The organism is Nocardiopsis oceani (assembly GCF_054777395.1).
Genome location: NZ_BAAHAR010000004.1, coordinates 54,688 through 110,810 on the forward strand (window position 1 = coordinate 54,688; position 56,123 = coordinate 110,810).

The 56,123-nt window shown below is 70.7% G+C and carries 56 protein-coding genes (2 of these 56 only partly in view); 41 read left to right on the plus strand and 15 right to left on the minus strand.

Going from position 1 to position 56,123, the window contains the following annotated elements; genetic code table 11:
• The 5 genes from ACYVDG_RS03095 to ACYVDG_RS03115 all read left to right on the plus strand — a co-directional run.
• Positions 1-137: the end of a hypothetical protein gene (locus tag ACYVDG_RS03095; RefSeq protein ID WP_460746709.1), read on the plus strand. 403 nt of this gene lie to the left of the window's left edge; the window shows 137 of its 540 coding nt (coding positions 404-540); the start codon falls outside the window, past its left edge; its stop codon occupies positions 135-137.
• 154 nt (positions 138-291) lie between these two features.
• A complete protein-coding gene (locus ACYVDG_RS03100) occupies positions 292-864 on the plus strand; it encodes a hypothetical protein (protein ID WP_460746710.1) in 573 nt (190 codons plus the stop codon).
• Positions 864-1,553: a cobalt transporter CbiM gene (cbiM, locus tag ACYVDG_RS03105; RefSeq protein ID WP_460746711.1), complete on the plus strand. Its 690-nt coding sequence runs from the start codon at positions 864-866 to the stop codon at positions 1,551-1,553. Before ACYVDG_RS03100 ends, cbiM begins: the two co-directional genes overlap by 1 nt.
• Positions 1,550-2,308 carry a cobalt ECF transporter T component CbiQ gene (gene cbiQ / locus ACYVDG_RS03110; protein WP_460746712.1) on the plus strand — a complete coding sequence of 253 codons (759 nt, stop codon included), beginning with the start codon at positions 1,550-1,552 and terminating at the stop codon, positions 2,306-2,308. Before cbiM ends, cbiQ begins: the two co-directional genes overlap by 4 nt.
• Positions 2,305-3,099 carry an energy-coupling factor ABC transporter ATP-binding protein gene (locus ACYVDG_RS03115; protein ID WP_460746713.1) on the plus strand — a complete coding sequence of 265 codons (795 nt, stop codon included), beginning with the start codon at positions 2,305-2,307 and terminating at the stop codon, positions 3,097-3,099. Before cbiQ ends, ACYVDG_RS03115 begins: the two co-directional genes overlap by 4 nt.
• Here the strand turns inward: ACYVDG_RS03115 and ACYVDG_RS03120 are convergent.
• Positions 3,002-3,415 (minus strand): ArsR/SmtB family transcription factor, encoded by a 414-nt coding sequence (locus ACYVDG_RS03120; protein ID WP_460746714.1) that lies wholly within the window; start codon positions 3,413-3,415, stop codon positions 3,002-3,004. The genes ACYVDG_RS03115 and ACYVDG_RS03120 overlap by 98 nt on opposite strands.
• Positions 3,416-3,696: 281 nt before the next feature.
• Between ACYVDG_RS03120 and ACYVDG_RS03125 the strand changes: the two genes are divergently transcribed.
• From ACYVDG_RS03125 to hypB, 15 genes are all read left to right on the plus strand, one after another.
• Positions 3,697-3,993, plus strand: coding sequence for a HypC/HybG/HupF family hydrogenase formation chaperone (locus ACYVDG_RS03125; protein ID WP_460746715.1), 297 nt, complete (start codon positions 3,697-3,699; stop codon positions 3,991-3,993).
• Complete coding sequence (hypD, locus tag ACYVDG_RS03130) at positions 3,990-5,102, plus strand: hydrogenase formation protein HypD (RefSeq protein WP_460746716.1); 1,113 nt, start codon at positions 3,990-3,992, stop codon at positions 5,100-5,102. The genes ACYVDG_RS03125 and hypD overlap by 4 nt, the downstream gene beginning before the upstream one ends.
• Positions 5,099-6,229: a hydrogenase expression/formation protein HypE gene (hypE, locus tag ACYVDG_RS03135; RefSeq protein WP_460746717.1), complete on the plus strand. Its 1,131-nt coding sequence runs from the start codon at positions 5,099-5,101 to the stop codon at positions 6,227-6,229. Before hypD ends, hypE begins: the two co-directional genes overlap by 4 nt.
• 24 nt (positions 6,230-6,253) lie before the next feature.
• Positions 6,254-7,069: a DUF6390 family protein gene (locus tag ACYVDG_RS03140; protein ID WP_460746718.1), complete on the plus strand. Its 816-nt coding sequence runs from the start codon at positions 6,254-6,256 to the stop codon at positions 7,067-7,069.
• A gap of 134 nt (positions 7,070-7,203) precedes the next feature.
• On the plus strand, positions 7,204-8,283 hold the full coding sequence (locus tag ACYVDG_RS03145) for an NADH-quinone oxidoreductase subunit B family protein (RefSeq protein WP_460746719.1): 1,080 nt from the start codon (positions 7,204-7,206) through the stop codon (positions 8,281-8,283).
• A gap of 86 nt (positions 8,284-8,369) precedes the next feature.
• Positions 8,370-10,166 carry a nickel-dependent hydrogenase large subunit gene (locus ACYVDG_RS03150; RefSeq protein WP_460746720.1) on the plus strand — a complete coding sequence of 599 codons (1,797 nt, stop codon included), beginning with the start codon at positions 8,370-8,372 and terminating at the stop codon, positions 10,164-10,166.
• The gene (locus ACYVDG_RS03155) at positions 10,163-11,167 is read left to right on the plus strand and encodes a NifU family protein (RefSeq protein WP_460746721.1); all 1,005 of its coding nucleotides are present in this window, start codon (positions 10,163-10,165) and stop codon (positions 11,165-11,167) included. Before ACYVDG_RS03150 ends, ACYVDG_RS03155 begins: the two co-directional genes overlap by 4 nt.
• Positions 11,164-11,961 (plus strand): DUF5947 family protein, encoded by a 798-nt coding sequence (locus ACYVDG_RS03160; protein WP_460746722.1) that lies wholly within the window; start codon positions 11,164-11,166, stop codon positions 11,959-11,961. The genes ACYVDG_RS03155 and ACYVDG_RS03160 overlap by 4 nt, the downstream gene beginning before the upstream one ends.
• On the plus strand, positions 11,958-12,644 hold the full coding sequence (locus tag ACYVDG_RS03165; RefSeq protein WP_460746723.1) for a DUF6084 family protein: 687 nt from the start codon (positions 11,958-11,960) through the stop codon (positions 12,642-12,644). The genes ACYVDG_RS03160 and ACYVDG_RS03165 overlap by 4 nt, the downstream gene beginning before the upstream one ends.
• A complete protein-coding gene (locus ACYVDG_RS03170) occupies positions 12,641-14,209 on the plus strand; it encodes a hypothetical protein (RefSeq protein WP_460746724.1) in 1,569 nt (522 codons plus the stop codon). Before ACYVDG_RS03165 ends, ACYVDG_RS03170 begins: the two co-directional genes overlap by 4 nt.
• A complete protein-coding gene (locus tag ACYVDG_RS03175) occupies positions 14,206-14,706 on the plus strand; it encodes a hydrogenase maturation protease (protein ID WP_460746725.1) in 501 nt (166 codons plus the stop codon). The genes ACYVDG_RS03170 and ACYVDG_RS03175 overlap by 4 nt, the downstream gene beginning before the upstream one ends.
• Positions 14,707-14,826 (plus strand): DUF6893 family small protein, encoded by a 120-nt coding sequence (locus ACYVDG_RS03180; RefSeq protein ID WP_460746726.1) that lies wholly within the window; start codon positions 14,707-14,709, stop codon positions 14,824-14,826.
• A 39-nt stretch (positions 14,827-14,865) separates the two neighbouring features.
• A complete protein-coding gene (locus ACYVDG_RS03185) occupies positions 14,866-15,189 on the plus strand; it encodes a HypC/HybG/HupF family hydrogenase formation chaperone (RefSeq protein WP_460746727.1) in 324 nt (107 codons plus the stop codon).
• A gap of 3 nt (positions 15,190-15,192) precedes the next feature.
• Positions 15,193-15,522, plus strand: a complete 330-nt coding sequence (locus ACYVDG_RS03190) for a hydrogenase maturation nickel metallochaperone HypA/HybF (protein ID WP_460746728.1) — start codon at positions 15,193-15,195, stop codon at positions 15,520-15,522.
• A gap of 1 nt (position 15,523) precedes the next feature.
• On the plus strand, positions 15,524-16,390 hold the full coding sequence (gene hypB, locus ACYVDG_RS03195; RefSeq protein WP_460746729.1) for a hydrogenase nickel incorporation protein HypB: 867 nt from the start codon (positions 15,524-15,526) through the stop codon (positions 16,388-16,390).
• A gap of 6 nt (positions 16,391-16,396) precedes the next feature.
• On the opposite strand, the gene hypF is transcribed toward hypB, so the two are convergent.
• Positions 16,397-18,676 (minus strand): carbamoyltransferase HypF, encoded by a 2,280-nt coding sequence (hypF, locus tag ACYVDG_RS03200; protein ID WP_460746730.1) that lies wholly within the window; start codon positions 18,674-18,676, stop codon positions 16,397-16,399.
• 124 nt (positions 18,677-18,800) lie between these two features.
• On the opposite strand from hypF, the gene ACYVDG_RS03205 reads away from it, so the two are divergent.
• Together ACYVDG_RS03205 and ACYVDG_RS03210 are read left to right on the plus strand one after the other, a co-directional pair.
• Positions 18,801-19,457, plus strand: a complete 657-nt coding sequence (locus tag ACYVDG_RS03205; protein WP_460746731.1) for an HAD family hydrolase — start codon at positions 18,801-18,803, stop codon at positions 19,455-19,457.
• Positions 19,458-19,498: 41 nt separating this feature from the next.
• Positions 19,499-20,326, plus strand: a complete 828-nt coding sequence (locus ACYVDG_RS03210; protein ID WP_460746732.1) for an NAD(P)-binding domain-containing protein — start codon at positions 19,499-19,501, stop codon at positions 20,324-20,326.
• Positions 20,327-20,363: 37 nt separating this feature from the next.
• Here the strand turns inward: ACYVDG_RS03210 and ACYVDG_RS03215 are convergent, their stop codons facing one another.
• Both ACYVDG_RS03215 and ACYVDG_RS03220 read right to left on the minus strand, forming a co-directional pair.
• Positions 20,364-21,911, minus strand: coding sequence for an alpha/beta fold hydrolase (locus ACYVDG_RS03215; RefSeq protein WP_460746733.1), 1,548 nt, complete (start codon positions 21,909-21,911; stop codon positions 20,364-20,366).
• A gap of 181 nt (positions 21,912-22,092) precedes the next feature.
• Positions 22,093-22,560, minus strand: coding sequence for a DUF6069 family protein (locus tag ACYVDG_RS03220; RefSeq protein ID WP_460746734.1), 468 nt, complete (start codon positions 22,558-22,560; stop codon positions 22,093-22,095).
• A 181-nt stretch (positions 22,561-22,741) separates the two neighbouring features.
• Here ACYVDG_RS03220 and ACYVDG_RS03225 point away from each other — a divergent pair, with 181 nt between their 5' ends.
• Positions 22,742-24,673, plus strand: coding sequence for an FAD-binding monooxygenase (locus ACYVDG_RS03225; RefSeq protein ID WP_460746735.1), 1,932 nt, complete (start codon positions 22,742-22,744; stop codon positions 24,671-24,673).
• 12 nt (positions 24,674-24,685) lie between these two features.
• Here ACYVDG_RS03225 and ACYVDG_RS03230 read toward each other — a convergent pair whose 3' ends face one another.
• The 4 genes from ACYVDG_RS03230 to ACYVDG_RS03245 all read right to left on the minus strand — a co-directional run bounded on the left by ACYVDG_RS03230 (position 24,686) and on the right by ACYVDG_RS03245 (position 28,693).
• A complete protein-coding gene (locus ACYVDG_RS03230; protein WP_460746736.1) occupies positions 24,686-25,483 on the minus strand; it encodes an IclR family transcriptional regulator in 798 nt (265 codons plus the stop codon).
• A 135-nt stretch (positions 25,484-25,618) separates the two neighbouring features.
• A complete protein-coding gene (locus ACYVDG_RS03235; protein WP_460746737.1) occupies positions 25,619-26,443 on the minus strand; it encodes a carbohydrate ABC transporter permease in 825 nt (274 codons plus the stop codon).
• Positions 26,440-27,369 carry a carbohydrate ABC transporter permease gene (locus ACYVDG_RS03240; protein WP_460746738.1) on the minus strand — a complete coding sequence of 310 codons (930 nt, stop codon included), beginning with the start codon at positions 27,367-27,369 and terminating at the stop codon, positions 26,440-26,442. The genes ACYVDG_RS03235 and ACYVDG_RS03240 overlap by 4 nt, the downstream gene beginning before the upstream one ends.
• Complete coding sequence (locus tag ACYVDG_RS03245; protein ID WP_460746739.1) at positions 27,362-28,693, minus strand: ABC transporter substrate-binding protein; 1,332 nt, start codon at positions 28,691-28,693, stop codon at positions 27,362-27,364. Before ACYVDG_RS03245 ends, ACYVDG_RS03240 begins: the two co-directional genes overlap by 8 nt.
• A 246-nt stretch (positions 28,694-28,939) precedes the next feature.
• On the opposite strand from ACYVDG_RS03245, the gene ACYVDG_RS03250 reads away from it, so the two are divergent.
• The 3 genes from ACYVDG_RS03250 to ACYVDG_RS03260 all read left to right on the plus strand — a co-directional run bounded on the left by ACYVDG_RS03250 (position 28,940) and on the right by ACYVDG_RS03260 (position 31,698).
• Positions 28,940-29,836, plus strand: a complete 897-nt coding sequence (locus ACYVDG_RS03250; protein WP_460746740.1) for an N-acetylmuramic acid 6-phosphate etherase — start codon at positions 28,940-28,942, stop codon at positions 29,834-29,836.
• Positions 29,833-30,783: an N-acetylglucosamine kinase gene (locus ACYVDG_RS03255; RefSeq protein WP_460746741.1), complete on the plus strand. Its 951-nt coding sequence runs from the start codon at positions 29,833-29,835 to the stop codon at positions 30,781-30,783. Before ACYVDG_RS03250 ends, ACYVDG_RS03255 begins: the two co-directional genes overlap by 4 nt.
• A 93-nt stretch (positions 30,784-30,876) precedes the next feature.
• Entirely contained in the window at positions 30,877-31,698 is an 822-nt protein-coding gene (locus ACYVDG_RS03260) for a phytanoyl-CoA dioxygenase family protein (RefSeq protein ID WP_460746742.1), read from the plus strand.
• 51 nt (positions 31,699-31,749) lie between these two features.
• Here the strand turns inward: ACYVDG_RS03260 and ACYVDG_RS03265 are convergent, their stop codons facing one another.
• The 3 genes from ACYVDG_RS03265 to ACYVDG_RS03275 form a co-directional block, all read right to left on the minus strand.
• Entirely contained in the window at positions 31,750-33,714 is a 1,965-nt protein-coding gene (locus tag ACYVDG_RS03265; protein ID WP_460746743.1) for a TRAP transporter permease, read from the minus strand.
• 115 nt (positions 33,715-33,829) lie between these two features.
• Positions 33,830-34,951, minus strand: coding sequence for a TAXI family TRAP transporter solute-binding subunit (locus ACYVDG_RS03270; protein ID WP_460746744.1), 1,122 nt, complete (start codon positions 34,949-34,951; stop codon positions 33,830-33,832).
• A gap of 193 nt (positions 34,952-35,144) precedes the next feature.
• Complete coding sequence (locus tag ACYVDG_RS03275; protein ID WP_460746745.1) at positions 35,145-36,065, minus strand: LysR family transcriptional regulator; 921 nt, start codon at positions 36,063-36,065, stop codon at positions 35,145-35,147.
• 169 nt (positions 36,066-36,234) lie between these two features.
• Between ACYVDG_RS03275 and ACYVDG_RS03280 the strand changes: the two genes are divergently transcribed.
• Genes ACYVDG_RS03280 through ACYVDG_RS03290 form a run of 3 tightly spaced genes read left to right on the plus strand, consistent with a single transcriptional unit; the run spans position 36,235 to position 38,886 of the window.
• Positions 36,235-37,170 (plus strand): CoA transferase subunit A, encoded by a 936-nt coding sequence (locus tag ACYVDG_RS03280; RefSeq protein WP_460746746.1) that lies wholly within the window; start codon positions 36,235-36,237, stop codon positions 37,168-37,170.
• Positions 37,167-37,955 (plus strand): CoA-transferase subunit beta, encoded by a 789-nt coding sequence (locus ACYVDG_RS03285; protein WP_460746747.1) that lies wholly within the window; start codon positions 37,167-37,169, stop codon positions 37,953-37,955. Before ACYVDG_RS03280 ends, ACYVDG_RS03285 begins: the two co-directional genes overlap by 4 nt.
• Positions 37,956-38,010: 55 nt before the next feature.
• Positions 38,011-38,886: an urea carboxylase-associated family protein gene (locus tag ACYVDG_RS03290; protein ID WP_460746748.1), complete on the plus strand. Its 876-nt coding sequence runs from the start codon at positions 38,011-38,013 to the stop codon at positions 38,884-38,886.
• Here ACYVDG_RS03290 and ACYVDG_RS03295 read toward each other — a convergent pair.
• Both ACYVDG_RS03295 and ACYVDG_RS03300 read right to left on the minus strand, forming a co-directional pair.
• Positions 38,856-39,530: a response regulator gene (locus ACYVDG_RS03295; RefSeq protein ID WP_460746749.1), complete on the minus strand. Its 675-nt coding sequence runs from the start codon at positions 39,528-39,530 to the stop codon at positions 38,856-38,858. The genes ACYVDG_RS03290 and ACYVDG_RS03295 overlap by 31 nt on opposite strands.
• Positions 39,527-40,336 carry a sensor histidine kinase gene (locus tag ACYVDG_RS03300; protein ID WP_460746750.1) on the minus strand — a complete coding sequence of 270 codons (810 nt, stop codon included), beginning with the start codon at positions 40,334-40,336 and terminating at the stop codon, positions 39,527-39,529. Before ACYVDG_RS03300 ends, ACYVDG_RS03295 begins: the two co-directional genes overlap by 4 nt.
• A 187-nt stretch (positions 40,337-40,523) precedes the next feature.
• On the opposite strand from ACYVDG_RS03300, the gene ACYVDG_RS03305 reads away from it, so the two are divergent.
• From ACYVDG_RS03305 to ACYVDG_RS03350, 10 genes are all read left to right on the plus strand, one after another.
• Entirely contained in the window at positions 40,524-41,228 is a 705-nt protein-coding gene (locus ACYVDG_RS03305) for an ABC transporter ATP-binding protein (RefSeq protein ID WP_460746836.1), read from the plus strand.
• The gene (locus ACYVDG_RS03310; protein WP_460746751.1) at positions 41,225-41,659 is read left to right on the plus strand and encodes a hypothetical protein; all 435 of its coding nucleotides are present in this window, start codon (positions 41,225-41,227) and stop codon (positions 41,657-41,659) included. The genes ACYVDG_RS03305 and ACYVDG_RS03310 overlap by 4 nt, the downstream gene beginning before the upstream one ends.
• Positions 41,613-42,029 (plus strand): hypothetical protein, encoded by a 417-nt coding sequence (locus ACYVDG_RS03315; protein ID WP_460746752.1) that lies wholly within the window; start codon positions 41,613-41,615, stop codon positions 42,027-42,029. The genes ACYVDG_RS03310 and ACYVDG_RS03315 overlap by 47 nt, the downstream gene beginning before the upstream one ends.
• Positions 42,026-42,742, plus strand: a complete 717-nt coding sequence (locus ACYVDG_RS03320; RefSeq protein WP_460746753.1) for an ABC transporter permease — start codon at positions 42,026-42,028, stop codon at positions 42,740-42,742. The genes ACYVDG_RS03315 and ACYVDG_RS03320 overlap by 4 nt, the downstream gene beginning before the upstream one ends.
• 67 nt (positions 42,743-42,809) lie before the next feature.
• Complete coding sequence (locus ACYVDG_RS03325) at positions 42,810-43,604, plus strand: class I SAM-dependent methyltransferase (RefSeq protein WP_460746754.1); 795 nt, start codon at positions 42,810-42,812, stop codon at positions 43,602-43,604.
• A gap of 43 nt (positions 43,605-43,647) precedes the next feature.
• A complete protein-coding gene (locus tag ACYVDG_RS03330) occupies positions 43,648-44,715 on the plus strand; it encodes an Rv2578c family radical SAM protein (protein WP_460746755.1) in 1,068 nt (355 codons plus the stop codon).
• A 177-nt stretch (positions 44,716-44,892) separates the two neighbouring features.
• Positions 44,893-45,387, plus strand: coding sequence for a universal stress protein (locus ACYVDG_RS03335; protein ID WP_460746756.1), 495 nt, complete (start codon positions 44,893-44,895; stop codon positions 45,385-45,387).
• A gap of 9 nt (positions 45,388-45,396) precedes the next feature.
• Positions 45,397-46,986 carry a sodium:solute symporter family transporter gene (locus ACYVDG_RS03340; protein WP_460746757.1) on the plus strand — a complete coding sequence of 530 codons (1,590 nt, stop codon included), beginning with the start codon at positions 45,397-45,399 and terminating at the stop codon, positions 46,984-46,986.
• A 37-nt stretch (positions 46,987-47,023) separates the two neighbouring features.
• Positions 47,024-50,014 (plus strand): AfsR/SARP family transcriptional regulator, encoded by a 2,991-nt coding sequence (locus ACYVDG_RS03345; protein ID WP_460746758.1) that lies wholly within the window; start codon positions 47,024-47,026, stop codon positions 50,012-50,014.
• A gap of 86 nt (positions 50,015-50,100) precedes the next feature.
• Complete coding sequence (locus ACYVDG_RS03350; protein ID WP_460746759.1) at positions 50,101-50,895, plus strand: class I SAM-dependent methyltransferase; 795 nt, start codon at positions 50,101-50,103, stop codon at positions 50,893-50,895.
• Positions 50,896-50,935: 40 nt separating this feature from the next.
• Here ACYVDG_RS03350 and ACYVDG_RS03355 read toward each other — a convergent pair whose 3' ends face one another.
• Complete coding sequence (locus ACYVDG_RS03355; protein WP_460746760.1) at positions 50,936-52,288, minus strand: carboxylesterase family protein; 1,353 nt, start codon at positions 52,286-52,288, stop codon at positions 50,936-50,938.
• A 376-nt stretch (positions 52,289-52,664) separates the two neighbouring features.
• Here ACYVDG_RS03355 and ACYVDG_RS03360 point away from each other — a divergent pair, with 376 nt between their 5' ends.
• Positions 52,665-54,290, plus strand: a complete 1,626-nt coding sequence (locus ACYVDG_RS03360; protein WP_460746761.1) for a BCCT family transporter — start codon at positions 52,665-52,667, stop codon at positions 54,288-54,290.
• Between the two features lie 545 nt (positions 54,291-54,835).
• Here the strand turns inward: ACYVDG_RS03360 and ACYVDG_RS03365 are convergent.
• Positions 54,836-55,402, minus strand: a complete 567-nt coding sequence (locus ACYVDG_RS03365) for a TIGR03086 family metal-binding protein (protein ID WP_460746762.1) — start codon at positions 55,400-55,402, stop codon at positions 54,836-54,838.
• Positions 55,403-55,533: 131 nt separating this feature from the next.
• Between ACYVDG_RS03365 and ACYVDG_RS03370 the strand changes: the two genes are divergently transcribed.
• On the plus strand, positions 55,534-56,123 hold the 5' portion of the coding sequence (locus tag ACYVDG_RS03370) for a saccharopine dehydrogenase family protein (RefSeq protein ID WP_460746763.1). It continues 589 nt past the right edge of the window; only the first 590 of its 1,179 coding nucleotides appear in the window; its start codon is at positions 55,534-55,536; its stop codon lies off the right edge, out of view.

A 56,123-nucleotide genomic window follows, 5' to 3' on the forward strand; every position in this document is an offset into this window, starting at 1 on the left:
GGTGGATGATCGGTACCGCGCCGGTCATCGGCGCCAATATCCTCCTCGACCTGGCCCGGCCCGTGTTCGGCCCCGCGAGCCTGCTCCTGCTCATCTTCGCCGCGGCCACCGCGGTCTCCGCCCTGCGCCGGAGGTGATGCTCCCCGTCCCCCCCGCCCCGCGCTCCGGAATCGCACCTGTACTCCGCGGTCCGATCGATTTAGTCTTGTCTGATCAGATCATGAGGTGAGAGGCGTCCGCCCCCGCCCCCGCGTTCTCTCCATCGCGCCGACGCGCATCGGAGGTTGCGGCATGAGACGGGACAGGACGCGGCGGACACACGCGGCCCTCGCGGGAGGCGCGGCCCTCCTCCTGCTCGGCTGGCCCGCGCAGGCCCTCGCACACGGGGTGGTGCTCGACGAGGAGCAGACCGACGCCGTGCGGATCGACGCCCACTACGACACCGGTGAACCGATGACGGACGCCCAGGTGAGCGTGTACTCCCCCGAGGACGACTCGGACCCGTGGATGACCGGGAGCGTCGACGCCGAGGGGGTCTTCCTGTTCGAGCCCGACGAGACGGGCATCTGGGAGGTGGAGGTCCGCCAGGCCGGGCACGGTGACACCGTGCGCGTCGAGGTGGCGGAGGACGCCCCGCCCGAGGAGGTGGAGCTCGCCGAGCCCGACGAGCAGCCGACGCCCGAGTCCGATGAACAACCGGCACCCGAGCCCGAAACCGGGCCGGGCGACTCTGGCAGTGGTGACACCGCCTCCGGGGCCGGTCCCCTCGAAGCCAGCCCCTTGCAGATGGCCGTCATGGGTGCGCTGGCCGTCTGGGCCCTGGTGATGACGGCGCTGTACTTCGCCCGCCGGAAACGTGCCTGATGCACATCCCGGACGGGATCCTGCCGCCGAGCGTGCTCATCGGCGGTTTCGGGCTCACCGCAGCCGCCACCTGGTACTCGCTGCGCCGGATCCGGCAGCGCGGCGATCCGACCGCCGACCTGCCCAAGGCGGCGATGTTCACCGCGGCCTTCCTCGTCCTGGGCTGGATCCACGTGCCGGTACCACCGGTCAGCGTGCACCTGATCCTCAACGGGCTCCTGGGGGTCGTGCTGGGCTGGTTCGCCTTCCCCGCGATCCTGGTCGGGCTGTTCTTCCAGGCGGTCCTGTTCGGGCACGGAGGGCTGACCAGCCTGGGCGTCAACGCGGCGATGATGGGCCTGCCCGCGCTACTGGCCTTCGGCCTCTTCCGCCTGCGCGGCCGGCTCCCCGCCGCACGGCGGCCGCTCTGGACGGGCGTGTTCGGGTTCCTGGGCGGGTTCACGGGGCTGGTGGCCGCGGCCGCGATCCTCTTCGCCCTGCTCGTCACCACGGTGCCGACCAGCATCGACGCCGCCACCGAGCGCGCCGCCATCGTGGGTCTGGTCCTCGCGCACGTCCCGCTCGGGGCGATCGAGGGCGCCGTCACCGCGGTGGTGGTGCTCTTCCTGTTGCGGGTGCGGCCGTCGCTGCTCGAACCGGAACCGCGGGCCCATCCTTCCGGGCCCCGCCCCTCGGGGTGGCCGGGATGAACCACGCCATCGACCGCTACGCGGACCTCGACTCGCCGGTGCACCGCTGGGACCCGCGGCTGAAGCTGGTGGGGCTCGGTTCCCTGGTCCTCGCGTGCGCCTTCGTCACCGACCCCCGGCTCGTTCCCGTCCTCGTAGCGGTCGCCGTCGGGCTGGTGGTCCTGGCCAGGCTGCCGCTGGGTTTCGTGGTCCGGCGCCTGCGCTACCCGGGGCTGCTGGTCCTCGTGGTGGTGCTCGTGCTGCCGTTCGTCTCCGGAGAGACGGTCCTGGCACGGTGGGGGCCGTTCGCCGTGCGCGCGGAGGGGGTCCTCAATGCCCTGCTGGTCGCGGGCCGGTTCACCGCCATCGTCATGGTCGGGCTGGTGGTGTTCGCGACGGCGCCGATGCTCCGGACCGTCACCGCGCTGCGCGCCCTGCGCCTGTCCAGCCTCCTCGCCGACATGATGCTGCTGACCTACCGGTACCTGTACGAGCTGGGCGGTGACCTGGGCCGGATGCGCACGGCGACCCGGCTGCGCGGCTTCCGGCCGGGCCGCCCCGACCGGCACACCCTGGCCACGGTCGGTTCGCTCACCGGGAGCCTGCTGGTGCGCGGCCACGACCAGTCGGCCCGGGTCCACAGGGCCATGATCCTGCGCGGCCACGGTGCGGCCCCGCGCCACCGGCACGACGTCCGGGCCGGGCCGTGGGACGTTGCCGCTCTGGCGGTGGCGCAGCTCCTCGCCGCCGCACTGATCCTCTGGGAGGTGCTTTGACCACGACCGGCCCGCCCCGGAACAGCGGAGTCCCTGAAGACCTCGCGGCGCTCGACGCGTCCGGGCTGCGGTTCACCTACCCGGACGGCCCCGAGGTGCTGCGGGGCACGGATTTGCGCGTGGCACCGGGAGAGCGGGTCGGACTGATCGGACCCAACGGTGCCGGGAAGACGACCTTCTTCCTCACCGCGTGCGGTGTCCTGGCACCGGACGCCGGGACCGTGCGGGTCTTCGGCGCTCCGGTGCTCCCCGGCGGCTTCCACCCCGACATCGGCGTGGTCTTCCAGAACCCGGACGACCAGCTCTTCTCCCCCTCCGTGTGGCATGATGTCGCCTTCGGTCCGCGCAACCAGGGCCTGCCGGCTGAGGAGGTGCGCGCCCGGGTCGCCGAGGTGCTCACACTCACCGGGACCCTGGAGCTCGCCGACCGCGCCCCGCACCACCTGTCCGGCGGGGAGAAGCGGATGGTCTCCATCGCGGGGGTGCTGGCGCTGCGCCCGCGCGTGGTCATCTACGACGAACCCACCGCGAGCCTGGACCTGCGTTCGCGCAGGCGGCTGATCAGGTTCCTCGGTACCGCCGCCCAGACACTGCTGATCGCGTCACACGACCTGCACTTCCTGCTCGAAGTGTGCGACCGGGTGGCGGTCGTCCACGCCGGCCGCGTCACGGCGAGCGGTGATCCGTACGAGGTCATGGGTGACGCGGCGCTGATGGCCGACCACGGCCTCGAGACGCCCCACGGCCTGGCTGCTCCGGCACCTCCGAGTGCGGCCGCACCAGATGGATGAGGTCGTGCACCGTCTCGTCGGCCAGCCGGTAGCGCACGAGCTTGCCCTCGCGCCTGGTCTCCACCAGGCCGTGCGCGCGCAGGTGGCGCAGCGCCTGGGAGGTGGCCGTGTCGCTCATCCCCACCGCCACCGCAAGGTCGGAGACGCAGATCTCCCGCGCGTAGTGGACGGCCACGAGCAGGGCGAGGCGGGAGGGATCAGCCAGCACCGCGTAGCGCTGCGCCCATTCGCGGACGGCCGCGCGGTCGCCCAAGCCGCCCAGCGCGGAGCGGACGCGCTCGGGTTCGATCACGGATGGTTCGCGCTCGACGGCCATACGGCCGATCATCCCACGCGGGGGAAGCTCGCACGCGCGGGTTTTCCCAAGAATTGACCCTGCCCGGACAGGTTGCGCACGGGGCGGTATCGGGCCCTGTGCGAAGCCCGTGTGCGCGGCGATACGGACCATTTCAGGCCGGCCCCGCCGACCGCCCGCACCGGATTCGTGCGGCTCTCACCTGCGCTTCGGGCGGCCGCCCGCCGATTGACGCCCAAGGCGCGGGGAAGGAGACTCGGAAGAGGTTGTTGTGACTCAGAACACAACCCGAGGAGGCGCTCATGTGCCTCGCCGTACCCGGCAAGGTCATCCGACTCCGCGAAGAGGACGGCACACCCATGGCCGAGGTCGACTTCGGAGGAGCGCTGAAGGACGTATGCCTTCAGTACATCCCCGATGTGTCCCTCGGTGAATACGTCATCGTGCACGTCGGATTCGCGATCCAACGACTCGACGAAGCCTCTGCGCTGGAGACCCTGGCGAACTTCGAAGGACTCGGACTGCTCGAGGAGGAGTTCGGGGACCAGTTCGCCCAGGCCGCCCGCCAGGCCGGAGTCGAGGTTCCGAGGCAGCGATGAAGTACCTGGACGAGTTCTCCGACCCGGACCTGGCGCACAAACTCTTCGCCGAGATCCGCAACGCCACCACCCGTCCGTGGGCGATGATGGAGGTGTGCGGGGGGCAGACGCACTCCATCATCCGCCACGGGATCGACCAGCTCCTCCCGGACGAGATCGAGATGATCCACGGCCCCGGCTGCCCCGTGTGCGTCACCCCGCTGGAGATCATCGACAAGGCGTTGGAGATCGCGGCACGGGAGGACGTGATCTTCTGTTCCTTCGGTGACATGCTGCGCGTGCCCGGCAGCGAACGCGACCTCTTCCGCATCAAGAGCGAGGGCGGCGACGTCCGCCTCGTCTACTCGCCGCTGGACGCACTGAAGATCGCCAAGCAGAACCCCGACCGCCAGGTCGTCTTCTTCGGCATCGGCTTCGAGACCACGGCGCCCGCCAACGCGATGACGGTCTACCAGGCCCACCGGCTGGGCATCCCGAACTTCTCCCTGTTGGTCTCGCACGTGCTCGTACCGCCCGCCGTCGCGGCGATCATGGAGTCGCCCTCCTGCCGGGTCCAGGGATTCCTGGCCGCCGGGCACGTGTGCAGCGTGATGGGCACCAGGGAGTACCCGCCGCTGGCGGAGCGGTACCGGGTGCCGATCGTGGTCACCGGGTTCGAGCCGCTGGACATCCTGGACGGGATCCGCAAGACCGTCATCCAACTGGAGTCCGGCAAGCACGAGGTGGAGAACGCCTACCAGCGCGCCGTGTACGAGGACGGCAACCCGGCGGCGCGGGAGATGCTGGAGGACGTCTTCGAGGTCACCGACCGCACCTGGCGCGGCATCGGGATGATCCCCCGGAGCGGCTGGCGCCTGGCGGAGAAGTACCGCCCCTTCGACGCCGAGTACCGGTTCGAGGTCGAGGGGATGCGCACCGAGGAGTCCACCGTCTGCCGCTCCGGCGAGGTCCTCCAAGGGCTCATCAAACCGCACGAGTGCGAGGCCTTCGGCAAGGAGTGCACGCCCCGCAACCCGCTGGGCGCGACCATGGTCTCCTCGGAGGGCGCCTGCGCCGCGTACTACCAGTACCGCAGGCTCGACGTCATGGGAGCGGGGGCGGCGCGATGAGCGAGGACGTGTTGGCGGGCTTCAACGGCGCCACGGAGCAGGACGGTGAGCGCGGGGTCGGCCAGGGCACCGAGCGGGCCGCGACGATCGACGGCTGGGTGTGCCCGGCACCGCTGCGCGACGCCCCGCACATCACCATGGGGCACGGCGCGGGCGGCGCGCTCTCCGGGGAGCTCGTGCGCCACCTGTTCCTGCCCGGTTACGGCGAGGCCGCCGCGGACGGCCTCGGCGACTCGGCGGTCCTGCCCGTCGCCGACCAGCGGGTGGCGTTCTCGACCGACTCGTTCGTGGTCAGGCCGATGTTCTTCCCTGGGGGCAACATCGGGGACCTGGCCGTCAACGGCACCGTGAACGACCTGGCCATGTCCGGGGCGCGCCCGCTGTTCCTGTCCACGGCCTTCATCCTCGAGGAGGGCACGCCCCTGGAAGACCTGCACCGGGTCGCCCGCACGATGGGCGAGGCCGCCCGCCGGGCCGGGGTCCAGCTGGTCACCGGTGACACCAAGGTCGTCGAGTCCGGGCACGGTGACGGGATCTTCGTGAACACGGCGGGGGTCGGGATCGTCGACCCCGGGGTGGACATCCGTCCGGACCGGGCAGGGCCCGGGGACGTCGTCCTGCTCAGCGGGGAGATCGGGGTGCACGGCATCGCGGTCATGAGCGTGCGCGAGGGCATCGAGTTCGGCACCGCCCTGGAGAGCGACACCGCCGCGCTGAACGGCATGGTCGCCGACATGATCGCGACCGGCGCGGACATCAGGGTGATGCGCGACCCGACCCGGGGAGGCCTGGCCGCCTCCGTCAACGAGATCGCGGTCTCCTCCGAGGTCGGTATCGAGATCACCGAGGACGCGCTGCCGATCCCGGACGCTGTGGCCAACGCCTGCGGGCTGCTGGGGCTGGACCCGATGTTCGTGGCCAACGAGGGCAAGCTGATGGCGATCGTGTCGGCCGAGGACGCCGACCAGGTGCTGGAATCTATGCGCCGACACGAGTTGGGGTGCCGGGCGGCGGTGATCGGCAGGTGTGTGGCCGAGCACCCCGGCGTGATGGTGAGCCGTACCGGCCTGGGCGCCACGAGGGTGGTGGACCTGCCGGTGGGGGAGCAACTCCCCCGCATCTGTTGACCCGGCTGCTGGGGAGGGGGCCCGGTGCACGCGAAGGAGAGCGGCGCGGCGATGTTCGCGCGCTACGCCTATCCGCCGAACGAGCTGGGCTACTGCGGCCCAGCCGACCCCGACCCCCTGTTGGCGGCGACCCGGCACGCCGCCGAGGACGGTACCGCCGACGGCCTGAGGAGTCTGGCCGAACGGTTCGACGGCGCCTGGTGCTACCTGGAGACGCTCGCCCGGGGAACGGGGGTCGCGGACCCGTTGGCCCACCGCGTGGTGGAGGCCTACTGGCTGGGCAACCCGCTGCTGGAACGGTTGGGCGGTGCGGAGTTCGCGCGGGCGGTGACCGAGCGGTTCGGCGACCAGTACGGTGCCCGCCTCTCCGGCCTCACCCCGGAGTACCCGTCCGAGGCCTCCGGCGGCCCCACCGGGCCGGACGCAGTAACGGGGGCGGCCCGCGCCCACCACGGCTACCACGTGTTCGAGGTCTACCCGTGGACCGGGCTGCTCGGGGTCGGCGACGGCCAGCCCGCCCTGTCCGTCCTCGACCGGTGCCGGATCCGGTGGGGCACCGTCGTGGCCGTGGACGGCGACCACGCGCTCGTGCGGTCGCGACCGCTCACCTGGGACGGCACCCGGCTGGGACTGGGACCGCCGCGCACCGAACTCCCCCGCTGGGCCAGTGGAGGCCGCTCCCTGCTCCCCCGTGTCCGCGAAGGCGACCGGGTCGCCCTGCACTGGGACTGGATCTGCGACGCGCTCTCCTCCCGACAACTCACCCAGCTGCGGCGGCGGACCGCCCGGCAGCTGGAACTGACCAACGGCGGCCTCGCGGTCGCCCACGCCCAGGCCTGAGGGGCCGCAGCCGCTGGAGGTTTTGCCATCGCGACGACACCCACTGACCGGCCCCACGCGGTCGGCACAGCCAGAACAGTGAGTCGCCCCGTCCGGGCCCGCCCCGGGCGGCAACCCACGGAGGTGGTGGCGCCATGCCAGCGGACACCAAGGCCGCGGCCGCGCGCGAGACCAGAAAGAAGGCCGAGGACACCACGATCCACGTGCTGTGGATCAATGCGGGGCTGAGCTGCGACGGCGACTCCGTCGCGCTGACCGCCGCGACCCAGCCCAGTGTCGAGGAGATCGCGCTCGGCGCCCTGCCGGGGCTGCCCAACGTCGCGATGCACTGGCCGCTGATCGACTTCGAGTGCGGCCCCGAGGGCGGCGCCGACGACTTCCTCGAGTGGTTCCGCAAGGCGGACCGCGGCGAGCTGGAACCGTTCGTGCTCGTGGTGGAGGGCTCGATCCCGAACGAGGCGGTCAGCGGTGACGGCTACTGGTGCGGGTTCGGCAACGACCCGGCTACCGGGCAGCCCATCACCACCAACGAGTGGATCGACCGGCTGTCGCCCAAGGCGCTCGGCATCGTCGCGGTCGGCACCTGCGCCACCTACGGCGGGATCCACGCCATGGAGGGGAACCCGACCGGCGCCATGGGCGTGCCCGACTACCTCGGCTGGGACTGGAAGTCCAAGGCGGGGCTGCCGATCGTCTGCGTCCCGGGGTGCCCGATCCAGCCCGACAACCTCTCCGAGACGCTCACCTACCTGCTGTACCAGGCCACCGGTCAGGCGCCGATGATCCCGCTGGACGATGCGCTGCGGCCGACGTGGCTGTTCGGCCGGACCGTGCACGAGGGGTGCGACCGTGCGGGCTACTACGAGGAGGGTGACTTCGCCGAGGAGTACGGCTCCGAGAAGTGCATCGTCAAGCTCGGCTGCTGGGGGCCGGTCGTCAAGTGCAACGTGCCCAAGCGCGGCTGGATGAACGGCATCGGCGGCTGCCCCAACGTCGGCGGCATCTGCATCGGCTGCACCATGCCGGGCTTCCCGGACAAGTTCATGCCGTTCATGGACGAGCCGCCCGGCGGCAAGCTGTCCACCACGGTGGTCAAGGGGTACGGCGCGACGATGCGCTCTCTGCGCCGCCTGACGAGCAGCACCCTCGACAAGGAGCCGAAGTGGCGCAGGCGCGGCAGCCAGCTCACCACCGGTTACAGGGGGTCTCGCTGACAGCGGTGGCGGGCGCGCCCTGAGCGACTCCGGGGCCGGGCCCGCCGAGGACCCCGCACCGACCCGACACATCGGAGGGCCGCCCCATGGCCACCAGACAACGTCAGAAGGCAGAGACCGAGAGCCGAGAGCAGCCGAACCTGGTCGACATGAACTGGGATCCGATCACCCGGATCGTCGGCAGCCTGGGGATCTACACCAAGGTGGACTTCGCCAACCAGACCGTCGCCGAGTGCAAGAGCACGTCGTCGATCTTCCGCGGCTACAGCATCTTCATGAAGGGCAAGGACCCGCGGGACGCGCACTTCATCACGAGCCGGATCTGCGGCATCTGCGGCGACAACCACGCCACCTGTTCCTGTTACGCGCAGAACATGACCTACGGGGTGAAGCCGCCGCACCTGGGCGAGTGGATCGTCAACCTGGGCGAGGCCGCCGAGTACATGTTCGACCACAACATCTTCCAGGAGAACCTGGTCGGCGTCGACTACTGCGAGAAGATGGTCTCCGAGACCAACCCGGGTGTGCTCGCCCAGGCGGAGAACACCCCGGCGCCGAACGCCGCCGCGCACGGCTACCGCTCCATCGCGGACATCATGCGCGCGCTGAACCCGTTCTCCGGCGACTTCTACCGGGAGGCGCTGCAGGTCAGCAGGTCCACCCGCGAGATGTTCTGCCTGATGGAAGGGCGCCACGTCCACCCGTCGACGCTGTACCCCGGGGGTGTGGGCACGGTCGCCACCATCCAGCTGATGACCGACTACATGACCCGCCTGATGCGCTACATCGAGTTCATGAAGAAGTCGGTGCCCTTGCACGACGACCTGTTCGACTTCTTCTACGAGGCACTGCCCGGGTACGAGCAGGTCGGCAACCGCAGGATCCTGCTCGGTTGCTGGGGCTCCTTCCAGGATCCCGAGATCTGCAACTTCTCCTACGGCGACATGACCGACTGGGGCCGCAGGATGTTCGTGACCCCGGGTGTGGTCGTGGACGGCAAGCTCGTGACCACGGACCTGGTGGACATCAACCTGGGCATCCGGATCCTGCTCGGCAGCTCCTACTACGACGACTGGAAGGGGCAGGAGAAGTTCGTCGAGCGCGACCCGCTCGGCAACCCGGTCGACTCCCGGCACCCGTGGAACCAGCACACGAACCCGCACCCGCAACGCCGCGACCTGGAGGACAAGTACAGCTGGGTGATGTCGCCGCGCTGGTTCGACGGCAAGGACCACCTGCCGCTGGACACCGGCGGCGGCGCTCTGGCCCGACTGTGGGCGACCGCGCTGGCCGGGTTGGTGGAGACCGAGCACCTCAAGGCCACCGGGAACAGCGTGCGGATGCAGCTGCCGAAGACCGGGCTGAAGCCACCCGTGGAGTTGGAGTGGAAGGTGCCCCAGTGGAGCAACACCCTGGAGCGCAACCGGGCACGGACCTACTTCCAGGCCTACGCAGCGGTGTGCGCGCTGCACTTCGCCGAGAAGGCCACGGCGGAGATCCAGGCGGGGCGGACCAAGACCTGGGAGCCCTTCGACGTGCCCGACGAGGGCATCGGCTGCGGGTTCACCGAGGCGGTGCGCGGGGTGCTGTCCCACCACATGGTGGTGCGGGACGGCAAGATCGCGAACTACCACCCGTACCCGCCCACCCCGTGGAACGCGAGCCCGCGTGACAGCTTCGGCACGCCGGGGCCGTACGAGGACGCGGTGCAGGAACAGCCCCTGTTCGAGGAGAACGACCGGGAGGACTTCAAGGGCATCGACATCATGCGCACGGTGCGCAGCTTCGATCCTTGCCTGCCCTGCGGTGTGCACATGTACCTCGGGAAAGGCAAGTCCCTGGACCGCCTCCACTCGCCGAGCGGGGGTCGACCGGAGGAATGAGCACCGCACACACCGACGCACGGCAGGGCGCGCAGGTCGACCAGCACGGCGGGCCATACGACGAACAGGGCGGTGACCAGTCCGGCGAACCGGGCGGTGAGCGCATCGAGCAGCTCATGGCCTCGTTCGCCGCCAGCGGCCCCCTGGCACAGCAGCGGGCCGAGGAACTGGTCCGGCTGGTGGTCGAGTGGCACGGCTCCGGCCTGAACCGCGTCCTGGAGATCGCCGACGACGCCGGAGCCCTCACCGACCAGCTGCTCGACCGGCTCGCCGACGACGACCTGGTGTCGGGGCTGTTGCTGCTGCACGGCATCCACCCGTACGACGTTCACACCCGGATCGAGCGCGCACTGGACCGGGTGCGCCCCTACATGGGCTCGCACGGCGGTGACGTCCGGCTGCTGGAAGTGACCGACGACGGGGTGGCCAGGCTCCGGATGCTCGGCAACTGCCAGGGGTGCCCGTCGTCCGCGGTGACCCTCAAGCTGGCCGTGGAGGGCGCCGTCGAGGCGGCGGCACCGGAGGTCGAGCGCATCGAGTGCGACGACTCCCCGGAGGACGCCGACGCGCCGTCGCTCATCCCGCTGGGCTCGCTGTTCCAACGGGTCCACGCGCAGGACGGCCCGCCCGGGTCCGGCCACGAGGGCGCCCAAGGGGCAGTGTGGGAGACCGTCGCCCTGCCCGACCTGGCCTCCGGCCAGACCCGCGCGATCACCGTGGCCGGCACGGACGTGGTGCTGTGCCGGGTCGGCCCGGACCACTACGCCTACCGGGACCGGTGCGCATCCTGCGGCGGCGGTCTGGGCGGCGCGAGCCTGCAACGCGTCGCCGGTTCCGCGGCGGGGTCGGCCGCCCTGGTCTGCCCGCACTGCCGGGCGCACTTCGACGTGCGCGAGGCCGGGGTGGAGCTGCGGGACGCGAACCTGCACTTGGAACCGCTGCCCCTGCTGGTCAGTGAGGGCTCGGTCGAGATCGCGCTGCCGAAGGGGGTGCCCGCGTGACGGAGCGGCGGTGGACCTCGAACGGCCGCGCGGTCCGGACCCTGCGCCGGGCGGTGCTCGGCACCGACCGGGACCCCGGCCTGCCGGAGGAGCGTTGCGAGATGTGCGCGCGACCGGTGCCCGGCGACCACTCCCACGTGGTCGACCTGGACTCGCGCGAACTGCTGTGCGCTTGCCGCCCGTGCGCGCTCCTGTTCATGCCCGAGGGGGCGGCCGCGGGCCGGTACCAGACCGTCCCGGAGCGCTACCTGTCCTTCGACGGGTTCACGCTCGACCAGGCGCGCTGGGACGCGCTGAGCATCCCGGTGGGCATGGCGTTCTTCTTCCGGAACTCCCGGCTGGACCGCACGGCCGCGTTCTATCCCAGCCCGGCGGGGGCCACCGAGTCCGAACTGCCCATCGAGGCGTGGGACGACATCCTGGACGCCAACCCTGAGCTGCGCCAGGCCGTCCCGAACGTGGAGGCGATCCTGGTCGCGGGGCCCGACGCCGAGCGGCTCACCCCGCCCGGCGCCGGCGACGACGGCCGGTTCGAGTGCTTTCTGGTGCCCGTCGACGCCTGCTACGAGCTGGTGGGGCACCTGCGCGTGTCCTGGCGGGGCTTCGACGGCGGCCAGGAGGTCCGCGAGCGCCTGGCGGCGTTCTTCGCCGACCTGCGCCGCCGCTGCCGCCCCGCCAGGGGACCACGGCCGACCGCCGACGCGTGGGCTGCGGTCGGCGCTTCGGGTGCCGCGGATGCTTGGGGAGGCACCGACGCTGCCGGACCCGTCCCGAGACCGCGGGGGTCGCCATGAGCGAACTCGACTTCGAGGTTCTGGACATCCGGCCGGAGCCGTACGCCGCCGCCCCGACCCTGGAGGTGCGCCTGAGTATCGGCGAGTCCACGGGTGAGCGGGTGCACGCCATCGCGCTGCGCGCCCAGGTGCGCATCGACGCACAGCGCAGGCGGTACGACGAAGCCGAGCGCGCCGGGCTCGCCGACCTCTTCGGCGACCCGTCGCGGTGGGGGCGCACGCTCAAACCGTTCATGTGGACCCAGTGCGCCACGATGGTGCAGGGCTTCCGGGAGCACACGGAGGCGGACCTGCCCATGCCGGTCAGCTACGACTTCGAGGTCGCCGCCTCCAAATACCTGCACGCCCTGGGTTCGGGCGAGGTCCCGCTGTCGCTGAGCTTCACCGGGACCGTGTTCACCCGCGGCGGCACCGGGTTCGCCGTGGAACGGGTCCCCTGGCACCACGACATCGACTACCGGATGCCCGTAGGCGTCTGGCACCAGCTGGTGCAACAGCACTTCCCCGGCCTCGGGTGGGTGCGGCTGGACCACGAGACCATTGCCGCGCTCCAGCGGTTCAAGAACGAGCGGGGGCTGCACGGTCTCGACCAGGCCTGCGCCCGGTTGCTCCACGAGGCGGGCGCCGATGTGGCGGGGGCCAAGCAGGTGGAGGCCGGTCAGGCGGGGGTGCGTGCGCCATGAGCGCGGATCGTGCCGGAGGGACGGCGGACGGGCTCCTGGGGGAGGCCCGGGCCGTGGCCGACGCCGTCCTGTACGAGGGGTACCTCCTCTACCCCTACCGGGCCTCGTCGGCCAAGAACCGGGTCCGGTGGCAGTTCGGAGTCCTCGGCCCCGAGGGCGCCGACGGCACGGGCGCGGGCGAGGACTCGGCGATGGCCACCGACTGTCTGCTTCAGGGCGCCGACGACGCCGAAGCCGGGGTGCGGGCGCGGTTCCTCCAACTGCAGGCGCGCACCGTCGAGCGGTACCTCGGCGACGGCCGGTACTCCCCCGTGGCCGTGTTGGAGAGTACCGACGGCCCTTGGCTGAGCTGGGACGAGGCGGTCGACCGGGAGGTCGACCTGGGCCGGATCGGGGTCGGCGCGCTGCGCGCGGGCGCCGCGGAACTCGAGGTCGGCGTGTCCGGCGGGATGGACGTTCAGGAGCTGCACGACGGCGAGGGAGCACTGGTGGGGCGGGTGGTGCGCCGCCGCTGGCCGCTGAGCGCGTCACTCCGGTTGAGCGGGGTGCGCCGCGAGGATTCGGGGAACGAGGGTTCGCTGCACACTGTGCGGCTGGAACTGACCAACATCCGCACTTGGCCGCTCCGGGAAGCCCCCACCGAGGCGGACCACCAGCACGCCGACGAACGCTCCCGCGCGCTCCGGTACTCGCTCATCAGCGCCCACCTCACCCTCCAGGCGTTCGGGGGGAGGTTCGTGTCCGTGATCGATCCGCCCGACGCGGCCCAGACCGCCGCGCAGGAGTGCCGGAGCCACCGGCTCTGGCCGGTGCTCATCGGCGGCGAAGAGGACCACGACGTCGTCCTGGCCGCGCCGATCATCCTCTACGACCGGCCCCGGATCGCGGAGCGCAGCACCGGGGACCTGTTCGACTCCACTGAGATCGACGAACTGCTGTCGCTGCGCGTCATGACGCTGACCGACGAGGAGAAGCGGGAGGCCCGCGCGACCGACCCCCGCGCGGCGGAGATCGTGGACCGCTGCGACGGCATGTCAGCCATTGACCTGGAGGGGATGCACGCCTCCGCGGCGGAGCGGCTCCCCCGGCAGTCCCCCTCCCCCGAGGCGGGGCCCGGCGACACGATCCCCGTGTGGGCCACCCCCGGGGCCACGGCGGAGCCGGAGGGGCCGGAGGGGCCGGAGGGGCCGGATACCGGTGGGACGGACTTCGGTGGGGGCAAGCCGTGGTGGGACCCCGGCGTGGACGCCAGCGTGGACCCGGCGACCGACGCCGTGGAGGTGGGCGGTGTGCCCGTCGCGCGGGACAGTACCGTGCGCCTGCGCCCGGGCGCCGGGGCGGACGCCCAGGACCTGTTCTTCGCCGGTCAGGTCGCCACCGTGACCGGTGTCCACCACGACGTGGACGGCCAGACCCACATCGCCGTCGTGCTGCGCGACGACCCCGCCAGCGACCTGCACCAGTGGTACGGGCGCTACCTCTACTTCCGGCCCGACGAGGTCGAACCGCTCGGTACTCAGGACACCGGACCGCAGGGCACCGGACGCCCGGAGGCGGCGCCATGAGCACGGACATCCTGGTCGCGGGCATCGGCAACATCTTCCTCGGTGACGACGGGTTCGGTTGCGAGGCGGCCCGGGCCCTGGCGCGTGAGCCCTTGCCAGACCACGTCCGAGTGGTGGACTACGGCGTCCGCGGCCTGCACCTCGCCTACGACCTGTTGGACGGCTACGAAGCGCTCGTCCTCATCGACGCGCTCCCCGGCCGCCAAGGGCCGGGGGCCGTCCGGGTGATCGAGGTGGGCGGGGAAGACCTGGAACCGGTGGACGGCGCAGGGGTGGACGCGCACGCCATGCACCCCGCCACGGTGTTGGCGACCGTGGCGGCGCTGGGCGGAAGCCTGCCGCGCACCTTCGTGGTCGGCTGCGAACCGGAGAGCACGGAGGAGTCCATCGGCCTGTCCGAGGCGGTCGGCCGCGCACTGGGCCCGGCCACGGCCGCGGTGCGTTCACTGCTGGAACACGAGTTACGCGAGTTACTGGAGCACGAGAAGGAGAGTTAGATGCGCACGTTGGGAGTACTCACCACGATCCTCCTCATCGTCGCCACCTGCGGGCTGGTGGCGCTGATCATCCACTCCGTGCCGGACATCAAGCGGTACATGCGGATCCGGAACATGTGACCGGCGGGGACACAGCGGAAACGAAGGGGTTGGTGCCGGATGTGCCTGGGGATCCCGGGACAGGTGGTGGAGCTGGTGGCCGACAACGACCAGCTCGCGATCGTCGATGTCGCCGGCGCGCACCGCCGGGTGAACCTGGGCCTGCTGGACCCCGGAACGGTGGGTCCGGACGACTGGGTGCTGATCCACATGGGGTTCGCCATGGAGAAGGTCGACCAGAGCAAGGCCGAACGGGCGATGTCCGGGCTGGAGACGATGGGCCGCCCCGATGAGGGGATCAGCGGCCGCGTCACCGGTGGGCCATCGGGGGAGGCCGCGTCCTCGGAAGGGCCCGCAGCCCCGGCCCGGGAAGGGGGTCCGTGAGCGGTGCACGAACTGGCGATCACCGAGAACATCGTGGACGGCGTCGTCGAACGGATGGGCGAGACGCGTATCCGCAGCCTGCAGCTCGAGGTGGGGACCCTCTCCGGGGTCATCCCGGAAGCGGTCCGGTTCTGCTTCGACCTGGTGGCCGAGGGCACCACGCTGGAGGGCGCCCGGCTGGACATCGACGAACCGGAGGGGCGGGCGCTCTGCGCGTCGTGCGGTACGGAGTTCACCCCGGAGGGCTGGACGGTCCTCTGCGCTTGCGGCAGCTCAGACGTGGAACTCCTGAGCGGAACGCGATTACGGATCAGATCGGTGGAGGTGGCGTGACATGTGCGCGACATGCGGCTGTTCGGACGAGGCCGGAACGAGGATCGACGGGGTCGCTGTGCCCCGACAAGCAGACCATGAACACGGGCACGACCACGAACATGCCCACGAGCACGGGCACCACCACGGGCACGACCACCACGATCACGGCCACGGGCATGGTGACGGGCACGGCCACGAGGTGAGCCGGACGGTCCAGCTCGAACAGGACGTGCTCGCCAAGAACGACGCCCTCGCGGCACGCAACCGGGCTAGGCTGGATGCCCGAGGGATCACCGCGGTCAACCTGATGAGCTCACCGGGTTCGGGCAAGACGACTCTGCTGGAACGCACGATCGGCGCCGTCGGGGAGCTCTCCGTCTCCGTGATCGAGGGTGACCAGGAGACGCTGTTCGACGCCGAACGCATCCGCGCCACCGGTTGCCGCGTCGTCCAGATCAACACCGGGGCCGGATGCCACCTGGACGCCGAGATGCTCGCGGGCGGGCTCGAACGGCTCGACCCGCCGGAGCGGTCGATCGTGCTGATCGAGAACGTCGGCAACCTGGTGTGCCCCGCCCTCTTCGACCTCGGCGAACACACCCGGGTGGTGATCATGTCCGCGCCCGAGGGCGAGGACAAACCGCTGAAGTACCCGCACATGTTCCGGGGCGCGGACCTGGTCCTGCTGAACAAGACGGACCTGCTGCCGCACCTCGCCTTCGACACCGAACGCTTCACCGAGCACCTGCACGCCGTCAACCCGGGCGTCGACGTCCTCCCGGTGTCGGCTACGCGCGGCGACGGGATGGCCGACTGGTACGGGTGGCTGCGCACGCGCGGGGTCCGGGACCAGCTCGAACAGACGGCTCCGACCGGCACGGCCTGAGCAGCCCTACCCGACCAGCCCGGCGCGGTCGCGGGCGCCCGCGACCGCCGCCTGCCCCAGGCTGATCCCGCCGTCGTTGCAGGGCACCCTGGCGTGGGTCAGGACCCGGAAGCCCTGTTCCCGCAGGCCTTCGACCGTGCGCGCCTGCAGCAACAGGTTGGCGAACACCCCGCCCGACAGCGCGACCACCGTGCGCCCGCTCCGTTCCCGCAGCAGCACACAGGCGCGCACGATCGCGTCGGCCAGCCCGTTGTGGAACCTGGCGGAGACCAGAGCGGCATCGACGCCGGCGCGACGGTCCTCGACGACCGCGCGCACCAGCTCTCCGGTTTCCACACCCAGCGGTTCCCCGTCGCGCACGGTCACCGGATAGGCGCGCCGTTCCCCCGGGGCCGCGGCCTGCTCCAACTCGATCGCGGCCTGGCCCTCGTAGTTGGCCGAGTCCCGAACGCCCACGATCGCGGCGACGGCGTCGAACAGGCGACCGGCGCTGGAGGTTGTCGGGGTGTGGAGGCCCTTCCGGGCGATGGTGACCACGGTGTCCCACGCACGCTCGTTGCGCCGCCGCACGTCCACGTCCTCCGGTGGGGCACCGCCAAAGGCAGCGTCCACGTGGGCGGCGGCCATCCGCCAGGGGTGCCTGATCGCCGCCGCCCCGCCCGGCATGGGAACCGGATCGAGAAGGCCCGCACGCTCGAAGTCCACGAGGTCCGCGAGCAGGAACTCCCCGCCCCAGATCGTGCCGTCTGTTCCGTAACCGGTGCCGTCGAAGGCGACCCCGATTACCGGCTCGTCGGTCCGGTTGTCAGCCAGGCAGGCGGCGATGTGCGCGTGGTGGTGCTGGACCCCCACCCGGGGGCCGTCCAAGGAGCGGGCGTGTTTGGTGGACAGGTACTCCGGGTGCAGGTCGTGCGCGACCACCGCCGGGGCGATCTCGAACAGCGCCTTGAAGTGGTCGATCCCCTCGGTGTACGAGCGCAGGGTTTCCAGGTTCTCCAGGTCACCGATGTGGTGCGACAGGAACGCGCGCTCGCCCTTGGCCAGGCAGAAGGTGTTCTTCTGTTCCGCGCCGCAGGCCAGGACCGCCCGAGGCCACGTCCACGGCACGGCGACGGGTTCGGGGACATATCCCCGCGAGCGCCGGATCAGCACCTCCGTTCCCGCCCCCGGCCGTACCACCGAGTCGTCCGTGCGAACGTGAATCGGCCGGTCGTGCGTGAGAACCGCGTCCGCGATCGGGGCCAGCCGCGCGAAAGCGTCCCCGTCTTCGAAGGCGATGGGTTCATCAGAGGCATTCCCGCTGGTCAACACCAACGGGCGGCCCACCGCGCGCAGCAGGAGTCCGTGCATGGGGGTGTAGGGCAGCATGAGCCCGAGTTCCCGGTTCCCCGGAGCGACCGCCTCCGCGACCCGCGCCCCGTGGCGTCGCGGCACCAACACGATCGGGCGACGCCTACCCGTCAGAACCCGCTCCGCCGCCCCGTCGACCGCGCACAACCGCCGGGCGGCGTCCATGTCCGGGACCATCACCGCGAAGGGTTTGTCCTCCCGGTGCTTACGCGCCCGGAGTTCCGCGCAGGCCCGCTCGTCGGTGGCGTCGGCGGCCAAGTGGTAGCCGCCCAGCCCCTTGACCGCCAGGATCCGACCCTCCCCCAACAACAGGGCGGCCTGAGCGATCGGATCACCCGGAATCCCGTCCCCGCTCTCGTTCACCAGCCTCAGCCGGGGCCCGCACTCGGGGCAGCACACCGGCTGCGCGTGGAACCGCCGGTCAGCCGGGTCTTCGTACTCTTCAGCGCACCGTGCACACATCCCGAACCCGGCCATCGTCGTGAACGGCCGATCGTAGGGGATCCCCGTGACGATGGTGAACCGCGGCCCGCAGTTGGTGCAGTTCACGAAGGCGTAGCCGTGCCGCCGGTCACCCGGGTCACCGAGTTCCCGCAGGCAGTCCTCGCAGGTGGTGCTGTCAGTAGCGATCAGCGTGCTCCGCGAACCGCCCGCTGCGCTCTCCCGAATGGCGAAACCGGACTCACCGGTCACCGGGATCTCGGCACTCGTGACACTCTCCACCGCGGCCAACGGAGGGGCCTCGCCCCGCAACGCCAGCAGAAAGACGTCGACCCGCGCCTCAAGGCCCTCCACCTCAATGAAGACCCCTTCAGCGTCGTTCCCGACGAAACCGGCCAATCCGAGCCGCTCCGCCAGGGAGTGCACGAACGGCCGGAACCCGACCCCCTGCACCACACCGGTCACCCGCACCCGAGCCCGCATCGGTTCGCCCATCGTCCCAGGATGGCACCTGGCCCGGCCCCCTTCCGACCTTGACGCGGCCGAAGCCCCAACGGAAGGATGGCTGCCGCGGCCCCGGTGGCCAGGCGGAATACGATCGAAGACCGAAAGGGGGCGCGTGTCCTGGGCGCTGTTTGATCTCGACGACACTCTGCTCGACCACGACTCGTTCGCGCGCTTCACGGGCCACCTGCTGCGGCGCAATCCTCTTCGCGCGGCCGGAACCCTCCTACTCTCGCCCTTGGTCGCCCTCCTACTCCACCGCCGGACGTGGCGAATCCACGCCGGTTCGGTCCTCCTCTGGATAGGCACCGTCGGCATGAGTGACGCAGAGCTGGACCGGATCGTCCAGAGATACCTGCACCGCCTCAACGTGAACGACCGGATCAGGCCCGGCGGCGCGGACGCCATGGCGCAGCACTTCCACGCGAACGACAACGTCGCGGTCGTGACCGCCTGTGCAGACGTGCTCGCGCTACCGCTGTGCCGGGCGATCGACCCCCGGATCCAAGTGGTCGCCTCCACCCTCAGAAGGCGCGCGGGAGGCCTGGTTGCGGACCGACACTGTCACGGCGGTCGGAAGGTCGAGATGCTCACTGAGTCGGGTGTGGAGGGCGAGATCGTCGCCGGTTACGGTGACAGCGCCGCCGATGGCCCCATGCTCGACCTGGCACGCACGGCCGTCCTGGTCAACCTGCCGGAACGCACCGCGAAAGTACTGCGCGGACACCTCACGGGGCCGGACCGTGTGGTCTTCGCTGACTGGCCGCCCTAACCAGTGCACCCCGCTGGGGTACACCCGACCCGAGGAGATCCGTGCCGGACCAGACCGCCCCAAGCTCAGCTGAACCGCAGCCGTTCCCAGCGAACGCCGCGCTACCCTACGGGTTCATCGGCGCCGGGGAGATCACCGCCGCCATCGTCGAGGGCCTCAGCGCCGGGGCGGCCGAACCACCGCCCGTCTTCCTGTCGCCTCGCGGCCGTGAAGTGGGACGTGACCTGGCACTCCGGTTCCCCAACGTGCGGGTCTGCGGGAGTAACCAGGACGTACTCGAGAACGCGGCCACCATCCTCATCGCGGTCCGGCCCCCACTGGCCCACGACGTCCTGGCGGAGCTGTCGTTCCGGGAAGAGCACGTGGTGTTGAGCGCGGTGGCCGGGATTCCTCTGCGTCAGCTCTCCGCGTGGGCGGCGCCTGCCCGCGCGGTCGTCCGGACCATTCCGCTTCCCAAGGCCTCCCACCGGCAGAGCCTGACCGTGGTGTACCCGGACCACGAAGCGGCCCGAGCGCTGTTCACCCCCGTGGGCGGGGTCCTGGTTCCGGGTGACGAACCGGCGTTGGAGGTGTTCAGCGCCGCGACGGCGACCTTCGCCGCGCACCTCGACTACCTGGCGACCATCGCGGCCTGGATGGCGGACCAGGGCGTGGACGCCGACGACGCGGCCGCCTACACCGCGCACGTCTTCGGTCAGGTCGGACGGTCCCTGACCCGCTCGGACGACGCGATTGCGGAGCTGTCCGAGCGGCACGGGACCCCCTGCGGGATCAACGAACAGCTCAGGGACGAACTCCGCGGACAGGGTGTTCCCGACGCCGTGCGGCAGGCCCTCGACGGGATCCTGGTCCGCGTGCGCGGAACCTGACCCCCGGGCGTTCACCGGCGCCGGGAACACCGGGCCACTAGTCGAGCTCGCAGTAGGCGCCCTCTCCGGGCAGGGTGCCGTCCACGAAGTACCGGTTGACGTGCTCGATCAGGCAGCTGTTGGGGGCGTGGAAGTACAGGCCGTGGCCCGTTCCCTCGACCTTCACCGTAGCCGAACCGGGGACGTCCGCCACGGCCGGTGCGCTGTTGGCGTACTCCAGCTCGGAGGCGGCTAGCAGGAACGGCGGTGGTTCCTCGGCGTCGATCGGGCCGGGCGGGTTGACGCCCTCGTAGGGCCAGGACGCGCAGTTCAGGTCCTTGACGGCCTGTCCGTGGCCGAAGTTGTCGGAGAGCCCGACCGCGCTCTCGGTGGCCTCCTGGTAGCCCTCGAAGTCGTCGTATGGCACCCAGTCCCCGCATCGATCGGCGTGGATCAAGTTGGGGGTGATCGGCAGGTTCCCGCCGGTGAGGTCCAGGAACGGGGTCGCGTCCCCGTCCTCCAACGTGGTGCCGATCGCCTCCGCGAAGGCCTCCCACGTCTCTTCAGCCTTGATGACGGACGCACCGGTCAGGGACAGCTGGGCCCGGTCGAGGCTCACCGCTCCAGCGGGGATCGGATCCTCGTGGGCCCTGGCCAGCAGCGTCTGCCACCGTTCCTCGACGTCTTCCCCCCGGAGCGCGCACTCCTCGGACTCGGCGCACCATTGACCGAAGTCCGCGAACTGGGATTCCAGTTCGTCGGCCAGGGTCGATTCCGTGTGCTCCCGGTCGGAGACCCAGTTGACGATGCTGTCGAGGAACACCGACGACAGTCGTTCGGGGTGCAGTTCCGCGTAGGCGGTGGCGCGCACCCCGCCGTGCGAGTGGGCGTACAGGTTCAGCTGTTCCTCTCCGAGTCCGGCCCGGATGGCCTCCATGTCGCCCACGTGCTGCAGGGTGTTCATGGCGTCGAACAGGTCCGGGTCGTGGTCACGGCACTCGTCCGCAACCGCCTCGTGCTCGGCGACCACCTCGTCGAACTCCTCTTCGGTCTGGGCGCTGACGAACTCCGGCCCGCGGTCGCCGCACACCTCGTGGGGCAGGAGCTCGGCGGTCTCGCCCATGGTGCCGCGGGCGTTCCACGTCACCACTTCGAAGTCCTCCCGCAGTTCGGCGGCGACCTCGCTGTTCACGGCAAGGGTGGGGATTCCGGGTGAGCCTGGTCCGCCGTCCACGTACAGGACCGTGCCCCTGCTCTCGCCGTCACCGGTGTGTGGCAGCTTGGCCACCTGGAGCGCGGTGGTACGCCCGCCGGGGTGGTCGTGGTCCACGGCCACCCCGACCTCTGCGCACCGCAGGTCATCGGGGATCTCAACGTCGGGCGGGTCCTCGGCCCCGTCCGGGGCCGACGGGGAGACCTCCTCCTCGGTACACGCGCGCCAGTCGGGTTCGGGCGTCATGTCGGCCTCACCGTGGGCGACCGGGTCGGCATTGTTCCCGTCCGCCGCGCCGGGGGCACCGGCACAGCCGACCACCAACACAGCCCCGAGCGTCATCGGCACGAGCGAGGTCAGTCGTCTCTTTCGGTTGGTCACAGCACGCAGCACGGCGGCACCTCCGGGTCGGCGATCGAGAAACCGCCAACCTAGGTCCGCGCAACCCGCTGACGCGTCTGCCGAAACGCATACATCCCCACCCAACAGCTCAGGGTGCGGCAGGTGCGGCCATGAAGGACGTGCGTCGGGCGCCGTCGCCCCCGTGGGGACGGCGCCCGACTACCGCAGCCACCTAGCGCGTGCGACGGCTGTCCAGGACACGGCGGCGCAGGCCTTCCAGCGCGAGCACGACCACAGCGCCCGACACCAGGTGCATCGCGGTGAGTGCGACGGTGGTCCCGACGTCGATGCTGTAGGCGAACACGCCCCCCAGGGTGCCCACCGCGAACAGGGCGCCGGCGACCTGGGCAATACGGATCACCCCGGTCCACCAATGGGCGATCACCGCTGCCAGGACGATGCCCAGCACCATGGGCACGGCCGAGGAGAACACTACCGATCCGAGCTCGATGGGGTAGTTCCCACCGTCGTCCCACAGGGCGAGTGCCGCACCCCCGAGCGCCGCGACCCCCCATATCGCGAGGTTGATGACGGTGGCGGTGACAGCGCCGAAAAGGCTGGCCTGCCACCAGTTCAGCCCTGGGCGGCGGATGCTGCCGGAAACGGACTGGTCGACGCTGGAGGAATCGATGGCGGACATGAGGTTCTCCTGACTGTGTTTCTCAACCGGACACGTCCAGAATCAGACCTCAAGCTTTGTTCATGTCAAGCCCGTTCGCGCAGATTGTTCGTTGTTCTGCCCAGCAGAAGGACCGGGTGTCCTGGGCCACAGGTCCGTATCGTGAGCACATCCCGTTACGCGATTCACACAGGAGCACACCGTGCAGTTCTACCTCGACGGCTACCGGCCGGGGGACCCGGAGATCCGCCCCGTCGCACCGGGCCGTCCCCATCCCGGTTCCGTGCCGACCGAGGTCGACGTCCTCGTGGTGGGCACCGGTCCGGCCGGTGTGGTGCTGTCGGCACAGCTGGCCGAGTTCCCGGACATCTCCACCCTCGTCGTCGAGCGCCGCGACGGCCCGCTGGAGCTGGGGCAGGCCGACGGTGTCGCCTGCCGCACCGTGGAGATGTTCAACGCGTTCGGTCTGGCGGAGCGCCTGGTGCGCGAGGCCTACTGGGTCAACGAGACCGTGTTCTGGAAACCGGATGAGAAGGACCCCGGCACCATCGTGCGCAGCGGCCGCGTCCAGGACGTCGCGGACGGCCTGTCCGAGTACCCCCACGTGATCGTCAACCAGGCCCGCATGCAGGAGTACCTGCTCGAGTACATGCGCCACTCCCCCAGCAGACTAGAGCCGGCCTACGGTCTGGAACTGGTGGACCTGGACGCCGCCGAGGACGGGGACCACCCGGTGAAGGCGACGCTGCGCCGCGCCTCGGGTGACGGCGCCGGGGCTGAGTTCACCGTTCAAGCCAGGTACGCGGTCGGCTGCGACGGCGCGCGCTCGTCCGTGCGCGGCGCCATCGGCGTGGACCTGCGGGGCGATGCCCGCAACCACGCCTGGGGCGTCATGGACGTCCTCGCCGTCACGGACTTCCCCGACGTGCGCTTCAAGGCGGCGGTGCAGTCCACGGCCGGCAGCCTGCTCATCATCCCCCGCGAGGGCGGCTACCTGGTCCGCTACTACGTGGACCTGGGGGAGCTGGACCCCCAGGAAAGCGGTGCGCAGAAGCGTTTCACGTTGGAGGACGTCATCGAGACCGCGCAGTCCGTCCTGCGCCCCTACACGCTCGACGTCAAGGACGTCGCCTGGTGGAGCGTGTACGAGGTGGGCCAGCGCATCGCGGACCGGTTCGACAACCTGCCCCCTGCCGGCCGCGGCACCCGGTCCCCGCGCGTGTTCATCGCCGGGGACGCCTGCCACACGCACAGCGCCAAGGCCGGCCAGGGGATGAACGTCTCCATGCAGGACGGATTCAACCTGGGCTGGAAGCTCGCGAACGTGCTGCGCGGACACAGTCCCGCCTCCCTGTTGGACACCTACTCGTCCGAGCGCCGGGCGGTCGCGCAGGAACTCATCGACTTCGACCTGCTGTGGTCCTCCGCGATGGGCGCCAAACCCAAGAGCGACGACAACCCCGACGGCATGGACCCCAGGGAGATGCAGCGGATCTTCACCGACGGCGGCCGCTTCACCGCCGGGTTCGGCACCAAGTACCCGCCGTCGATGATCACCGGCGCGGACACGCACCAGGGCCTGGCCACGGGTTTCCCGATCGGTGAGCGCTTCCACTCCGCTCCAGTGGTGCGGCTGGCCGACGCGAAGCCGCTGGGTCTGGGGCACGTGGCCCGGGCCGACGGGCGCTGGCGGCTCTACGCCTTCGCCGACTCCGCGCGCCCTAGCGACCCGGACTCCCGCCTCGCGCAGCTGTGCCGGTTCCTGGCCGGGTCCGCCCGGTCCCCGCACCTGCGGTTCACACCGGCCGGGGCCGACCCGGACGCGGTGTTCGACGTCCGCGCCGTCATCCAGCAGGGGCACCGGGAGGTGTCCGTGGAGTCAGTGCCCGCGTTCCTGCGCCCGCGCAAGGGGCGCTTCGGCCTGGTGGACTACGAGAAGGTCTTCACGCCGGATCTGAAGTACGGCCCGCACATCTACGACGAGCGCGGGATCGACTGCCGGGACGGGTGCGTCGTCGTGGTCCGCCCGGACCAGTACATCGCGCACGTGCTGCCGTTGGACGCCCACGAGGAACTGGCCGCGTTCTTCGACGGAGTCATGGTGCCTCAGGTGGCCGAGCCAGTCCTGCGCTGAACGCCCACGGCCTCAACGGGCACCTGCCTCGAAGTCGGCCAGGTCGGCTTCGAGGCGGTCCTTCGCCCGCAGGACACGACGCACCAGCCCCTCCTCGAACACCTGGCGGAAGCGCGCCGGCGGAACCGAGACGGTCAGGCCGCAGACGACGTCACCGGCCCCGTCGCGCACCGCGACCCCGAGGGCACTGATGCCCTTTTCCGTGTCCTCGAAGTTGGCCGCGAACCCGCGCCCCCGGATCGTGGCGAGCTCCGCCACCAGGGAGCGGAGCCACCGCTCGTCGACCTCGGTGCCGTCGAGGTCCGCCTGGCGCCGGTAGAGCTGCTCCACCTGGGCATCGGCCATCGACGCGAGGATCGCCTTGCCTGCCGACGCCCGGCTGGCCGGCATGACCGCGCCCGTCCGGTCGCCCACGACCTGCGGGCGCGTCCCTTGGACCGTCGCCAGGAAGCGGACCCCGGTTCCGGCCCTGACCATGAGGTTCACCGACTCGTCGATCTCGTCGGCGAGCTCGTCCAGGTGCGGCTGGGCGCGGCGGCGCAGTTCGGCCGTCCACGGCACGCCGACCGGCGGGATGCCCAGGGCGGGGCCCGGCACGTAGCGCCGGTCCGAGTCCTGTTCCGCGTATCCCCGGTAGACCAGCATCGCCATGAGCCGGTGGACCGTCGACGGCGAGACGCCCAGGTCCCGCGCGGCGGAGCTCAGCTGGACCGAGCCGAAGTCCCGCAGCATCTCCTGCAGCGCGAGGACGTTGTCCACGGCCTCGATGGGGTAGGCCGGGGCCTTCCGGTAGACACGCCTGTTCGACACAACAGAATCCTACGGCGCTGTCCCGAAGCCTCCCGCCCACAGTCCAGCTCCATCAAAGATCTCGTGCACAATTCCGGGGACGGTCATTCCAGTGACTCTTCGGACCGGTGCCCCGCGACTCGGCGCCCTCGGCCACTAACCCTTGATGGCCCCCTGGGTGATGCCGTTGACGAAGCTGCGCTGGAACACCAGGTAGACCACGACGATCGGGGCGATGACGATCAGGCTCGCGGCCGCGAGCAGCGGGATGTCGGTCCCGTACTGGCCCACGAAGAGCCCCAGGCCCGTGGGGGCGGTGCGCATCGCGGGGTCCTGCATCATCACGAGCACCAACAGGAACTGGTTCCAGGACCACATGAACACCAAGACCGTGAGGGTGGTGATCGCCGGCCAGGAGATCGGCAGCAGGACCCGCACCAGCACCGTGCTGTTCCGGGCCCCGTCCATCCGTGCGGCCTCCACGAGTTCCTTGGGCACACCCGCGAAGTGCGACTGCATCCAGTAGACGCCGAAGGGCAGGAACAGGGCGATCTCGGCGAGGATGACACCGAGGTAGTCGTTGGTCATGCCGACCTCGCGCAGGTTGAAGTAGAGCGCGATGACCAGCAGCTCGACCGGAAGGGTCAGGCCGAGGACGAACCCGATCGACAGCACGCGGCCGCCCCACACCCGCAGGATCGACAGCGCGAAACCCGCCATCGTGGCGAAGGCGACGGTCAGCGGCACCACGCCCACGCTGATGATGAGGCTGGACCGCATCAGGTCGGTGAAGTTGCCCGCCTCCCACGCCAGCTGGAAGTTCTCCCAGGACCACTGGTCCGGCAGGCTGACTCCGCTGACCTGGCTGTTGGAGGGGTGCAGCGCGGCTAGGACGATCCCGACGAACGGCAGGAGTATGAGGACGGCGAGGAGGCTGAGGAGCCCGTAGCGCAGGACGGTGCCCGGCGTGCTCTGGTTCAACTGTCCTCCCGCGCGAAATACCGGATCGTGCTGACGAGCGCGATGACGAGCAGGGTCAGAACCACCGCGAGCGCGCTCGCCGCCCCGATCTGGCCCTCGTTGAAGGCCAGCCGGTACACCAGGAGTGCCGGGACGTTGGTCGCGCCTGCCGGGCCGCCGTTGGTCGTGACGAACACCAGGTCGAAGCTGGCCAGCGCGGCGATGACGGTGATGACGCTGGCGATGCTGACTTCTTTGCGCAGCCCGGGCAGGGTGACGCTGAGGAACCGCCGGAAGGCTCCGGCCCCGTCGATGGCGGCGGCCTCGTAGAGAGAGGAGTCGATTTTCTGCGCGCCGCTCATGAAGAGCATCATGCACAGACCGCTCATGCACCAGGTGCCGATGAACCCCAGGGCGATGAGCGCGAAGTTCTGGTCGCCCAGCCACGCGCGGGTCACGTGGTCCAGGCCGATCGACCGGAGGAACTCGTTGATCATCCCGTGCTCGCTGTACATCCAGCGCCAGGTCGTACCGACCGCCACCAGCGGAAGTACCTGGGGGAGGAAGAAGACCACCCGGTAGAAAGTCATCCCCCGGCGCACCCGGCCGAGCATCAGCGCGGTCATCAGCAGGCCGACCACGAGGGGGATGAACGTGAAGAAGACGATGAGCAGGAGCCCGTTGATGATCGCCCGCCCGAGGAGGGGATCGGTCAGCACCCGCAGGTAGTTCCCGAGCCCCTCCCCGGTCGGCGGCGACACCCCGTCCCAGTTCAGGAAGGAGAACTGCAGGGTGCTCACCGCCGGGTAGATGGCGAACCCCGCGTAGACGAGCACCGCCGGCATGAGGTAGAGCCAGGCGCTCAGCCCTCCGCCTTGGCCCCGGCCGCGCCCGCGCCGCTTGCGGGCGCGGTGCCGGGCCGGGTCCGCCACGGCGCCCTCACTCATGGTGCGAGTCCCACTCCCCCTGGAGCGTGCCGAGGAACTCCTCGTCGTCGGTGGTCCCGTCCAAGACCCCTTGGACGCCCGGGACCAGCTGGTCACCCATGGCCGGTGTGGCGAAGTCGGGGAACGGGACGAGGGCCTCGTTGTCGATGACCTCCGAGAAGCCGTCGTTGATCTCCCCCATCACGCCGTCGCCCTCGGCGGGGGCGTCGGGGTCCACGGGCATGAACCCGGTCTCCAACTGGATCTGCGCGGCCTCGGGCGAGCGCAGGTAGTCCAGGAAGGCGGCCGCCTCGTCGTAGTGCTCGGTCTGGGAGGAGACGGCAAAGGAGACGCTGGCGCCGGAGGCCACCGGCGCGGCGCCGTCGTCGGTGCCGGGCATGAGGAAGAACCCGGCGTCGTCACCCATTTCTTCGGCGATCTGGGACGCGGCCCAGTTGCCGGTCACGTGGAAGGCGCTCCCGCCGTTGGCGAAGTCGGCCAGCGCGTCGTCGTCGGAGGTGGCGTTGGCGCCCTCGGAGAAGTAGTCCTCCTCAGCCCAGCGGGCCAGGGTCTCGGTGGCGGTTGCGGCCGCGTCGGTCTCGATGGTGGAGTCCGGTGCCCCGTACACCCAGTCGCGGTACTCGTCCTCGTCCCCGAGCCCGTTGAGCAGTGCGTTCCACAGGTGGACCCCGCCCACCTCCAGAGCGCCGAGGCTCAGCGGCGTGGTGCCGTCGTCGCGCACGAGTTCCATCGCCTCTTCGAACTCGTCCAGGGTCTCGGGCGGCTCCTCGACCCCGGCCTCCTCCAGGAGTTCCTGGTTGTAGAACACCCCGAGGATGGAGAGTGCGCCGGGGACGGCGTAGAGGCTGCCGGTGTTGTACTCCGTGGCGCTCTCGCTCGTGCGCAGGGATTCCAGACTGGTCTCCGGGAAGGCCCCGTCCCATCCGTAGGCCTCGCCGTGGTCGTCCAGGTTGAGGATTTCGCCGGCCGGGATCAGCGACCGCATGGCACCCGGGTTGTACTGGGCGATGTCGGGCGGGTCGTCGGAGGACATCGAGAGGGTGATGGTCCGGACGTAGTCCGTGAACTGCGTGTGCTGAGTCTCGATGGTGACGTTGGGGTGCTGTTCGGTGAAACCGTCCACCAGTGCCTCGCTGGGCGGCTCGTCCGTGTAGGCGAGCGTGAGGGTGACGGGCTCGTCGGTGATGGTGGTGGAGACGTCGTCCGGTGTGTCCTCAGCACCGTCGTTCGTGGACAAGACGGCGCACGAGGTGAGGACGAGTACCGCGGCCGCACCTCCGGCGGCCATGGTGACCGGGCTCCACCCGCAACTCCTGATGGACATGCTCTCTCCCTGCGGTCTCGAGCCCGGAGAATCCGGGCGGGGGGACTTCGCAGCCGCTCGGCGCGTCTTCCGCTCATGAGAAGAGTGCCGTTCCCGGGGAAGCCAAGGTAACCGGCCGGAGTCGCGGACAGGGCATCCCCGCACTGGGCCGTACTTCCGTTGGGCTTGCCCGCTTCCGAATTATTTATGTACTGTACGGAACTAATTGCGCCGACGGCAAGGGAACGCCAGGACGGAAGACGGGCCATGGAGCACCAGCCGCCACCGACCGAGACCCGCAATCCGCTGACGTCCGACATCGACACGCTGAGCACCAAGGGCGTCCTCGAACTGCTCCACACGGAGGACGGACGGGGGGTCCGCGCCGCGGAGGCCGCGTCCGGCCAGCTGGCCGAAGCGGTGGACGCCGCACACGAGCGGCTGCGCGACGGCGGCCGCGTGCACTACTTCGGCGCCGGCGCGTCGGGCCGCCTCGCCGTCCTCGACGCCACCGAGATCACCCCGACCTTCGGTGCCGATCCGGACCTGTTCACCGCCCACTTCCCCGGTGGCTCCCCCGCTCTGACCGACCCCGGCCTGGACTTCGAGGACTCCGAATCCATGGGCGGAAAGGACGCCAAGGGCCTGCGGGCGGCGGACGTGGCCGTGGGCGTCACGGCGTCAGGGTCGACGTCCTACGTGGCCGGGGCCCTGCGGTCCGCGCGGCGCGGCGGCGCCCTGTGCGTCCTCCTCACCTGCAATCCGTCGAGCACCCTGCTCGAACTGTGCGACCTGCCCGTCGTGGCCGACACTGGACCGGAGGCGCTGACCGGGTCGACTCGCCTCAAGGCGGGCACGGCCACGAAGGTCCTCCTCAACTCCTTCTCCACCGCCCTCATGATCCGGGGCGGTCGGACCTACTCCAACCTGATGGTGGGCCTCGTGGCGACCAACGCGAAGCTCCGGGCCCGCTCGGTGGACCTGCTCGCCGAGGCGTCCGCGGAGGCCCGCCCCCGGTGCGAGGCGGTGCTGGAGGAGGCAGGGGGCGAGGTGCCCCCGGCGCTGGTCAGCCTGCTCACCGGGGCCCCGGTCGGCCGCGCGCGCGAGCTGCTGTCCGCGCACGGCAGCGTGCGCGGGGCGGTCGCGGCCCTGGCGGAGCGATGACCGGCGCGGCCCTGGTCGGTGTCGACGTAGGCGGGGGCGGTATCCGTGGCGTCGCGGAGCTCGGAGAGCGCTCCGCCCACGTCCTGGACGACGCTCCACTGCCGCGGGCACGCGGCGGTATCGACGTCCCCAGGCTCGTGCCGCGGCTGAACGCGCTGCTGCGGGGAGCGGGCGACCGGCTCGGTGCGCACCGGTTCGCCCGGGTGGCGATCGGCCTGACGGGTCTGCCGGACCTGATCGGGCACCCCGACGAACTCGTCCGCCTGCTCCGGAACGGATCGCGGATCGGCAGCGTGCTCGTCGCCGCGGACGCGCTGACCACACACGTCGGGGCGTTGGGCGGCCGCTCCGGCGTCGTCGTCGCCGCGGGCACGGGATCGGTCGCCCTGGGAACCGACTTCCGGCAGCTCTGGCAACGGGGCGACGGCTGGGGGTACCTCCTCGGCGACGACGGCAGCGGCGCCTGGGTCGGGCAGCGGGGCCTGCGGTGCGCGCTCCGGTCCCGCGACGGGCGCCCCGGCGGCTCCCCGGAGCTGCTCACCCGGCTCGAAGGCCGCTTCGGCGACGTGGCCGAGCTCGAGTCCCGCGTCTACATGGGCAAGGTCCCGCCCGCGGCTCTGCTGGCCTCCTTCGCCCCGGACGTGGCGGCCGCGGCCCGCGCGGGCGACCAGGTCGCCCTCCGCATCTGGGACGAGGCCGGAACACACCTGGGCGAGACGGCGGTCGCCGCGTCGCCGCCCGGCCTGGCCCGCCGCTTCTCCTGGGGCGGGGGGCTCTTCGACGTCGGCGCGCTACTGCAGGACCCGTTCCGGGCCGAGGTGCTGCGCCAGGTGCCGGACGCCGAGTTCACCGAGCCCTTGAGCTCCTCAGCGGCCGGGGCCCTCACGCTGGCCCGGGCTGGGGCCGAAACCGTGCCCCGGCAGCCCTACCTGTACCTGTACGACTGACATCCCTTCCGCCTCGAAGCCTCCTGGCTCGACGACTGACACCACTCCACCCATCCCGTACGGAGCACCACCACGAAAGCAAGGTGAACCGGCATGCAGCCGACGCGCTCAGCCGATCTGCACACCGCCTACGACCTGCCGCCGACGGCCGCCGCGGACTTCCAGCACGACGGCTTCATCCGGCTCCCCCGTGTCCTGGAGCCCGACACTCTGGAACACCTGGAACCCGACATCACCGACAAGGTCCACGCGTTCAACACCACCTCGGACGTGCCACTCGAAGAGCGGTCGACACTGCAGAAAGCGTTCTTGCAGGTCGGCAATTTGTGGCGCGGAAGCCAGGCAGCACGCGACATCGTCTTCTCGCAGCGGCTGGCGCGCATCGCGGCCGAGCTGCTCGGCACCGACGGCGTGCGGCTGTTCGCGGACCAGGCCCTGTACAAGGAACCCTCGGGTGAGATCACGCCCTGGCACGCCGACCAGTACTACTGGCCGCTGGACAGCGACCGGGTGTGCACCGTGTGGATCCCGCTGCAGGAGACGCCGCTCGAGATGGGTCCGCTGGCCTTCGCCCGCGGCAGCCACCGCTTCGCGTTCGGCCGGGACCTGCCCATCAGCGAGGAGTCGGAGCGGCTCCTGCAGGAGGAACTGGGACGGCAGCGGTTCGAGACCGTCCAGGAGCCCTTCGCGCTCGGCGACGTGAGCTTCCACCTGGGCTGGACGTTCCACCGCGCCGGCCGGAACGAGAGCGACACCGCCCGGCGCGTGATGACGGTGATCTACCTGGACTCCGCCACCCGCGTGACCCCGAAGGTCGGCGAGGACCAACAGCCCCAGCTGGACATCCTCATGCCGGGCACCGAGCCGGGCAACCTCCCGGACGGCCCCGCCAACCCGGTGCTGTACCCGCTCTGATACGCGCGGTCGGCACGCGTCCCGCTGACGGGAGCACGGCCCCAGGGGGACCTAAGAATCCTGAGGCCGTTTGCCGTCAGCCGGTGCGCTGTCGGGGTCGTCGACACCCGCTGCAGCAGTCACGGTGTCGGGGCCCCCAGGGGTGGTGCTCGCGGAAGCTACCGCTGGGGGCTCCTCCGGGGTGGTGAAAAACCACGTCAGTGCGATGACCGCGGCGGACACGGCGAGGGCGACCAGGCTGACGGTGACGTCGGGTGCCAGCATGGCGAACCCGGACACGAGCGCCACCCCTCGGGCGCTCCAGGGCATACGGCGGTTGATCCCGATCATCCAGCCCTCGAAGGCGCAGCCCATGAGCACGACCCCAGCGACGGCGAAGACGAAGGCGAGCGCGACCTCGCCCAGACCCGCCTGGGCGACCAGGGCGGGGTTGAGGGCGAAGCAGAACGGGATGACGTACTTGACCATGCCGAGCCGCATCGCGGTGAGGCTGGTCTGCATGGGTCTGGTCCCGGCGATCCCCGCAGCCGCGAACGACGCCAGCGCGACCGGCGGGGTGATGTAGGAGACCGTGGCCCAGTAGATGACGAACAGGTGCGCCGCGATCGGGTCGACCCCCAGTTCGACCAGCGCCGGCGCCATCACGATCGCCAACAGGATGTACACCGACGAGATGGTCATCCCCATACCGAGGACGAAGGAGGTGATGGCGCCCGCGATCAGGATCAGGGCGAGGCTGCCGCCGACCAGGACGACGAGTTCACGGGCCAGCGACAGGGACACGCCGGTCATGGCCAGGCCGCCGACGATGAGCCCGACCCCGGCGATGATGCCGAGGATCTCCGCGATGGTCCTGCCCGCCGCGAAGAGCAGGTCCCCGAACTTTCGGAGAGTCATGCGGTCCGTCGGCTTGAGTGCGGCGATCAGCAGCAGCGCCGCGATGACGAAGTACGGCGCCTGCTGCTCGTTCCTGTGGAACACCAGGAGTAGGATCAGCGCGACCAGCGCCAGCACGTAGGGCCAGCCCTCGAGCAGCACCCTTCCCACGCGGGGCAGGTCCGCCTTGGGCCGGCCGCGGAGCCCGGCCTTCGCCGAGTAGGCGTCGACCTGCGTGAAGATCCCCAGGAAGTAGAGGAACGCGGGGATCGCTGCGGCCAGGGCGATCTCGCCGTAGGGAACCCCGACGAACGACACCATGAGGAAGGCGGCCGACCCCATGATCGGCGGGGTCACCGAACCGCCGGAGGAGGCGGTCGCCTCCACACCCGCCGCGTAGCGCCTGCTGAAGCCCCCGCGCCGCATCGCGGGGATGGTCATGGGCCCGGTGGTCAGGACGTTGGAGACCGCGCTGCCGCTCATCATCCCCAGCGCTCCGGAGCTGACCACCGAGACCTTGGCCGAACCGCCCCGGGCACCCCCGAACAGGGCCTGGGCGACCTGGTAGAAGAAGGTAGCTCCTCCCGTGTGCTGCAGCACCACCCCGAACAGCAGGAACCCGATCAGGATCGACCCGGCGGTCTGCAGGGGGAGCCCCAGGATGCTCTCCGTCCCCATGGCGTGCATCCGCACGGCGCCGGGCAGGTCGTAGTCCACTCCCCGGAGCAGGCCGACCGGGGCCACACCGGCGAAGACGGGGTAGACCGAGAACACGAAGGCGATCGCGGTGATGACCCACCCCGCGCAGCGCCGCAGCGACTCGAGGGCCAGCAGCCAGAGTGCGTAGCTGAAGAGCTCGGCCACGGGCGGCGCCGAGTAGTCCCATCCGAAGGTGAGCATCTGCTCGGTGTTGAGGCCGAAGTAGCCGGTGACGGCGATCGCGGTCCCGAACAGGACGGCGTCGTACCAGGGAACCCGCTCCTTGTCCCCGGGGTGCGCGGGGAACAGGAGGAACACCAGGGGGAGGAAGAGCATGAGGACGAAGTACAGGTACTGGTGGCGCATCAGGGACATCTCGAACGGGTTCAAGAAGAACACCTGGTTCACCGTGAGGAGCACCCCCAGGACGGTGAAGGCCATCACCACGGTTCTCCAGGGTCCTGTGCAGCGGCCGTTCATACCCGTCGTCCCACTTTCCGTCGAAGCGCGTTCTCGTCCCCGCGGCGCTACCTCTCGCGCACCACGCCGGTCGCCCCTACTCGGGGATGTTCTCGTCCTTCCAGTCGGTCCACTCACGGGCGACCTCGAAGGTGTCGCGCCCGGCCGCCTCGTCGGCGAACGCCTCCCACCCGTCCTGCAACCGCTCTTCGCGTTCGAGTAGCTCTTGGTTGCGGGCCTCGTCCTCGGCGGACCACTCGTCCTGCTCCTCGAGGAAGCGCACGGCGCCCGGGTGGAAGGGCACCGCCTTGGGCTCGGAGTCGGTGGCCGTCAACTCCCAGTAGTGGGTGTTGGAGGTGGAGTTCTCATAGGCGCCGAAGTTGTCGTGGATGGCGCTCACCGTCTCGTACACGAGGTCCTCGTCGGTGTCGGCGTAGGTGGCGAACGGCAGCGAGTACACGAGGCTGGTGTCGCTCTGCCCCTCCGCCTGGCCGGGGCCGCCGGTGAAGTCACCGATCTCGACGGTCGGGGCGATCTCCTCGAGGGCCGCGACCTGTTCGTCGGCGTTCTCGTCCAGACTCAGCCACCGCACGTCGAAAACGCTTTCCAGCTGGTAGAGGTTGGGCCCGTACACCTGGTGGAAGAGGACGTCGATCATGCCGGTCTCCAGCGCCTCGGCCTGCTGCCCGTAGTCGACCTCGACCTCGTTCACGTCGTCGCGGGTGAGGCCCCCGTAGGCCAGGAAGGCGTCCAGCTTGTTGTTGACCGAGGGATTGGCCGTGATCCGGGGGAAATCGGTCCCCTCCAGGTCCTCGAAGTCGTCGATGCCCGAGTCGTCGCGGACGAGCAGCCCGTGCGGGGCGACGGCGCCCCAGACCACCCGCATCTCCTGTGGACCCCACTCCTGCCCGGCGAACTCGTAGTCGCCCTCGAAGGCGTAGATGTACTCGTCTCCCAGGCGCCCCATCTGCGCCTGGCCCTCACGGAGGGGGGCGACACGGCCGATGGCGGTGTCGGAGGTGACCACCCGGATGTCGGGGCCGCCCGCGGTGGTGACGGCCTCGGCGACCGCGGCGACATCGGCGTAGGTGGAGGTGCCGGTCCCGTACGTGGTCCAGACCAGCATGCCCTGTGTCCCCTGGCCGCTGCCGATCCCACAGGCGGCGAGGGTCAGCACAGCGACGGCGGCGCTGCTGGTCGCGGACAGTCGCTTGAGCATGCTCTTCCCTCGGCGCTGGTCGATCCGTGGCGGTGCGGGCGGAACCCGCTCGATCAGGACCGCGCCCCGCAGGCCGCGAAACGCGTCCGTTGAACATGACCTGCGTCACATTCACTGATCCCGCTACACGGTGCCAGCCCGGGCCTGAGAGCGTCCAATACCGAGTATTTACCTCAGTGAGACGGGCGGGATATCAGTCGCGCCCGCGCCGGGGCTCCAGGCCGCGCACTTCAGTGCTCGACGGTGTGGGGAGCGCCTTCTCGGCGACGCGCAGGACCGTGGCCAGCGCGGGCGAGGCGTTGTCCTCCCGCCAGGCCAGAGCGGAGGCAATGGCCGGAACGTCGCCGCGCAGCTCCCGGTAGACCATGCCGGCGAAGCGGATGTGCTGAACCGACGACACCGTGATGGTGACACCGACACCGGCCGCCACCAGGTCGAGGATGGTGTTGGAGTCCGGGGCCTCCTGCACGATGCGGGGCGTGAAACCCGCGTCGAGGGCGATGCGGACCATGTTCTCCCGGACACTCGACCCTGCCGTGCCGGGAAAGGCCACGAAGGGTTCCTCCGCCAGGTCGGCGACATCCACCGTGTCCTCACCGGCGAGGGGATGGTCCGAGGGCAGCGCCGCGACCAGTCGCTCGTACTGGATCACACGCGTTTGCACGCCCTCCCACCGGACCGGGAGCCGCACGAAACCGATGTCCAGTTCGCGCTCGGCGACCTGGGTGAGGGCCACCCCGGCGTAGGTCTGGCCCCGCAGCCGCAGCTCGATACCGGGGCACTGCGCGCGCACGGCCTTGGTCAGGGTGGGGATCGCCTCGTGGCTGCTGGCGCCCGCGAAACCGATGCTCACCCGGCCGACCTCGCCGCTCGCCCCGGCGACGGCGGCCCTGCGGGCCAGGTCGGTCTGGGCGAGGAGTTGGCGCGCGTGGGGCAGGAACCGCTCCCCCGCGGGCGTCAACCGCACCGAGCGCGTGTTCCGGTCGAACAGGCGCACCCCGAGATCCTTCTCCAGCCTGCGGATCTGCTGACTCAACGGCGGCTGGGCCATGTTCAGGCGGACCGCGGCCCGCCCGAAGTGCAGTTCCTCCGCGACCGCGACGAACCCGTTCACGTGCCGGAATTCCATGGCGGTCCGTTCATACGTTTTCGGTCTCAGTGCTCAGCGAATTCAGTATTGGACCACATTCAGTGGCCTGTGTCACCGTTACCTCGGAGTACGGAACTGGGAGGAAGTTCTCAGGCCCGGGAGATTCGCAGGCTTGGGAGGAGAGGTGAGGCCGGTGGCGGAGTCGAAGCTGACCTCGATGCGCGAGGCCGTGTCCGCGCTCGTCCGGGACGGCGACACGGTGGCGCTGGAGGGCTTCACCCACCTGATCCCGGTCGCCGCGGGCCACGAGCTGATCCGCCAGCAGCGCCGCGGCCTGACCCTCGTGCGGATGACACCCGACATCGTCTTCGACCAGTTGGTCGCCGCGGGCACGGCCGACGCGATGGTCTTCGGCTTCACCGGGAACAGCTCCGTCGGGTCGCTGCACGCCATCCGGCGGCGCGTGGAACACCACGACCCCGAACCCCTGGCGGTCGAGGAGTACAGCCACTACGGCCTCTTGGGCCGCTACATCGCCGGCGCGTCAAACCTGCCCTTCTATCCCCTGAGCTCCTACGCCGGCGGTGACCTGCCCGCCCACAACCCGAGCATCCGCACGGTGACCTCGCCCTTCCCCGCCGCCGACGGCGGGACCGAGGAGATCTACGCGGTGCCGCCCCTCCGGCCGGACGTCACGATCGTGCACGCCCAGCGCGCCGACCGCTCCGGCAACACTCAGGCCTGGGGCATCCTCGGCCCCCAGCAGGAGGCCGCCTTCGCCGCGGACCGGACGATCGTGGTGGTCGAGGAGGTCGTGGACGCGTCCGTGGTGCGCTCCGACCCCAACCGCACCCTGATCCCCGCACTCGCGGTCGACGCCGTGGTCGAGTGCCCACGCGGCGCTTACCCGTCGTTCGTGCAGGGCCACTACGACCGCGACAACGCCTTCTACCGGTCCTGGCCGTCCATCAGCCGCGACCCCGAACAGCTGGCGGCGTGGCTGCGGGAGTGGGTGTACGACCTCCCCGACCACGCTGCCTACGTGGACAAGCTCGGACCGGGCTTCTTCGACCCACTGACCCCGGAGCCCGCGATGTCGGCTCCGGTCAACTACGGGAGCACCCTGTGACGGCGACCGAGGAGACCACGCACGTCGAGCACACCCCCAGCGAACTCATCACCGTGCTCAGCGCCCGCTGCCTGCGCGGCCGGCGGCGCGTGTTCGCCGGAATCGGCCTGCCCACGCTCGCCGTGGCCCTGGCGCAGGCCACCACCGACCCCGGGCTGGAGCAGGTGTACGAGTCGGGGGTGTGCGGCGCGCACCCTCCCCGGCTGCCGCAGACCGTCGGCGACGCACCCCTCGCCACGGGAGCCGAGTGCATCCTGGACATGAAGAGCCTCTTCGGCTACGTGCTGCAGGGCGGCCGCATCGACGTGGGGTTCCTCGGGGCCGCGCAGATGGACCGCTGGGGCAGTCTCAACACCTCAGTGATCGGCGACTACGCGAGACCCGACGTACGCCTGCCCGGCCCGGGCGGCGCCGCGGAGGTCATGGCCAACGCACGGGAGGTGTTCGTGGTCGTGCGCGGCCACAACCCCTCCTCCCTGGTCGGGGAGCTCGACTTCTGCACCAGCCCCTCCCCCGCCCGCGCCCGCCGAGCGGCCCCCCGAGTGCGTACTAAGGGCGGCGGCGTGACCACGGTGGTCACCGAACTCGGGCTGCTCACCGCCGCCGAGGACGGGGAACTCCAGCTGAGCGCGGTACACCCGGGGATCCGGGTGGCCGACGTCGTGGCCGCCACCGGTTGGCCGCTCAGGGTCGCCGAGGAGGTCGCGGTGACCGAGCCGCCCAGCCGCGGGGAACTGGGCCTGCTCAGGGACACGATCGACCCCACACGGGTATACCTGCGCTGACCGCGGCGCCAGATCCCCGAGTTGCGCCGTACCCCGACGGAAAGCGAGGAGACCCTTGGGTTCACCCGAGGCCGCCTACCAAGCAGGCGAGGGCAGTGCCCTCAGCGTCGACACGGCCTTCTACGACCGGCTGGCCGAGCACACCGAAGGCCGTGATCTCGTGGAGCGCTTCGTGCTGCCGATCCGGTCCGGCCGGGCCTGGGAGGTGCCCGCCGGACACCTGTGCCGCATCTCCACCCCCGAGGGCGCCCAGGTGGGAGACCTCAACCTCTGGAACCGGCACAACCCGCGCGAGCGCCTGTGGGCGGCGCGCACGCGCCAGCTGCAGAGCGCGCACGTGACCCGCCACGACCGCCTGTGGTCGACCCTGCCGTACCTGCGTCCCCTGGCGACCATCACCAACGACACCCTGGACTGGTACGGCGAGGACGCCGAGGGCGGCCGCGTGCACGACCTGCTCGGGTCCCGCTGCGATCCCTACGTCAACCGCATGCTCACCGGCGAAGACGTCGACGTGCACTGCCACTCCAACCTCACCCGCGCGGTACTGCCCTACGGGCTGACCGAGTTCGACGTGCACGACGTGCTCAACGTCTTCCAGTGCACCGGCCTCAACGGCGACGACCAGTACTTCATGAAGGCCTCACCCGCACGGCCGGGCGACTTCTTCGAGTTCTTCGCCGAACAGGACCTGCTGTGCGCCGTGTCGACCTGCCCCGGCGGGGACCTCTCGGTCCCGTTGTGGGGGCCGGGCGCCCGCGATCCGATCGAGGTGTGCCGTCCCCTGGCCGTGGAAGTGCACCGCCCGGCCCCGGAGCTGACCGAGGGTTGGATCGCGCCGCCGATCGCCGCCTACGGGGGAAGGCACGGCCTCACTGGCCCGGACCGACCGGCTCCGGGTCAGGGCGGGGTGACCAGGCCGCTGTCGTAGGCCGCGATGACCAGCTGGGCTCGGTCGCGGGCGGCGAGTTTGGCGAGCAGGTTGCCGACGTGGGTCTTGACCGTCTTGACGGAGATGGTGAGCGCGTCGGCGATCTCGGTGTTGGACAGGCCGCGGGCGACCAGGGCGAGGACTTCGGTTTCCCGTTCGGTGAGCCCGTCGAGCCCCTGCACGGGGGCGTTCGCGGGGCGGTGGAGGAAGTGCTCGACCACGCGGGTCAGGATGCTGGGGGCCAGCAGGGACTCGCCGGTGTGGGTGCGGCGGATGGCGTCGACCAGGTGGTCGGGGTGGGCGTCTTTGAGGAGGAAGCCGCTGGCCCCGGCGCGCAGGGCGGCGTGGACGTACTCGTCCAGCTCGAACATGCTCAGGACGAGCACGCGGGTGCGGTGCAGGCGCGGGTCGGCGGTGATGGACCGGGTCGCCTCGATCCCGTCGCCGCCGGGCATGCGGATGTCCATGAGTACGACGTCGGGGGCGAGTTCCCGGCTGAGGGCGACGGCCTCGCGGCCGGTGTCCGCTTGGCCGACCACGGCGGTTCCGGGGGCGGCGTCGATGAGCAGGGTCAGGCTGTGCCGCAGCAAGGGCTGGTCGTCGGCCACGAGGACGCGCACGCCGGGGTCTTCGGTGGCCGTCATGCCCCCTCCCGGTCCGGGATCCGTGCGGTGAGCCGGAACCCGGGGTCCGCGGCGCCGGTGTCGAGGGTTCCGCCGAGGGCGCGGACGCGTTCGCCCAGTCCGATCAGCCCGTAACCGGCGCCCGGTCGGGGCTCCCAGCCGTCGGTCGGACCGCCGTCGTCCACTGTGGCCCGGATGGACCGGTCCTCTCGGTGCAGGCGTACGCGGACGGGTACGGGTCCGGCGTGGCGGGCGGTGTTGTCCAGGCCCTCGCGGACGACGGCGCAGAGCGCGAGCTGCACGCCGGATGACACCTCGCCCAGGTCGGGCAGGTCGAGGGTCACCGTGAGGCCCCGGTCCTGTGCGGCCCGGGTGATCTCGGGGAGGGATTCCAGTGTCTCCGCGGGGCGGACCGGGGCCGCCTCGCGGTCGGGTGACCGGAGCAGGGTGAGCATGCGCCGCAGCTCCGTGGTGGTCCTGCGGCTGACGTCCTCGATGTCGGCGAGTGCGTCGGTCCGTTCGTCCGCGCTCTCTGGGCCGGTCGCCCTGGACGCGGCGGCGGCGCGCACGGTGACGGTCCCGAGTCCGTGTGAGACGAGGTCGTGCAGGTCACGGGCGATCCGGAGCCGTTCGGCGTGTACGGCCCGCTCTCCAGCCCAGGCGGCCAGCCGCCCTTCGTAGTCCTCGCGCTGGCGCCGTGCGCGCAGCACCGTCCAGACGGTGAGCGCGGTGGCGGCGGCCGCGACCACTGCTGCCGCTGCCAGGGTGATCCCGCTGGCCGGGTCGGTGCCGGTGGTTCCGGACAGCACCGCGAAGGCGCCCAGCACCAAGACCGGGATGAGTCACAGGCGCGTGCTCCGGGTGGGTCTGCGGGTCTCCATCGTCCCCATGCTAGAGATCCGCCGCGCCGTCGGCATCGGACCAGGGTCCGAGAGTCCCCGGTCGCAGGCCGACGGCCAGGTCCGGTCCTCGGGCCGATCCCCGGCAGGGGTCGGCACTGTTTGCATGACGGGCATGCTGTCGATCGAACACCTGGTCAAACGGCGCGGTTCGCGTGCCATCCTCTCCGATGTGAGCTTCCGCGCCGAGCCCGGGCGGGTCACCGGCTTCCTGGGGCCCAACGGCGCCGGGAAGTCTTCAACCCTGCGGGTCCTGCTGGGTCTGGACAGCGCCACCAGTGGCAGGGCGCTGGTCGGTGGCCGCCCTTACCGGAGTCTGCGCTCGCCCCTGCGCGTGGTGGGGTCGATGCTCGACGGGTCGGGCGCGCACCGTTCCCGTACCGCGCGCGACCACCTGTCCTGGGTGGCCCGCACCAACGGCATCCCGCGCGGGAGGGTCGGCGAGGTGCTCGAACTGGTCGGGCTGGCCGACGCGGCCCGGAGCCGGGTGGGCCGGTACTCCCTGGGGATGGGACAGCGACTCGGCCTGGCCGCCGCGCTGCTCGGCGAGCCGGACGCCCTGGTGCTGGACGAACCGGTGAACGGGTTGGACCCCGAGGGCATCCGGTGGATCCGCGGCCTGTTGCGCGCCCATGCCGGGGCCGGGGGGACGGTGCTGCTGTCGAATCACCTGATGGGCGAGGTCGCCGAGATCGCCGACGACCTCGTGGTGATCTCCGGTGGCCGGATCGTCGCCTCGGGGCCGCTTTCGGACGTGACCTCGGGCTACCCGAGTCTGGAGCACGCCTTCTTCGACCTGACCGGTGGAGGCCGGCGATGAGCCTCGTCCGTTTGGTCGCCGCGGAGGCGCACAAGGCCGCCACGCTGCCCGCCGTGTGGGTCGGGCTGGCCGTCGCGGTGCTCGGCGCGCCCGCGATCACCCTGTTGAACGCGTTCAACGTCCGCAACGCGGTGGAATCGGGCCGACTCGAACTGATCGCGCACACCTCTCCGGTGGAGGCGGCGTTCGCGGCCGTCCCCCTGGGCACGGTGGGGGCGGTGGTCCTCGGTGTGGTCGTGGTCAGCAGCGAGTACACCGCCAACCGTGACGACGCGGGCGGGGAGCCGGCAGATCACTGCGACCCTCACGGCGGCCCCGGGCCGTCTGCGTGTTCTCGGGGCCAAGGCCCTGGTCACCGTCCTGCTGGTCTCGGCCTCCACCGCGGTGACGCTCCCGACCAGCCTGGCCCTGGCACGGACCGTCATCGGTGACGCGGGGACGGAGACCAACACACCGGGAGACGTCGTGGGCCGCGCCCTCGGCGCCCTGATCTTCTGGACGCTGACCGCGCTCATCGCCATGGCCCTGACCGTCCTGACCCGCAGCGGGACCATCCCGATCATCGTGCTGGTCACCAACAGCTCGCTCGTGTCGTTCTCCATGCTCCTCAGCAACGTCACGTCCGCGGCCCGGTACCTGCCCGACCTCGCAGGGACCGCCCTCTTCCTGGGAGACGACCCGGACTCCTTCGCCGCCTTCGACCTGCTGCTCGATCCGTTGGCCGGAGGACTGGTCATGGCGGCGTGGGCCGCCGGTCTCCTGGCCGCGGCCGCCCTCGTCCTACAGCGGAGGGACGCATGAGCGGCCGCCCGACAGACATGGTCAGCGCCGAGGTGCTCAAGCTCCGGACACTGCCGGCGGTCCGCGCCGCCGTGCTGGGGACCGTCGCCGCTGCGGCGGGCTTAACCGCCCTGCTGGCCACCGCGGAGAACGCCCCACCGGACGCCGAGTCCGCCGTCGTCCAGGCGATGCCGTACCTCCAAGTCGGCGCCGTCCTCCTGGGGATCCTGGCTACGGCCAGCGAGTACGCGGGCGGCCAGGTCCGCACGACCCTGACCGCCGCCCCGCGCCGGGGGCGCCTGTTGACGGCCAAGACCGCCGCCTGTCTCCTGGCCTCGGCCGTCATGGGTGCGGGCGCCGTGGCCGCGGGCCTGGCCGGCGCATCGCTCGCCCTGAGCGGAGCGGAGGTCCTCTCGGGGGCCTCCGCCTGGCCGCTGGCGGGAATGGCGGCCTACCTGGCGTTCCTCGCCCTGATGGCCCACCTGCTCACCGTGGTGGCGCGCTCGCCGCTGCCCCCGCTGGTGTTCCTGCTGGGCCTGCTCCTCATCGTCTCGCCGCTGCTGGCGGGGATGACCGAGCACGCGCGCTGGCTCCCCGACCGCGCCGGTCGGCTGCTCTACCTGACCGATGCCGACCCCGTGCTCACGCCCTGGACCGGTGGCCTGGTCCTGTGCGCGTGGCTCGCGGCGGCCGGAGGGTCGGCCGCCCTGGTCTTCCACCGGCGCGAAGCCTGATGAAAGTCGGGCGCAAGGTCGGACGCGCACGATGGTGCCGACGACGAGGGGACCGAAGGGACCGGCCATGGCCACCGAATACGCATTCGACTCCGCCACCGATCTAGGCGCGCGTCAGCTCCACTATCTGCAGGAGCTGTTCGACCACGTGACGCGCGGGTTCGTCGGCGACGTGACCGCCGGCGAGGGCCAGCGCTGCCTCGACCTCGGAACGGGAAGCGGTTCGGTCGCGCGCTGGCTCGCCGAGCGCACCGGACCGAGCGGCGAGGTACACGCCTCCGACCTCGAAACCACCCACGTCGACGTTCCCCCAGGCGCCCGGATCCACCGCCACGACCTCAACGACGGCCTGCCCGCCGAAGGGCCGTTCGACGTGATCCACGCCCGGCTCCTCCTGATGCACCTCAAGCGACGCAGGGAGATCCTCGCCGATCTCGCCGACGCGCTCGCCCCGGGCGGGTGGCTCGTCGTCGGGGAGATCAGCCAGCCGCGCACCGACGCCGTCGCGGCGCCCTGCCCCGCCGACGCGGAGCTGTTCCGGAAAGTCATCGACACCGGCAGTGAGAAGGTCATCCGCCCCGCCGGACAGAGTTTCGAGTGGGGACCGGAGGTCGACGCCGAGATGACCGCACTCGGACTGACCGGCATCGACACCATGGAGTTCGCGCGCACCGCCTACGGCGGCACGACCGGCTGCCTACTGCTCAGCAACTACGTACGGCAGATGGATGCCCGGATGCGCGCGGTCGGCATGACCGACGGCGAACTGGAGCGCTTCCACGAACTCATGCGCGACCCCGGGATGCGCGTCTGGTTCTTCCCGCTCGTGTACACCCGCGGCCGCAAGCCGAGCTCCGGGTGAACCGCACTGGACAGAACTTCGAAAATATGTTCGAATACCAGTCATGCGCTGGGAGAACCTGAGAGAGGACCGGGACGAGGACACGCTGTTCGACATCGCCCGGCTGGCACCCGCCCCGGCCCGGGGCACCGGCCGGGCCGGGCTGGCCGCGCCCGGGGCGGGGCCGATCGAGGCCGGGGACGACGGGGACGCGGTCGCCGTGGAGATCCGGGCCCGCTCGATCATCAACCGGGTCGGCGGGGACGATCCCATGTTCCGCTGGACCCTGAATCCCTACCGGGGGTGCGGGCACGCTTGCGTGTACTGCTTCGCGCGCCGCACCCACGAGTACCTGGACCTGGACTCCGGTCACGATTTCGACACCAAGATCATGGTGAAGACCAACGCCGGGGAGCTGCTGCGGGCCGAGCTCGCCCGGCCTGGCTGGCGGGGCGAGCCCGTCGCCATGGGCACCAACACCGACCCCTACCAGCGGGCCGAGGGCCGTTACCGGCTGATGCGCGAGATCATCGCCGCGTTCCGGGACGCCGCCAACCCCTTCTCCATCCTCACCAAGGGGCGGCTGATCCTGCGCGACACCGACCTCATCGAGCAGGCCGCACGAGTGACCGACGTGGGCCTGGCGGTGTCGGTCGGCTCCGTCGACGAACGGGTCTGGCGCTCCGTGGAACCGGGCACCCCGCGGCCGCAGAGCCGCCTGGACGTGGTCCGCGCCTTCGCCGACCGGGGGCTGGACTGCACGGTCCTGATGGCGCCGATCCTGCCGGGGCTCACGGACTCCGCAGAGCAGATCGACGCCACGGCGGGCGCGATCGCCGCCGCCGGGGCACGCCGCCTCACCCCGATCGTGCTGCACCTGCGCCCCGGCGCACGGGAGTGGTACCGGTCCTGGCTGACCAGGGAGTACCCGCACCTGCTGCCGCTGTACCGGGAGCTGTACGGGAACGGCTCCTACGCGCCCGCGTCCTACCGGCAGCGCATCGGCGCCCTGGTGCGCGATGCGGCCGGGCGGCACGGTCTGACCGGTCCAGGCAGCCACCGGAACGAGGCCGAGAAGACGCCCGAACCCCCCGGAGAGCCCGAGCCCGCACAGCTCAGTCTGCCCTGGTAAAGCTCCGTCACCGGTCGCGGGTCCAGCGGCGAGGCACCGATAGTTCATCGGAACTTTGCGTTACTGCGTGCCGGGGGCTGGGCAGTGGGTGAGGCACACGCCGCGGTCTGCCCCAGGGTGTCGCCAGGCGTAGGCGAGCCACACGGATACCGCGCGTCGAAGACCGGAGGTCCCTCGATGCTCTCCTTACCCACCAGCATCCTCGTCGCGGACGACGGCTCAGCCGAGGCCGACATGGCCCTCGGCACCGCGGTGGAGCTGGCACGCGCCACCGCCTCCAGCCTGAGCCTGGTCCACGTCAAGTCACTGGAACCGATCGTGGCCGGCACGACCGTGACACCGGCCCAAGTGGACCGGCTGCGCGAACAGGGTGAAGCGCTCGTCGAACGGCGGACATCGGAGGTCTCGGACCGCGGGCTCGAACTCGACCGGGCCGAGGTCCGCCTCGCTCGGCGGATCGAGGCGACGGTGATCCGTACCGCCGCGGACCTCGGCACGGGACTCTTGGTCGTCGGGGCCCGAGGTGGGACACCCGGCTACCGACGGGTCTTGGGAGACCTGTCCCTGCGACTCGCGCGTGACGCGCACTGTTCGGTCCTGGTCGTCCGTGCCCAGGGAGGACAGCCAGCTCCGCGGAGTGGCGGCGAAGATCAGCGCGAGGACCGCCGTTAGGAGGCAGCTGTGCCGGATTTCGAGCTCGCTCCCCTGGACATGGTGGTCGTCGCCGCCTTCGTGGTGGCGATCGTGGGCATCGCCCTCTGGGTCGGACGCAAACAGGAGGGAACCGAGAGCTACTTCCTCGCCGGACGCACGATGGTCTGGCCTGTGGTCGGGTTCTCCCTCTTCGCGACCCAGTTCGGCGGGACGCAGTACCTCGGACTGGCCGGTGCCGGGTTCGAGACGGGCATCTCCGTGTGGAACTTCGAGTGGATGGCCACGGTGGTCCTGCTCGTCTTCGCCCTGCTGATCCTGCCCTTCTACCTCCAATCCAAGATCACCACGGTGCCGGAGTTCCTCGAACGGCGCTACGACCGCCGGGCGCGCTACGCCTTCTCCGGGTTCACTGTCGTCACCGCCATGCTGCTCGACAGCGCGGGCGCGATGTTCGCGGGATCACTGGTCCTGTCGCTGCTGTTCCCCGAAGTCCCGCTCGGTGTGCACATCGCGACGATCGCCCTGCTCGGCGGCGGTTACGTGCTGGTCGGCGGATTGAAGTCGGTGATGATCACCGACACCATCCAGGGCGTGGTGCTCTTCGCCGCCGGCGCCGCGCTCTTCGTCGTCGTCTTCGCCGAGTTCGACTTCAACTGGTCGGCCCTGCCCGAGCTGGCACCCGAGGACGGGTTCACCGTGGCCCCGCCACCAGGCGACGACTTCCTGCCCTGGCCGGGCATCTTCACCGGGGCGCTCTGGCTGTCGTTCTACGTGTGGGTGACCAACCACATCGTGGTCCAGAGGGTCCTGGCGGCCAAGAACATCGACCACGGACGGTGGGGCGCCCTCTTCGCCGGGGCCCTCCAGCTTCCGGTGCTGGTCTTCCTCATCTTCCCCGGTGTCCTCGGCCGGGGCATCTACAGCCCCGACGAGATGCCCGACAGCGACATGGTGTGGCCCGCGCTCGTGTTCGAGTACGTGCCGGTCGGGATCCGAGGGGTGATCGTCGCCGCGCTCATCTTCGCGCTGATGTCCACGCTCGACTCGGTGCTCAACGGTGCGGCCAGCCTGGTGGTCAACGACTTCGTCAAGACCCGCCGGCGGCAGTTCACCGAGCGGCAGCTGCTCACCATCGGCCGGTTGCTGGTGGGTGTGTTCATGCTGGCTGCCGCCCTGTGGGCGCCGGTGATCACCACCTTCACCGGCATCGTGGCCTACTTCCAATCGTTCCTCGGATACGTGACGATGCCGCTGGTGGTGGTGCTCCTCGGCGGGCTGTTCTGGCGGCGCGCTTCGACGCCGGCGGGGGTGTGGACACTGGCGATCGTCCCGTTCGGACTGCTCGCGTTCTTCCTCGGCGAGGTCTTCGAACTCTTCGACATCCAGTTCCTGTACGCGACCGGGATCATGTTCCTGCTGAGCCTGGTCGTCTTCGTGGTGATCTCCCTGTCGACCGAGGCGCCGGATCCGGCCAAGGTCGCCGACATCACCTGGAGCAGGGCGACCTGGCGGAAGGACTCCGAGGAGCTGGCAGGGACACCGTGGTACCGGAACTACCGTGTGCAGGCGTTGATTCTCGGTGTGGTGACCGTCTGCGCCGTTGTGCCCTTCATCTAGGCTTGAACTGGGCATACTGGCTCTGAGGTGGAACCGCATGGAGTTCGAGGTCTTCGGCCGGATGAGGATCCGGCACGACGGTCACGAGGTGACGATGGCGGGGCGTCTCCAGCGCGTGCTCTTCGGTGTGCTGCTGACCCACGCCAACACGCCGGTACCCGCGGAAGTGCTGTCCGAGGCGATGTGGGGCGGGGCGCGCGACGAACGCGCGGCCTCCCGACTGCACCTGCACGTGCACCGGTTGCGGCGGCTGCTGTCGGAGCCGGAGCGGTTGCGATCCGAACCCGGCGGTTACCGCCTCGTCGTGTACCCCGGCGAGCTGGACGCGGAGCGCTTCGAGTCGCTGCTCGACGAGGGAGCGGCCGTGCGCGCGACGGACCCCCGACGCGCTGCCGAACGGATCCGCGCGGGCCTGGACCTGTGGCGGGGGCGCCCGTTCGAGGGCACGGACACCGCCCTGTTGGAGAACCGGGCCCGCTGCCTCGAGGAACGGCGCGTGGCAGGGATCGACGAGCTCTACTCGGCGGAGCTGGCCCTCGGGCGGCACAGCGCGGTGCTCGGGGAGCTCGTGGAACAGGTACGCCAGAACCCGCTGCACGAACACCTGCACGGGTTGCTGATGGTCGCCTTCCACCGCTCCGGACAGCCGGGCCGGGCGCTCGCCGTCTACCACACCGTGCGGCGCGCGCTCGTGGACGCGCTCGGCCAGGAACCCGGCCCGGAGCTGCGCCACATCGAACAGTGTGTCCTCACCGGCCGGGCCGTGGACGCCGAACACACGCATCCGGGCGCGATGCCACCGGCCCAGCTCCCGCACGACGCACACGGGTTCACCGGCAGGGAGGGGGAGCTGGGCGTCTTGGACGGCGTTCTGGACCAGGATCCGACCGCGCCGGTGTCGGTGATCGCCGGCAGCGGAGGCGTGGGCAAGACCGCGTTGGCGCTGCGCTGGGCGCACCGGGTGCGCGACCGCTTCCCCGACGGGCAGCTGTACGTGGACCTGCGCGGCTTCGGGCCGCAGGCGCCCATGGAGCCGGAGTACGCGCTGGCCGGGTTCCTTCGCGAGCTGGGTGTCGACGGCGCGGCGATCCCCAGCGGGATCGACGAGCGGGCAGCCCGGTTCCGCACCCTCGTCGCAGGGCGGCGGATCCTGCTCCTGCTGGACAACGCGCGCACGGCCGAGCAGGTCCGGTCGCTGCTTCCGGGAAGCCCGTCCGTCCTGGTCCTGGTCACCAGCCGCGACGCGCTCACCGGGCTGGTGGCCCGCGAGGGCGCACGGCGGATCCCCCTCGACCGCCTCCCGTCCGCCGAGGCGGTGGACCTGCTGCGCGGGCTGATCGGGGCGCGGGTGGACCACGAGCCCCGTGCCGTGGCCGACCTGGTCGAACGGTGCGCCCGACTGCCGCTGGCGCTGCGCGTGGCCGCTGAGCTGGTCAACGCGAGTCCGCGGCACGGGATCGGCGAACTGGCCGCCGAACTCGCCGACGAGCAGCACGCCTTGGACGTCCTCGACGCCGGGGGCGACCCGACCGCTTCGGTGCGTTCGGTCCTCTCCTGGTCCTACCAACAGCTCTCCCCCGGCTCCGCCCGCGCCTTCCGCCTGCTCGGCTCGTTCCCGGGCCACGACATCGACGTGGCGGCGGCCGCGGCGCTGACCGGAGAGAACGCCGCCACGACCAGGGCGGTACTGCGCGCGCTGTCGCGCGCCCACCTGATCGAAGAGGGTGCCGGGGGCCGCTACCGGATGCACGACCTGCTGCGCGCCCACGCCTGCGACCTGGGCCGGGCACAGGACACGGAGGCCGACCGGGACTCCGCCGTGAACGGACTGTTCGAGCACTATCTGAGTACCGTGCCGGTCGCGACGGAGGCCGCGCACGGCCGGGCCGCCCCGCCGGTCGGCGTACCGCTCCCGCGGGCCGGGGGCGCGACCCGGTTCTCCAGCGGCACGGAGGCCGCGCAGTGGTTGGAGGCAGAACGGGCCAACCTGGTGCGGGCGACCGAGCAGGCCGCACGGATCGGCGACTGGCGCACCGTGACCGGCCTGGCCTCCGCGCTGCGCCGCCACCTCAGCCTCCGGGGCCACCACGACGAGGCGCTCACGGTGTACGGCATCGGCCTCGATGCGGCGCACCGCCTGGGCGACCCCGTCATCGAGGCCACGGGGAACCGCTGCGTGGGTTCGGTGTACCGGCGCCTCGGCAGGCTCGACGAAGCCATGGAGTACATGCGCCGCGCCCACGACAGCTTCCAGCGGGCGGGCCTGGAGCGGGAACAGCGCCTGCAGCAGATCCAGCTCGGTGTCATGTGCGCCTACTTGGGACGCTTCCGCGAGGCGTACGACCACCTGCACCAGGTACTGGTCAGCTCCGCCGGGCTCGGGGAGGAGGGCAGGGCCTCGCTCGTACCTGCGCACGCCTACCTGGGTCACCTCCTCCACTTGCTCGGCAAGAACGAGGCCGCGCTGGAACACCTCACCGAGGCACTCGACCTCTCCCGGGACGATGCCCCGGGGCGGCGCATCGATGCCGAGGCGATCATCGGTTGGGTGTACAGGGCTCTCGACCTGCCCGAGCGCGCGCTGCACCATCTCGAGTTCGCGCGCTCCACGGCCCAGGACACCGGAAACCGGTTCATCGAGGCGTGGGTGCACCCGCTCGCCCACGTCTACTGGCAGCTCGGTCGGCGCGAGGAGGCCTTCGCCTGCGCCGAGCACTGCGTCACCGTCGCGGCCAGCACCAACGAGCGCCTCATCTCACCGAGCGCGTACAACACCCTCGGTGAGCTGTACCGGCTCGACGGCTCACCCGACGAGGCGCTCGCCCACCACCACAACGCCCTGGCCGAGGCCGAGAGCGGCGGCATCCAGTACTGCAACGCCAACGCCCACACGGGCATCGGCGACGTGCACCACGACCTCGGGGACCGCGTCAGGGCCCGTTCGCACTGGCGCCGCGCGGTGGACATCCTCGAGCGCATCGGTGTGCCCGCGGCGGACGACGTGCGGGCCCGCCTCCTCACGCACTGAGGCCTCACCCCGCCACGAAAGCTGCATGCAAGCCCCGGCACGCACGATGGTCCCGACACCGAACCGGACCACCAACGGGGGAACCGATGGCCACCGAATACCTGCTCGACTCCGGCACCGACCTCGGAGAGAAGCAGCTCACCCATCTCTCGGCACTGCTCGACGGCCTGAGCGGGGGATTCATCGAGACCGTGGCCGCGCGCGAGGGCCAGCGCTGCCTCGACCTCGGTTCGGGCAACGGATCCATGGCGCGCTGGATCGCCGAGCGCACCGGCCCCAGCGGCGAGGTGCACGCCGTCGACATCGACCTCACACACCTGCACGCTCCCGACGCGGTGCGGGTACACCGGCACGACGTCAACGAGGGCCTGCCGGAGAGCGGCCCCTTCGACGTCATCCACACCCGCCTGCTGCTGATGCACCTCAAGCGCCGCCGCGACATCCTCGCGGAGCTCGTCGACGCGCTCGCCCCCGGCGGCTGGCTCGTCGTCGGCGACTTCACCCGGCCGCCGACGGACCCGGTCTCGGCCCCCTCACCCGCTGACGCGGAACTGTTCCACCGGGTCGTCTCGACCGGTATCGACCAGGTCGCGCGACCGGCCGGGCAGGACTACGCCTGGGGACACCGTGTCGACTCCGAGATGATCGCGGCCGGTCTCACCAACGTCGACACCATGGGCCACACGAGTACCGCCTACGGAGGCTCGACCGGGTGCCTGCTGTACAGCGTTTACCTCAGCCAGATCGACGCACCGCTGCGCGCCCAGGGTTTCACCGGCGACGAACTGAGGCGCTTCCACGAGCTCATGCTCGACCCCCGGATGCGCATCTGGTTCTTCCCGTTCCTGTGCACCCGCGGCCAGAAACCGCCGAACCCCTGAACCAGCTACCAACGTGCCAAGGGCGGCCCGGAGCGCTCCCTCAGGAGCGGTGCACGGTCACGCTGTCGGACGCCGCACCGGCCACGTCCGGGGCGACGGAGCCGGTCCGGGCGAAGTCCGCCCACAGGCGGCGCACCGCGCGGCCGCGCCGGTCGATGTCCTCCCAGGTACTCCGGCCGACGATCTTGGTGTGTTCCCAGGCGCCCCGGTTTCCGAGCAGGAGCGGGATGTCGATGATGTGCGCGGCCCCGAACGGACTGCCCTCAGGTTTCCAGGTGACCGTGTACCGGGTGGCCCTGCCCCCGCCCTTCCGGTATCCCCGAACGAACCGCTTCACGGGGCCGGTGTAGATGCGGTAGGTGGTGGCCCACACCAGGAACCGGCGGAGCGCGGGGCCCACGAGCGGGAGCCCGGAGATCTTCTGGACCGGCGAGAGGAACTCGGCGAAGAGTCCGGTCTCCTCGCTGGTCGCGCCGATGAGCACGTCGACCTTCGGAGCCATGCCGCGCCAGGCCCGTTCACGGTGGACTTCGGGCGGCAGCGGCGCGTGCCCGTACTGGGTACCGAACGGCATCGCGCTGCGGAGCCCGAACGGTTTGGCGGCCTCGCTCGCCCGGCGTTGCAGGGCGACGATCTCTTTGGCGGGGGCGGCGGGGTCCGGCCTTCCCACGGCACGGCCCATCGCCTCGGACATGCGGGCGCGCCGGGTCACGATGCCCAGCGGTGCGCTCTGGATGATCGCGCGCCGGATGAGGCCCTCGGTACCCCGGCTGATCAACAGGTGCGCGACCGCGTCGCCGCCCGCCGACTGGCCGAAGAGGGTGACCTGTTCGGGATCTCCCCCGAAGGCCTCGATGTTGGCGCGCACCCACCGCAGCGCCGCGACCTGGTCCAACAGGCCGAGGTTGGCCGGAACGTTCTCGCCGACCCGGAGGTAGCCGAGCACACCCAGCCGGTAGGTGACCGAGACGACGATGACGCGCTGTTCCGTGACGAGCCGGGTCGGGTCGAAGATCTCCATGTCACCGGCGCCCGTGACATAGGAGCCGCCGTGGATCCACACCATGACCGGGAGCCGCTCGTCCTCGGCCATGTCCGCCGGAAGGGTCACCGAGAGCCGCTGGCAGTCCTCGTCGTGGACGCCTACGGAGACGCCGTCCACGGCCGCGGACACCACATGCGAGGTCAGCTGCGGCGAGGCCGGCGCGGGCCGGGTGGCGTGGAACGGTTCCGTGAACGGCGCCACGGGTTCGGGCGGGGCGAAGCGCTCCGCCGTGGCGTACGGGACACCGAGCACCCGCACGACCCCGTCCTGGACCTTGCCGACCACCGGCCCGGCGGGGGTCTCGACGTGTCGGATCTGGTCGGGTGAGACGGAGGTCGGGTCAGTCATGATTCCCATCCGTGAGCGGGCGGGCCGTGACCGTACAGTCCGTGCCGAGGCGGCCCGACCATCGGTCTGAATTCCACCGCAGAGGATAGTCGATGCGATCTCGGTTCCCGGTAGGCGACGGAGTGTGCAGACACATCCCTGAGTGGTGAGACACACGCCCGCGGGCCCGCCTCAGCTGGGGAAAGCGCACGTAGAATCTTTCGGTCGCCCCACGTTCGACGGGGCTTCCCCGACGGACCGCCAGCCGCTCCGGCGTCGACGCGGTGGCCGTCGCCCGCACCTGTCTCCGAACCGCCTTCCGGCGCGCCGCGCAGCACGCCGACCGGACGTTCCATTCCCGGTCGGCGATTCCCGTTCGAGGAGAGTCCCCTTCTTCATGTCTTCCACCGCGCGCACACGCGTGCCCGCAACCGGCCGCCCCGACCCGTGGGTGATCGGGGTCTCCTGCGGCCTCCTGGTCGCGTTCGTCCTGGCAGCACTGATGGCCCCGCAGTGGGTCGGTGAGACCGTCGACTCCGCGTTCGCGTGGTCCGCCAACTGGTTCGGCGCCTTCTGGCAGATCCTGCTCCTGGCCACCGTGGTCATCGCCACCATCCTGGCCTTCTCCCGGTACGGGCGAGTACGCATGGGCGGCGACGAGGCCCCCGGGTTCAGCTGGTTCCGGTGGGTCGCCATGGTCCTGACGACCCTGCTTGCCGCCGGCGGTGTCTTCTGGGCGGCCGCTGAACCCATCGCGCACTACGTGGACCCGCCGCCGCAGTACGGTGACCTCTCGGGGGGCATGGAGGGCGCCTCGTACGCGCTCGCGCAGAGCTTCGTCCACTGGGGTTTCCCGGCCTGGGCGATCGGCGGCTCGCTGGCCACCCTGGTGATGATGCGCGGTGTGGAGAAGGGCATGCCACTGCGCCCCCGCACCCTGCTGTGGCCGGTCATGGGCGAACGGGTCCGGACCCACTGGATCGGTACCGTCGCCGACATCGCCTGTGTGGTCGCGGTGGTCGCCGGGACCGTAGGGCCGATCGGCTTCCTCGGCCTGCAGGTGTCCTACATCGGCAGTGAGATGTTCGGGATGGGGTCCGGCTTCGGCACCCAGGTCGCGGTCATCGTGGGCCTGACCGCAGTGGCGACGATCTCGGTGCTCAGCGGACTCAACCGCGGCATCCAGCTGCTCAGCCGGATCAACGTCTGGGCCGCGCTGGTGCTGATCGTGAGCATCGTCGGCCTGTCCTCGCTGCCCTACGTCGTGGACCTGTTCCTGCAGTCCAGCGCGGTACACGTGCGTGAATTCGTGCCCATGACGCTGTTCCGCGGCGACGAGGAGTGGCTGGGCTACTGGACGGTCTTCTTCTTCGGCTGGTTCATCGGCTACGCGCCCATCATGGCCATCTTCATCGCGCGTATCTCCAAGGGGCGTACGGTCCGGCAGATCTACGTGGGCGCGACCGTACTGCCCGCCGTCGTCACCGGCGTCTGGTTCACCGCCCTGGGCGGCAGCGGCCTGTGGCTGGAACAGCGCGACCCGGGTGCGATCTCCGGGCCCTACGCCGAACACGGCCTTCCCGCCGCGGCGCTGTCGATCGTCCAAGCCCTGCCGCTGAGCACTGTTCTGGCGCTGATCATGGTGGCCGTGACGCTGGTCTTCTTCGCGGCAACGATGGACGCGATGTCGTACTCGATCTCGTCTTCCAGCATGCACTCGGGCGAGCCGTTCTGGTGGGTGCGGGCGTTCTGGTGCGTGGGCATGGGCGCCGCCGCCGTGGCGCTCCTGACCGTGGGTGACAACGGGGTCGAGGCCCTGCAGTCCTTCATCGTGGTGACCGCGGTTCCGGTGGGCCTGATCCTGGCGCCGACGCTGTGGAGCGCGCCCCGCCTGCTCCGTGAGATGGCCGTCGAACAGGGCATCGTCACCGCTCACGCACCGCGTTCCGCGGTCGGGGCCCCCGAGGCCGGTCCTGAGAACGAGCCGGTCGGCGTTTCCGGTGAGAGCCCGGTCACCCGGTAGGCCGACGCCATCATGCGGACGGGCCGTGCGTGCCCCTCCCCTTCTCGGGGCGGGACCGCACGGCCCGTTTTCGTTATCGGGGGATGCGCCCCTGAGGACCGGTCCCTGGAACCATCCGGCCCCTAGGGCATATTCGGCGGACACATACCCTGCTGCGCGTCGCCCCAGCGGTACTTGCACTGCGCATCTCTCAGTCGACAGCCAAACCCGGGCGGGCCCCCGCTGTGCGATGCTGCCGAGCTTGCGAGGCAGTGCACAGTAGGGGAACTCCTTCTTCGGCCTTGTGCCAGCACCACTGGATACGCCCGCCCGTCGCCCGCCACCAACCCTCAACGGACGCCTACGGCGCAGCACCTTCTGCCCGTCGCCCGCCACCAACCCTCAACGGACGCCTACGGCGCAGCACCTTCTGCCCGTCGCCCGCCACCAACCCTCAACGGACGCCTACGGCGCAGCACCTTCTGCCCGTCGCCCGCCACCAACCCTCAACGGACGCCTACGGCGCAGTGCCCTGTTCGCGACGGGCAGCATCCACCGAACACGCCCTAGGCTTTCCGCCCGGTCAGAGCCAGCAACTTGGTCTGGGTGTCCGCGTCGTCCCCGACCGGTACGGGCTCGGCGAACAGACCGCTGCCCGCCAGCTCCTTCTCGTTCGCCTTGACCCAGGTGTAGAGCGCCTCGACGAGGGCTGCGTCGAGGCGCTCGTCGGCGCCGGTGGCGCGGGCCAGGTCCCAGGCGTGTACCGCCAGGTCGAAGGTCATCTGCCACAGGTACTCGCGGCCAGGGACATCACCGAAGGACAGGTGCACCGTCTGTTCCAGGGCGGAGGGGGCGAGCCAGGCAGTGCGGGACTCTCGGGAGGCGACCGTCCAGGTGGCGGCCGGTTCCTCGCCCAGGTTGTCGCCGTCGAACCGGTCCCCGACCTCCTCGATCCGGCTCCCGGCCAGCAGGTGCGGTACCCACAGCTGCTCGGCGGTCAGGTGGTTGACCAGGTCGTGCACGTCCCATTCGGCGCAGGGGGTGGGGAGCGCCCAGTCGGTCAGGGTCACCCCGGCGACCCTCCGGTCGAACTCCTCCATCGCCGTGCCGTGCAGGTCGACCAGCTCAGTCATGTTTTGTCCCTCGGATACGGATTCCGTTCCGAGGCCCCTTACCCGGGGACCCCCGGTGGCCAAACGGAACGCCGTGCACACCTGCGAGACTGTGGCACGGCGCACGGAAAACACAGAGAGGCTGGACCATCTTGGAACGCGGGCACGACATCGTCCTGTTCGGCGCGACCGGGTACACCGGCGCGCTGACCGCCGAGTACCTGGCGACGAACGCACCGCGCGAACTGCGCTGGGCCCTGGCCGGGCGCAACAGGGAAAAGCTGGAAGCGGTGCGCGCCGAGCTGGCCGACATCGACCCGGACCGGCCGCTGCCGGACCTGCTGCTGGCCGACACGGACGATCCTGCTTCGATCCGGAACCTGGCCGCGTCCGCGCGGGTGGTCGCCACCACTGTGGGCCCCTACAGCGAGTACGGCGAGGCCGTGGTGGCGGCCTGCGCGGCCGAGGGAACCGACTACGTGGACCTGTGCGGCGAGCCCGCCTTCGTGGACCGGATGTACGTCCAGCACCACGCGACCGCCCAGAGCACCGGGGCGCGGATCGTGCACGCCTGCGGGTTCGACTCCGTCCCCCACGACCTCGGGGTGCTGTTCACCGTCGGCCAGCTGCCCGAGGGAGTGCCGCTGCACGTCGAGGGCTTCGTCCGGGCCAAGGCCAACGCGTCCGGGGGCACCCTGCACTCGGCGCTGGGTGCCTTCGCCGATCCCGGCGGCATGCTGGC

Bases quoted from the DNA above. Each gene is read 5' to 3' on its own strand.
- hypF (WP_460746730.1), bottom strand. From the start codon at position 18,676: ATGGGCGAACCGATGCGGGCTCGGGTGCGGGTGACCGGTGTGGTGCAG.
- ACYVDG_RS03240 (WP_460746738.1), bottom strand. From the start codon at position 27,369: ATGAGTGAGGGCGCCGTGGCGGACCCGGCCCGGCACCGCGCCCGCAAG.
- hypE (WP_460746717.1), top strand. From the start codon at position 5,099: ATGAGCGAGGACGTGTTGGCGGGCTTCAACGGCGCCACGGAGCAGGAC.
- ACYVDG_RS03325 (WP_460746754.1), top strand. From the start codon at position 42,810: ATGGCCACCGAATACGCATTCGACTCCGCCACCGATCTAGGCGCGCGT.
- ACYVDG_RS03310 (WP_460746751.1), top strand. From the start codon at position 41,225: ATGAGCCTCGTCCGTTTGGTCGCCGCGGAGGCGCACAAGGCCGCCACG.
- hypB (WP_460746729.1), top strand. From the start codon at position 15,524: ATGTGCGCGACATGCGGCTGTTCGGACGAGGCCGGAACGAGGATCGAC.
- ACYVDG_RS03270 (WP_460746744.1), bottom strand. From the start codon at position 34,951: ATGCTCAAGCGACTGTCCGCGACCAGCAGCGCCGCCGTCGCTGTGCTG.
- ACYVDG_RS03255 (WP_460746741.1), top strand. From the start codon at position 29,833: ATGACCGGCGCGGCCCTGGTCGGTGTCGACGTAGGCGGGGGCGGTATC.
- ACYVDG_RS03265 (WP_460746743.1), bottom strand. From the start codon at position 33,714: ATGGCCTTCACCGTCCTGGGGGTGCTCCTCACGGTGAACCAGGTGTTC.
- ACYVDG_RS03355 (WP_460746760.1), bottom strand. From the start codon at position 52,288: ATGACTGACCCGACCTCCGTCTCACCCGACCAGATCCGACACGTCGAG.
- ACYVDG_RS03245 (WP_460746739.1), bottom strand. From the start codon at position 28,693: ATGTCCATCAGGAGTTGCGGGTGGAGCCCGGTCACCATGGCCGCCGGA.
- cbiM (WP_460746711.1), top strand. From the start codon at position 864: ATGCACATCCCGGACGGGATCCTGCCGCCGAGCGTGCTCATCGGCGGT.
- ACYVDG_RS03155 (WP_460746721.1), top strand. From the start codon at position 10,163: ATGAGCACCGCACACACCGACGCACGGCAGGGCGCGCAGGTCGACCAG.
- ACYVDG_RS03150 (WP_460746720.1), top strand. From the start codon at position 8,370: ATGGCCACCAGACAACGTCAGAAGGCAGAGACCGAGAGCCGAGAGCAG.
- ACYVDG_RS03350 (WP_460746759.1), top strand. From the start codon at position 50,101: ATGGCCACCGAATACCTGCTCGACTCCGGCACCGACCTCGGAGAGAAG.
- ACYVDG_RS03345 (WP_460746758.1), top strand. From the start codon at position 47,024: ATGGAGTTCGAGGTCTTCGGCCGGATGAGGATCCGGCACGACGGTCAC.
- ACYVDG_RS03250 (WP_460746740.1), top strand. From the start codon at position 28,940: ATGGAGCACCAGCCGCCACCGACCGAGACCCGCAATCCGCTGACGTCC.
- ACYVDG_RS03165 (WP_460746723.1), top strand. From the start codon at position 11,958: ATGAGCGAACTCGACTTCGAGGTTCTGGACATCCGGCCGGAGCCGTAC.
- ACYVDG_RS03175 (WP_460746725.1), top strand. From the start codon at position 14,206: ATGAGCACGGACATCCTGGTCGCGGGCATCGGCAACATCTTCCTCGGT.
- ACYVDG_RS03100 (WP_460746710.1), top strand. From the start codon at position 292: ATGAGACGGGACAGGACGCGGCGGACACACGCGGCCCTCGCGGGAGGC.
- cbiQ (WP_460746712.1), top strand. From the start codon at position 1,550: ATGAACCACGCCATCGACCGCTACGCGGACCTCGACTCGCCGGTGCAC.
- ACYVDG_RS03330 (WP_460746755.1), top strand. From the start codon at position 43,648: ATGCGCTGGGAGAACCTGAGAGAGGACCGGGACGAGGACACGCTGTTC.
- ACYVDG_RS03120 (WP_460746714.1), bottom strand. From the start codon at position 3,415: ATGGCCGTCGAGCGCGAACCATCCGTGATCGAACCCGAGCGCGTCCGC.
- ACYVDG_RS03220 (WP_460746734.1), bottom strand. From the start codon at position 22,560: ATGTCCGCCATCGATTCCTCCAGCGTCGACCAGTCCGTTTCCGGCAGC.
- ACYVDG_RS03260 (WP_460746742.1), top strand. From the start codon at position 30,877: ATGCAGCCGACGCGCTCAGCCGATCTGCACACCGCCTACGACCTGCCG.
- ACYVDG_RS03145 (WP_460746719.1), top strand. From the start codon at position 7,204: ATGCCAGCGGACACCAAGGCCGCGGCCGCGCGCGAGACCAGAAAGAAG.
- ACYVDG_RS03320 (WP_460746753.1), top strand. From the start codon at position 42,026: ATGAGCGGCCGCCCGACAGACATGGTCAGCGCCGAGGTGCTCAAGCTC.
- ACYVDG_RS03335 (WP_460746756.1), top strand. From the start codon at position 44,893: ATGCTCTCCTTACCCACCAGCATCCTCGTCGCGGACGACGGCTCAGCC.
- ACYVDG_RS03180 (WP_460746726.1), top strand. From the start codon at position 14,707: ATGCGCACGTTGGGAGTACTCACCACGATCCTCCTCATCGTCGCCACC.
- ACYVDG_RS03365 (WP_460746762.1), bottom strand. From the start codon at position 55,402: ATGACTGAGCTGGTCGACCTGCACGGCACGGCGATGGAGGAGTTCGAC.
- ACYVDG_RS03170 (WP_460746724.1), top strand. From the start codon at position 12,641: ATGAGCGCGGATCGTGCCGGAGGGACGGCGGACGGGCTCCTGGGGGAG.
- ACYVDG_RS03295 (WP_460746749.1), bottom strand. From the start codon at position 39,530: ATGACGGCCACCGAAGACCCCGGCGTGCGCGTCCTCGTGGCCGACGAC.
- ACYVDG_RS03305 (WP_460746836.1), top strand. From the start codon at position 40,524: ATGCTGTCGATCGAACACCTGGTCAAACGGCGCGGTTCGCGTGCCATC.
- hypD (WP_460746716.1), top strand. From the start codon at position 3,990: ATGAAGTACCTGGACGAGTTCTCCGACCCGGACCTGGCGCACAAACTC.
- ACYVDG_RS03360 (WP_460746761.1), top strand. From the start codon at position 52,665: ATGTCTTCCACCGCGCGCACACGCGTGCCCGCAACCGGCCGCCCCGAC.
- ACYVDG_RS03185 (WP_460746727.1), top strand. From the start codon at position 14,866: ATGTGCCTGGGGATCCCGGGACAGGTGGTGGAGCTGGTGGCCGACAAC.
- ACYVDG_RS03125 (WP_460746715.1), top strand. From the start codon at position 3,697: ATGTGCCTCGCCGTACCCGGCAAGGTCATCCGACTCCGCGAAGAGGAC.